General features: G+C 72.5%; 43 protein-coding genes (1 of these 43 only partly in view). 29 read left to right on the forward strand and 14 right to left on the reverse strand.

Translation table 11 applies throughout. The features are described from left to right. Window positions 1-298 precede the first annotated feature (298 nt). The 4 genes from ACWGJ2_RS06220 (at window position 299) to ACWGJ2_RS06235 (ending at window position 6,961) form a co-directional block, all read left to right on the forward strand. Entirely contained in the window at window positions 299-3,646 is a 3,348-nt protein-coding gene (locus ACWGJ2_RS06220) for a sacsin N-terminal ATP-binding-like domain-containing protein (RefSeq protein WP_453344897.1), read from the forward strand. Between the two features lie 194 nt (window positions 3,647-3,840). Then, a complete protein-coding gene (locus tag ACWGJ2_RS06225; RefSeq protein ID WP_453344787.1) occupies window positions 3,841-4,845 on the forward strand; it encodes a phosphotransferase in 1,005 nt (334 codons plus the stop codon). Window positions 4,846-4,941: 96 nt separating this feature from the next. Then, window positions 4,942-5,556, forward strand: coding sequence for a TetR/AcrR family transcriptional regulator (locus ACWGJ2_RS06230; RefSeq protein WP_453344788.1), 615 nt, complete (start codon window positions 4,942-4,944; stop codon window positions 5,554-5,556). Next, complete coding sequence (locus ACWGJ2_RS06235) at window positions 5,549-6,961, forward strand: phenylacetate--CoA ligase family protein (RefSeq protein ID WP_453344789.1); 1,413 nt, start codon at window positions 5,549-5,551, stop codon at window positions 6,959-6,961. The genes ACWGJ2_RS06230 and ACWGJ2_RS06235 overlap by 8 nt, the downstream gene beginning before the upstream one ends. Before the next feature lie 64 nt (window positions 6,962-7,025). Here ACWGJ2_RS06235 and ACWGJ2_RS06240 read toward each other — a convergent pair whose 3' ends face one another. Further along, window positions 7,026-9,518, reverse strand: a complete 2,493-nt coding sequence (locus ACWGJ2_RS06240; RefSeq protein WP_453344790.1) for an HAD-IC family P-type ATPase — start codon at window positions 9,516-9,518, stop codon at window positions 7,026-7,028. A 144-nt stretch (window positions 9,519-9,662) separates the two neighbouring features. Beyond that, window positions 9,663-9,947 (reverse strand): DUF2530 domain-containing protein, encoded by a 285-nt coding sequence (locus ACWGJ2_RS06245; RefSeq protein ID WP_453344898.1) that lies wholly within the window; start codon window positions 9,945-9,947, stop codon window positions 9,663-9,665. 233 nt (window positions 9,948-10,180) lie between these two features. On the opposite strand from ACWGJ2_RS06245, the gene ACWGJ2_RS06250 reads away from it, so the two are divergent. Next, window positions 10,181-11,656 carry an NCS2 family permease gene (locus tag ACWGJ2_RS06250; RefSeq protein ID WP_453344791.1) on the forward strand — a complete coding sequence of 492 codons (1,476 nt, stop codon included), beginning with the start codon at window positions 10,181-10,183 and terminating at the stop codon, window positions 11,654-11,656. Between the two features lie 142 nt (window positions 11,657-11,798). Here the strand turns inward: ACWGJ2_RS06250 and ACWGJ2_RS06255 are convergent, their stop codons facing one another. Further along, window positions 11,799-11,993, reverse strand: a complete 195-nt coding sequence (locus tag ACWGJ2_RS06255) for a ribbon-helix-helix protein, CopG family (RefSeq protein ID WP_453344792.1) — start codon at window positions 11,991-11,993, stop codon at window positions 11,799-11,801. Window positions 11,994-12,131: 138 nt separating this feature from the next. Between ACWGJ2_RS06255 and ACWGJ2_RS06260 the strand changes: the two genes are divergently transcribed. The 3 genes from ACWGJ2_RS06260 to ACWGJ2_RS06270 all read left to right on the forward strand — a co-directional run bounded on the left by ACWGJ2_RS06260 (window position 12,132) and on the right by ACWGJ2_RS06270 (window position 14,828). Continuing rightward, entirely contained in the window at window positions 12,132-12,575 is a 444-nt protein-coding gene (locus ACWGJ2_RS06260) for a MarR family winged helix-turn-helix transcriptional regulator (RefSeq protein WP_453344793.1), read from the forward strand. 39 nt (window positions 12,576-12,614) lie between these two features. Next, entirely contained in the window at window positions 12,615-14,114 is a 1,500-nt protein-coding gene (locus ACWGJ2_RS06265) for an MFS transporter (RefSeq protein WP_453344794.1), read from the forward strand. Window positions 14,115-14,207: 93 nt separating this feature from the next. Continuing rightward, on the forward strand, window positions 14,208-14,828 hold the full coding sequence (locus ACWGJ2_RS06270; protein ID WP_453344795.1) for a 2'-5' RNA ligase family protein: 621 nt from the start codon (window positions 14,208-14,210) through the stop codon (window positions 14,826-14,828). A 212-nt stretch (window positions 14,829-15,040) separates the two neighbouring features. Here ACWGJ2_RS06270 and ACWGJ2_RS06275 read toward each other — a convergent pair whose 3' ends face one another. Next, a complete protein-coding gene (locus tag ACWGJ2_RS06275; RefSeq protein WP_453344796.1) occupies window positions 15,041-16,036 on the reverse strand; it encodes an aldo/keto reductase in 996 nt (331 codons plus the stop codon). Window positions 16,037-16,140: 104 nt separating this feature from the next. Then, entirely contained in the window at window positions 16,141-16,794 is a 654-nt protein-coding gene (locus ACWGJ2_RS06280) for a GDSL-type esterase/lipase family protein (protein ID WP_453344899.1), read from the reverse strand. A gap of 195 nt (window positions 16,795-16,989) precedes the next feature. Here ACWGJ2_RS06280 and ACWGJ2_RS06285 point away from each other — a divergent pair, with 195 nt between their 5' ends. After that, entirely contained in the window at window positions 16,990-17,955 is a 966-nt protein-coding gene (locus ACWGJ2_RS06285; protein ID WP_453344900.1) for a hypothetical protein, read from the forward strand. Between the two features lie 63 nt (window positions 17,956-18,018). Here ACWGJ2_RS06285 and ACWGJ2_RS06290 read toward each other — a convergent pair whose 3' ends face one another. After that, window positions 18,019-18,801, reverse strand: a complete 783-nt coding sequence (locus ACWGJ2_RS06290; protein ID WP_453344797.1) for a TetR/AcrR family transcriptional regulator — start codon at window positions 18,799-18,801, stop codon at window positions 18,019-18,021. Window positions 18,802-18,946: 145 nt separating this feature from the next. Between ACWGJ2_RS06290 and ACWGJ2_RS06295 the strand changes: the two genes are divergently transcribed. Both ACWGJ2_RS06295 and ACWGJ2_RS06300 read left to right on the forward strand, forming a co-directional pair. Beyond that, entirely contained in the window at window positions 18,947-20,029 is a 1,083-nt protein-coding gene (locus tag ACWGJ2_RS06295) for an ATP-binding cassette domain-containing protein (RefSeq protein WP_453344798.1), read from the forward strand. Further along, complete coding sequence (locus tag ACWGJ2_RS06300; protein WP_453344799.1) at window positions 20,026-20,928, forward strand: ABC transporter permease; 903 nt, start codon at window positions 20,026-20,028, stop codon at window positions 20,926-20,928. The genes ACWGJ2_RS06295 and ACWGJ2_RS06300 overlap by 4 nt, the downstream gene beginning before the upstream one ends. Window positions 20,929-21,050: 122 nt before the next feature. Here ACWGJ2_RS06300 and serC read toward each other — a convergent pair whose 3' ends face one another. From serC to ACWGJ2_RS06315, 3 genes are all read right to left on the reverse strand, one after another. Next, window positions 21,051-22,169 carry a phosphoserine transaminase gene (serC, locus tag ACWGJ2_RS06305; RefSeq protein ID WP_453344800.1) on the reverse strand — a complete coding sequence of 373 codons (1,119 nt, stop codon included), beginning with the start codon at window positions 22,167-22,169 and terminating at the stop codon, window positions 21,051-21,053. A gap of 228 nt (window positions 22,170-22,397) precedes the next feature. Then, the gene (locus tag ACWGJ2_RS06310) at window positions 22,398-22,775 is read right to left on the reverse strand and encodes a hypothetical protein (protein ID WP_453344801.1); all 378 of its coding nucleotides are present in this window, start codon (window positions 22,773-22,775) and stop codon (window positions 22,398-22,400) included. 170 nt (window positions 22,776-22,945) lie between these two features. Next, window positions 22,946-23,491, reverse strand: a complete 546-nt coding sequence (locus ACWGJ2_RS06315) for a GNAT family N-acetyltransferase (RefSeq protein WP_453344802.1) — start codon at window positions 23,489-23,491, stop codon at window positions 22,946-22,948. Window positions 23,492-23,647: 156 nt separating this feature from the next. Between ACWGJ2_RS06315 and ACWGJ2_RS06320 the strand changes: the two genes are divergently transcribed. From ACWGJ2_RS06320 to ACWGJ2_RS06365, 10 genes are all read left to right on the forward strand, one after another. After that, window positions 23,648-26,548, forward strand: coding sequence for an FAD-binding and (Fe-S)-binding domain-containing protein (locus tag ACWGJ2_RS06320; protein WP_453344803.1), 2,901 nt, complete (start codon window positions 23,648-23,650; stop codon window positions 26,546-26,548). Between the two features lie 276 nt (window positions 26,549-26,824). Further along, window positions 26,825-27,673, forward strand: a complete 849-nt coding sequence (locus ACWGJ2_RS06325; RefSeq protein ID WP_453344804.1) for a TIGR03084 family metal-binding protein — start codon at window positions 26,825-26,827, stop codon at window positions 27,671-27,673. Window positions 27,674-27,888: 215 nt separating this feature from the next. Further along, complete coding sequence (locus ACWGJ2_RS06330; RefSeq protein WP_453344901.1) at window positions 27,889-29,571, forward strand: acyclic terpene utilization AtuA family protein; 1,683 nt, start codon at window positions 27,889-27,891, stop codon at window positions 29,569-29,571. Next, window positions 29,568-31,178: an acyl-CoA carboxylase subunit beta gene (locus ACWGJ2_RS06335; protein WP_453344805.1), complete on the forward strand. Its 1,611-nt coding sequence runs from the start codon at window positions 29,568-29,570 to the stop codon at window positions 31,176-31,178. The genes ACWGJ2_RS06330 and ACWGJ2_RS06335 overlap by 4 nt, the downstream gene beginning before the upstream one ends. Before the next feature lie 89 nt (window positions 31,179-31,267). After that, on the forward strand, window positions 31,268-33,367 hold the full coding sequence (locus ACWGJ2_RS06340) for an acetyl/propionyl/methylcrotonyl-CoA carboxylase subunit alpha (protein WP_453344806.1): 2,100 nt from the start codon (window positions 31,268-31,270) through the stop codon (window positions 33,365-33,367). After that, complete coding sequence (locus ACWGJ2_RS06345) at window positions 33,364-34,572, forward strand: acyl-CoA dehydrogenase family protein (protein ID WP_453344807.1); 1,209 nt, start codon at window positions 33,364-33,366, stop codon at window positions 34,570-34,572. Before ACWGJ2_RS06340 ends, ACWGJ2_RS06345 begins: the two co-directional genes overlap by 4 nt. Before the next feature lie 62 nt (window positions 34,573-34,634). Continuing rightward, complete coding sequence (locus ACWGJ2_RS06350) at window positions 34,635-36,242, forward strand: 4-coumarate--CoA ligase family protein (protein WP_453344808.1); 1,608 nt, start codon at window positions 34,635-34,637, stop codon at window positions 36,240-36,242. A gap of 61 nt (window positions 36,243-36,303) precedes the next feature. Then, the gene (locus ACWGJ2_RS06355; protein ID WP_453344809.1) at window positions 36,304-37,095 is read left to right on the forward strand and encodes an enoyl-CoA hydratase family protein; all 792 of its coding nucleotides are present in this window, start codon (window positions 36,304-36,306) and stop codon (window positions 37,093-37,095) included. Between the two features lie 73 nt (window positions 37,096-37,168). Then, entirely contained in the window at window positions 37,169-37,762 is a 594-nt protein-coding gene (locus ACWGJ2_RS06360; protein ID WP_453344810.1) for a TetR/AcrR family transcriptional regulator, read from the forward strand. Between the two features lie 188 nt (window positions 37,763-37,950). Further along, a complete protein-coding gene (locus ACWGJ2_RS06365; protein ID WP_453344811.1) occupies window positions 37,951-39,513 on the forward strand; it encodes a sodium:solute symporter family protein in 1,563 nt (520 codons plus the stop codon). A gap of 108 nt (window positions 39,514-39,621) precedes the next feature. Here the strand turns inward: ACWGJ2_RS06365 and ACWGJ2_RS06370 are convergent, their stop codons facing one another. Next, window positions 39,622-40,722, reverse strand: coding sequence for a citrate synthase 2 (locus ACWGJ2_RS06370; RefSeq protein ID WP_453344812.1), 1,101 nt, complete (start codon window positions 40,720-40,722; stop codon window positions 39,622-39,624). Window positions 40,723-41,304: 582 nt separating this feature from the next. On the opposite strand from ACWGJ2_RS06370, the gene pdxH reads away from it, so the two are divergent. Then, the gene (pdxH, locus tag ACWGJ2_RS06375; protein WP_453344902.1) at window positions 41,305-41,940 is read left to right on the forward strand and encodes a pyridoxamine 5'-phosphate oxidase; all 636 of its coding nucleotides are present in this window, start codon (window positions 41,305-41,307) and stop codon (window positions 41,938-41,940) included. 405 nt (window positions 41,941-42,345) lie between these two features. Next, window positions 42,346-43,833 (forward strand): PAS domain-containing protein, encoded by a 1,488-nt coding sequence (locus ACWGJ2_RS06380; protein ID WP_453344813.1) that lies wholly within the window; start codon window positions 42,346-42,348, stop codon window positions 43,831-43,833. Between the two features lie 1,042 nt (window positions 43,834-44,875). Here the strand turns inward: ACWGJ2_RS06380 and ACWGJ2_RS06385 are convergent. Then, complete coding sequence (locus ACWGJ2_RS06385) at window positions 44,876-45,628, reverse strand: SIS domain-containing protein (RefSeq protein WP_453344814.1); 753 nt, start codon at window positions 45,626-45,628, stop codon at window positions 44,876-44,878. 186 nt (window positions 45,629-45,814) lie between these two features. Here ACWGJ2_RS06385 and ACWGJ2_RS06390 point away from each other — a divergent pair, with 186 nt between their 5' ends. Then, on the forward strand, window positions 45,815-46,510 hold the full coding sequence (locus ACWGJ2_RS06390; protein WP_453344815.1) for a metal-dependent transcriptional regulator: 696 nt from the start codon (window positions 45,815-45,817) through the stop codon (window positions 46,508-46,510). An 817-nt stretch (window positions 46,511-47,327) separates the two neighbouring features. Then, entirely contained in the window at window positions 47,328-48,245 is a 918-nt protein-coding gene (locus tag ACWGJ2_RS06395; RefSeq protein ID WP_453344816.1) for an alpha/beta fold hydrolase, read from the forward strand. Window positions 48,246-48,417: 172 nt separating this feature from the next. On the opposite strand, the gene ACWGJ2_RS06400 is transcribed toward ACWGJ2_RS06395, so the two are convergent. Further along, a complete protein-coding gene (locus ACWGJ2_RS06400; protein WP_453344817.1) occupies window positions 48,418-49,104 on the reverse strand; it encodes a bifunctional DNA primase/polymerase in 687 nt (228 codons plus the stop codon). A 449-nt stretch (window positions 49,105-49,553) separates the two neighbouring features. Here ACWGJ2_RS06400 and ACWGJ2_RS06405 point away from each other — a divergent pair, with 449 nt between their 5' ends. Both ACWGJ2_RS06405 and ACWGJ2_RS06410 read left to right on the forward strand, forming a co-directional pair. Then, window positions 49,554-50,945 carry a transcriptional regulator gene (locus ACWGJ2_RS06405; RefSeq protein ID WP_453344818.1) on the forward strand — a complete coding sequence of 464 codons (1,392 nt, stop codon included), beginning with the start codon at window positions 49,554-49,556 and terminating at the stop codon, window positions 50,943-50,945. Between the two features lie 136 nt (window positions 50,946-51,081). Continuing rightward, window positions 51,082-53,298, forward strand: coding sequence for a hypothetical protein (locus ACWGJ2_RS06410; RefSeq protein WP_453344819.1), 2,217 nt, complete (start codon window positions 51,082-51,084; stop codon window positions 53,296-53,298). 66 nt (window positions 53,299-53,364) lie between these two features. On the opposite strand, the gene ACWGJ2_RS06415 is transcribed toward ACWGJ2_RS06410, so the two are convergent. After that, window positions 53,365-54,717 (reverse strand): ABC transporter substrate-binding protein, encoded by a 1,353-nt coding sequence (locus ACWGJ2_RS06415; RefSeq protein WP_453344820.1) that lies wholly within the window; start codon window positions 54,715-54,717, stop codon window positions 53,365-53,367. Between the two features lie 174 nt (window positions 54,718-54,891). Between ACWGJ2_RS06415 and ACWGJ2_RS06420 the strand changes: the two genes are divergently transcribed. Beyond that, the gene (locus ACWGJ2_RS06420; protein WP_453344821.1) at window positions 54,892-55,338 is read left to right on the forward strand and encodes an SCO4402 family protein; all 447 of its coding nucleotides are present in this window, start codon (window positions 54,892-54,894) and stop codon (window positions 55,336-55,338) included. A 63-nt stretch (window positions 55,339-55,401) separates the two neighbouring features. Continuing rightward, window positions 55,402-56,325, forward strand: a complete 924-nt coding sequence (purU, locus tag ACWGJ2_RS06425) for a formyltetrahydrofolate deformylase (protein ID WP_453344822.1) — start codon at window positions 55,402-55,404, stop codon at window positions 56,323-56,325. A gap of 1,081 nt (window positions 56,326-57,406) precedes the next feature. Here the strand turns inward: purU and ACWGJ2_RS06430 are convergent. Then, on the reverse strand, window positions 57,407-57,671 hold the 3' portion of the coding sequence (locus ACWGJ2_RS06430) for a zf-HC2 domain-containing protein (RefSeq protein WP_453344823.1). Its footprint extends 1,241 nt past the window's final position; 265 of the gene's 1,506 nt are visible here — the last part of the coding sequence; its start codon lies beyond the right edge, outside the window; its stop codon occupies window positions 57,407-57,409.

Consider the following 57,671-nt stretch of genomic DNA (forward strand, 5'->3'; position numbering starts at 1 on the left):
GCCACCGGCCAGGCAGCCGAACACGGCGCCAAGCCACACGACGGCACCCCGACGAGGGGCGCAAAAATCAGCGCGGGACCCTACAGTGCGCACCACACGGGCCGAGCGTCCCGCGCAACAGCCCCGTGAAGAGGGCACCCCCGAACGTCGAACCGCACAGCGCACGCGGGGCGTAGAGGTGACCGACTTCGTGGCGCCGTCCCGGTAGGGATACCGTCACCCGTCAGATGACGGGCGCGGGCCGCAGGCCGGTACCCACGGCACGGAGGGAGACGACGTGAGCGGCGGCGGGACGGTGATGGGGAGCGGCGACCCCGGGGCAGCAGCGGAAACGCACACGGACCCCTTGAACACCGCAAGGCTCAGGCGCGGCGTCCTGGACGCGTGGGCCGCGTCCAGCACCCGTTTCCGCGAGGACGCCAACGCCGAGCAGGAACTGGTCCTCGGCGGCTACCGCGACCGCCTCATCGTCGAGCTGGCCCAGAACGCCTCGGACGCGGCAGCCCGCGCAGGCGTCCCCGGACGGCTGCGCCTGACGCTCCGCGACGGCGTGCTCGTCGCCGCCAACACGGGCCGCCCCCTGGACGCGGAGGGCGTCGAGTCCCTGTCGACGCTCCGCGCCTCCGCGAAGCGCGAGGACAACCCCGAGTCGTCGGACGGCGCCCCGACCGTCGGCCGCTTCGGCGTCGGGTTCTCCGCCGTGCTGGCCGTCACCGACGAGCCGACCGTCGTCAGCCGCACGGGCGGCGTCCGCTGGTCGCTCACCGAGGCCCGCGAGCTGGCGCTGGAGCGCGCCGCCACCGGCGACGTCCCCGCGCTCGCGGACGAACTGCGGCGCCGCGACGGCCACGTACCGCTGCTGCGCCTCCCGCTGCCTGCCGAGGGCATGGCCCCGGAGGGCTACGACACCGCCGTCGTGCTGCCGCTGCGCGACACGGCCGCGCGCGAGCTGACGGAGCGCCTGCTCGACGCCGTCGACGACGCGCTGCTGCTGACGCTCCCCGGCCTGGCCGAGATCGTCGTCGAGACCCCGGACACGACGCACAACCCGGACGTGGCCGGTCCCCGCGTGCTGACGCGGCACGAGGAGGGCCCGTATGTACGGGTTGAGGACTCGGCCGCCGACGCTCCGACCCGCTGGCGGGTCGCCACCGATGGCGGGTACGCGGACGCGGCGCTGTTCGCCGACCGTCCCGTCGAGGAGCGGCTGCGCCGGGCCTGGTCGGTGACCTGGGCCGTGCCTGTGGACGCGGAGGGGGCGCCCGTACGGCCGCGTACGGCGCCGTTCGTGCACGCGCCCACGCCCACGGACGAGCCGCTCGGCGTGCCCGCGCTGCTCATCGCGTCGTTCCCGCTGGAGCCGACGCGGCGTCACGTCGCGCCGGGCCCGCTGAGGGACTTCCTGCTGGCGCGCGCCGCCGACGCGTACACCGCGCTGCTGCGCGACTGGCGGCCCGTCAGCTCCGCCACCGTGGGGCTGGTGCCGGGCCCGCTGGGCAAGGGCGAGCTGGACGGTGAGCTGCGACGGCTGCTGCTGGAGCGGCTGCCTGGCGTCCCGTTCCTCGCGGGCGCCGCGACCGACGAGGACGAGGCGAGCGACGGCGGGTCCGGCGCGCGCGGCGAGCCCGTCGTGCTGCGTCCGCGCGACGCGGAGATCGTGGAGGGCGCCGGGGCCGGAACGGTGGACGTGCTGGCCGAGCTGTTCCCGAGCCTGCTGCCCGCCGGGCTGGAGCGCCGCACGGAGCTGCGCGTGCTGGAGGTCGCGCGCGTCCCGCTGGGCGAGGTCATCGACCGCCTGGCCGGGGTGGTGCGCGCCCCGGAGTGGTGGCGTCGGCTCTATGACTCGCTGGCCGGTGTGGACCCGGACCGGCTGACCGGTCTTCCCGTACCGCTGGCGGGCGCCCAGGCCGGAGCCGCCGGGGGCGCGCGGACGACGATCGGGCCCCGGCAAGTGCTCCTTCCCCTCCCCGAATCCGTCATCGCGCCGGAACGGCTCGGGCGCCTGGGTCTGAAGGTCGCCCACGCCGACGCCGTGCACCCGCTCCTGGAGAAGCTGGGCGCGACGCCCGCGACCCCGCGCTCCGTGCTCACCACCCCCCAGGTGCGCGCGGCGGTCGCCGCCTCCCTGGAGGCCGACGACGACTGGGACCTGGACCGTCTCGACCACCTGGAGGAGCAGGGCGGGGACGAGGGCGGCGCGGGCGGGCGTCGCGGACCGCTGGACGCGGAGGAGCTTGCGGAAACGGTTCTCGGGCTCGTACGGGACGCCCGTCTCGCCCCCGGCGACGAGCCCTGGCTCGGCGCGCTCGCTCTCCCCGACGAGGACGGCGAACTGGCCCCCGCGGGCGAACTCGTCTACCCGGGCAGCCCTTTCGAGCGCGTCATCCGCGAGGGCGAACTCGCCGCCTGCGACGCCGAGCTGGCCGAACGCTGGGGCGAGCAGCCGCTGACGGCCGTCGGCGTGCAGGCGGGCTTCGCGCTCGTGCGCGCGACGGACGTCGTCCTCGACCCCGACGAACTGGAACCGCGCGACGCGGACTTCGCCGAGCCGGACGACGTCGGCCTGCTCGACGCCGTCGACGTGTGGTGCGAGGACGTGCTCGACCAGCTCCCGGAGACGGCCGTGCCGCCCGTCGCGTCGGAGATCGTGGCGGTGCGGGACCTGGACCTGGTCGACGACGACCGCTGGCCCGAGGCGCTGGCCATGCTCGCGCAGCCGCCGCTGCGCGACGCGCTGACCGCGCCCGTGCGGGTCCTGCTCCCCGACGGGATCACGGAGACGGTGCGCCCCTACACCGCGTGGTGGCTGCGCGGCCACCCCGTACTGGACGGCCGCCGTCCCGCCGGGCTGCGCGCCGCCGGGGTCGATCCGCTGCTGGACGGGCTCTACGAGGAGGCCGACGCCTCCGGCTTCGGCGACGCGATGGTGCTGCGGGCCCTGGGCATCCGTACGTCGGCCGCCGCGCTGCTGGAGGAGCCGGGCGGCGCGGCCGAACTCCTCGGCCGGCTGGCCGACGACCGGCTGCCGGTGAGCGCGGCCCAGTTGCACGGCCTCTACGGGCTGCTGGCCGAGCTGGAGCCGTCCGAGGTGACGCTGCCGGAGGAACTGCGCGCGGTGACCTTCGCGGACGGTGACGGTGACGGTGACGGCGGTGACGGCGGTGCGGCGCGTGCCGCCGAGACCGAGACCGGGGGCGAGGTCGAGGTCGGGGTCGTGGACGCGCGCGGCGCGGTCGTCGCTGACGCGCCCGACCTCATCCCCCTCGCGGGCTCCCGCGCCCTGCTCCCCGTCAGCCCCGCGCGGGCCGGGGCGCTGGCCGCTGTGCTGGAGGTGCGGCGGCTCAGCGAGGTGGTCGAGGGCGCCGTCGAGGGGGAGGGCACGGAGCGCGATGTGCCCGAGGCCGTCCGCGTCCTCCTGCCGGGCGCGCCCGGCACGTACCGCGAGCACGACGAGCTCTTCGCCGACGGCACCGAACTGGACTGGCGCCTCACCCCCGACGGGGTCCTCCACGCGGCCACGCTGGAAGGCGTGGCCGCCGGGCTGGCCTGGGCGGCGGGCCAGTGGTCGCGGCGCTTCGAGACGGCGGCACTCCTGGAGGACCTGACCAGGGCGGCGGAGCTGGCGGCGGCACGCTGGTTCGACTGAGCGGGACGGGCGGGACGGGCGGGACGGACGGGGCGTACGGGCAGGGCGCCGCGAGCGGGGCCGGGGGCCCTCGCGGCGAAGCCGCAGGTCCGGACCGCATAGGCTCGCCCTTCGGCGGACGGCCGCTCCCAGGCCGTCCGCCGGGGACCGTCCCCATACGGGTCCCCGGAGACGGGAGAGGGAAGCGGGTCAGCATGGCGGCACGGAGCGGGGCGAGCGAGGCGAGCGGGGCGTTCACCGAGGCGCGGGCACGGGAGGTGCTGGCCCTGGCGGGGGAGGACCCCGGGCGGGCGCGGCTGCTGGCGCACGGCGAGAACGCGGTCTTCGTCCTCCCCGGGACCGACGGCGGGACCGGGACCGGGGAGGACGGTGGGGGAGACCCCGCCGTCGCGTCGGCCACGGACCCCGGCGGCGATGGCGACGGCGACGGCGCGTGGACGGGCGGCACCGTCGTCCGCATCGGCCGGGCGCAGCCCGACCTCGTCGCCCGCGCCGCGCACGAGCTGCGCGTCGCCTCGTGGCTGGAGGAGCGCGGCGTGCCCGCCGTACGGGCAGCGCGCGGTGAAGCCGTCGTCATCGAGGGGCACCCGCTCACGTTCTGGCGCCGTCTGCCCGAGCCCGTAAGGACCCCGGGCCCCGGCGACCTCGCCGCGCTGCTGCGCCGCGTCCACGCGCTGCCCGCGCCGCCCTTCGCGCTGCCCCCGCGCGATCTGCTGGGCGGCATCGAGCGCTGGCTGCGGATCGCGGGCGACGCGATCCCGGCCGCCGACGCCGCCTACCTGCGGGCACGCCGCGACGACTTCGCCGCGGCGGCTGCCGAGCTGATCCCCGTGCTGCCGCCGGGCCCGATCCACGGCGACGCGCTGCCCCGCAACATTCAGGTGGGCCCGGACGGACCCGTACTGCTGGACCTGGAGACGTTCTCGCACGACCTGCGGGAACACGACCTGGTGGTCATGGCCCTCAGCCACGACCGTTACGGCCTCGGCGACGAGGGCTACGCCGACTTCACCGGCACCTACGGCTACGACGTGCGCGACTGGCCGGGCTGCGCCGTGCTGCGCGGGGCGAGGGAGACGGCGAGCTGCGCGTGGGTCGCGCAGCACGCGCCGGTGAACCCGGCGGCGGGGCGTGAGTTCGCGCGCCGCGTCGCCTCCCTGCGCGAGGGCGACACGACGGTGCGCTGGCTCCCCTTCTGACCTTCTGACGCTCTGTACCTGACGGCTCTGTACGGGTGCGGGGCCCGTCTGCCTGCACTCTTGTTTCAATACAGAACTGCTCTGTATTGTATTCGCATGGAGTCCGAGACAGGTACGCGGTCCCCCGGTCGGCCGCGCAGCAGGGAAGCGGACGAGGCCATCCTCGCGGCGGCACTCGATCTGCTCATCGAGCGGGGCGTCGGTTGTGTCAGCGTCGAACAGGTCGCGCGCCGCGCCGGAGTCACCCGCGCCACGGTGTACCGGCGCTTCCCCGACCTCACCGCGCTGCTCGTGCGCGCCGTCGAGTGGGAGTACCGCGGCATCGACCCCGAGAGCCTGCACTGGCCGGACGTCGACGCCATGATCTCCGCGTGGGCGGCGCAGCTCAGCCGCCCCCGTGGCCGACGTCTCATGCGCCGCCTGTACGCGGCCGTCGACGACCTCCCCGAGCTGCTGCGCGCCTACGCCGACGTGCACGGTCACCGTCGGACGGAGGCGGTGCACGCGACGCTCGTCCGCGCCCGCGCGGCCGGGCAGCTCCCGCCGTCCAGCGATCCGGCGGTCCTCCAGCAGATCCTCAGCGGCGCGGCGCTGCACCACCTCGGATACCCCGACGCCGCCGTCGGCGAGGCGGAGGTCAAGGACTACTTCGTCGCCGTACTCCGGCAGGCGGGCTACGCGGCACACGGGGGAGGGAGCGCCGGTGAGTGAGAGTCCGTCCTGGCTGGCCAGGGACATCCGCAGGGCACGCGCTGGCGGGGAGGCGGCGCTCGTACGGCGGCAGCGCGAGCGGCTGGCCGACAGCGTCGCCCACGCACGGGCCCACTCGCCCTACTACCGCGAGCTGTACGCGGACCTGCCGGAACGGGTCGAGGACCCGGCGCTGCTGCCGGTCACCGACAAGCGGACGCTGATGAGCCGCTTCGACGACTGGGCGACCGACCGCGCGGTGACCTACGAGGACGTGCGCGCGTTCGTCGACGACCCCGACCTGATCGGGCAGCGCTTCCTCGGCGAGTACCTGGTGGCCACCACCTCGGGCACCAGCGGCCGACGCGGCTTCTTCCTGCTGGAGGACCGGTACATGACCGTGGCCTCGGCCCTGAGCTCCCGCGCGCTCACCTCCGCACTGGGCACCGGCGGCGTCCTGCGCGCCGTCGCACGCCGGGGACGGTTCGCGCAGCTCGTCGCGACGGGCGGGCACTACGTCGGCTACGCCGCCTACACGCAACTGGTCCGCGAGGGCCGGTGGCAGACCAGGCTGCTGCGGCCGTTCTCCGTGCACACGCCGATGCCGGAGCTGGTCGCCGCGCTCAACGCGTACCGCCCGGCCGTCCTCATCGGCTACGCCAGCACGATCATGCTGCTCACCGCCGAGCAGGAGGCCGGACGCCTGCGCATCGCCCCGCTGCTGGTGCAACCCGCCGGCGAGACGATGACGGCCGACGACACCGACCGCATGGCCCGCGCCTTCCGCGCCACCGTCCGCCCCGTGTACGGCGCGACGGAGTGCACCTACCTCAGCTACGGCTGCTCCCACGGCTGGTACCACGTGAACAGCGACTGGGCCGTCCTCGAACCCGTCGACGCGGACCACCGGCCCACCCCGCCCGGCGAGCTGTCGCACACCGTCCTGCTCAGCAACCTCGCCAACCGCATCCAGCCCTTCCTGCGCTACGACCTCGGCGACAGCGTCCTGCTGCGGCCCGACCCCTGCCCCTGCGGCGACCCCACCCCGGCGGTCCGGGTACAGGGCCGCGCCGGGGACACCCTGACCCTCCCCACCAGTGGCGACGGAGGCGACGGGAACGGGGACGGGGATGGCGGGCGGGTCACCCTGGCGCCGCTGGCCCTCAGCACGCTGTTCGACCGCACGCCCGGCGTCGAGCGCTTCCAGATCGAGCAGACCGCGCCGTCGGTCCTGCGCGTGCGGATGCTCCTCGCCACGGACGCGGAGCCGGACCGCGTATGGCACTCCGTCCAGCACGAGCTGGCCAGGCTCCTCGCCGACAACGGGGCACGGAACGTGACGCTGGAGCGGGCCGAGGAGCCGCCCCGGCAGGCGCCGGGCGGCAAGTACCGCACCGTCGTCCCGCTCCCTGACACCCCCCGATAGCTCGCCCGATATCTCACCGACACCCCGCCGGACCGCTCACCCGGCCGCCTGGTCCGCGCCTCGCCTACTCCGCACGCTCCGGCTCGGCCGGGAACGTCCGCGCCACCACCCGCCAGGCGACCTCCAGCACCGCGCCCGCCACGGCGGCCACACCCACGGCCGTCCACGGCATCGTCGTCCCGACCAGCTTCAGGGCGAAGAAGTCCTGGAGCCACGGCGTCACCAGCACCACCAGGAAGCCCAGGCCCATCGTGAGCACCAGCCCCACCCGCCACCAGGTGTAGGGGCGGGCCACGATGGCCAGCACCCATATCGCGATGAGGAACAGCGTCAGCGTCGCCACGCTCGTCTCCGCGTCCAGCGCGTCCGGGCCGCTGTAGTGGCTGCGGGCCAGCAGATATGTGCCGAAGGTGGCCGTTCCGGCTATCAGGCCCGCCGGAATCGCGTACCGCATCACCCTGCGCACGAAGTGCGGCTTCGCGCGCTCGCGGTTGGGTGCCAGGGCGAGGAAGAACGCCGGTATGCCGATGGTCAGGGAGGAGATCAGCGTCAGATGGCGGGGCAGGAACGGGTACGGGACCTGCCAGCAGATCACCAGCAGCGCCAGCAGCACGGAGTAGACCGTCTTCGTCAGGAAGAGGTTGGCGACACGTTCGATGTTCCCGATCACCCGGCGGCCCTCGGCGACGACCGAGGGCAGCGTCGAGAAGCTGTTGTTCAGCAGCACGATCTGGGCCACGGCGCGCGTGGCCTCCGAGCCCGAGCCCATCGAGACGCCGATGTCGGCGTCCTTGAGCGCCAGCACGTCGTTGACCCCGTCGCCGGTCATCGCCACCGTGTGCCCGCGCGACTGGAGCGCGGCGACCATGTCCCGCTTCTGCTGCGGGGTGACCCGGCCGAAGACGGTGGCCTCCTCCAGCTCGCGCGCCATCGAAGCGGGCTCCCGTGGCAGCTGCCGCGCGTCGGCCGCCGCGTCGGCGCCTGGCAGCCCCAGCTTTCCGGCGACGGCGCCGACCGACACCGCGTTGTCCCCGGAGATGACCTTGGCCTGGACGTCCTGCTCGGCGAAATAGGCGAGGGTGTCGGCGGCGTCGGGACGCAGCCGCTGCTCCAGCACCACCAGGGCCGTGGGTTCCGCGCCGTCCGCCACGTCCGCCGCGTCCAGCGATGCCTGCGTACGGGCCAGCAGCAGCACCCGCAGCCCGTCCTGGCTGAGCCGGTCGACGTCAGCGAGCGCGGGGTGGCCCTGGGGGAGCAGCACGTCGGGCGCGCCCAGCAGCCATGAGCCGGCGCGGGCCTCCCCTCCGTGAGCGGGGTCCTCGAGGACGGCGCCGCTGTACTTGCGCGCGGACGAGAAGGGCAGCGTCCCGGCACAGCGCAACGGAGCCACCCCGTCGGAACCCGGACCGGCACCCGGGCCCGTCGCGGGGAAGCTCTCGACGATCGCCTGGAGGCTGGCGTTGGGATGCGGGTCGGAGGCGCCGAACGCGGTGAGCACCCGCTCCACGTGAGCCCGCTCGGCGCCGCCCAGCGTCCGCACCTCCGCGACGTCCATCCCGCCCTCGGTCAGCGTGCCCGTCTTGTCCAGGCACACGACATCGACCCGCGCCAGCCCCTCGATCGCGGGCAGCTCCTGGACCAGGCACTGCTTACGGCCCAGCCGGATGACGCCGATCGCGAAGGCGACGGAGGTCAGCAGCACCAGGCCCTCGGGCACCATCGGGACGATGCCGCCGACCATGCGGCGGATGGCCTCGTCGGCGTCGTGGTCCTCGACCACGAGCTGGCTGAGGATCAGCCCGACGGCGGCCGGGACCATCATCCAGGTGATGTACTTCAGGATCGTGCTGATGCCGCTGCGCAGCTCGGAGTGGACGAGCGTGAAGCGGGACGCCTCCTCGGCGAGCTGCGCGGCGTACGCCTCCCTGCCCACCTTCGTCGCGGTGAACGCGCCGCTGCCCGCGACCACGAAGCTGCCCGACATCACCGTGTCGCCCGGCCGCTTGAGCACCGGGTCCGCCTCGCCCGTCAGCAGCGACTCGTCGATCTCCAGCCCATCGGCCTCGACGACCTCTCCGTCCACGACGCACTTGTCGCCCGGACCCAGCTCGACGAGATCGCCGAGCACGATCTCGCCCGTGGGGAGCGGTACGGCGGTGCCGTCGCGCCGGACCGTCGGCCTGGCCTCGCCGATCACCGCGAGGCTGTCGAGCGTCTTCTTGGCGCGCAGCTCCTGGACGATGCCGATCAGCGTGTTGGCGACGATGACGAACCCGAACAGGCCGTCCTGGATCGGGCCGACGACGAGGATGATGAGGAAGAGGACGCCGATGATGGCGTTGAAGCGGGTGAGGACGTTGGCGCGGACGATGTCCGCCGTGGAGCGGCTGCTGCGGACCGGGACGTCGTTGACCTCCCCGCGCGCGACGCGCTCGGCGACTTCGTCCGGCGTCAGCCCCCACGCGCGGCCCCCGCGCGGCGTGCCGGTGCCCGTGTCTGTTCCGGGCGGCGCGGTGTCTCCGCGTCCCGCCTCGTCGGTCTCCGCCCCGTGCGTCATGTCTTCGACGGTACGGTCGTTTTTCCGGCTACGCGCGGATTCCCCCCACGTCCCAGGGAGAACTGGGGGCTCCCCTCACCGTTTGGCAGGGTCCCGTCTCAGGGGGCCCCGTCAGGGCCGGTCGGCCCCGTCAGACCCGGGTCCTCAGTCCTCGCCCTGGGCCTGACCCTGGGCCTCGCCCTGATCCTGGGCGCGGCGGATGGCGGCGTCGCGGCCGCGGACGTACCAGATGCCGACGCACCCGAGCCCCGCCCCGGCCGCGCACGTCCAGATCCACCACGTATGCCCGTGGTCGGCGTACCAGCCGTAGAAGGGCAACTGCCCGAGGAAGAGGAGGAGCCACAGCGCCGTGCCCACGGTGACGGTGGCGACGACGTTCCCCTCCAGTGGCTCCGGCGCCTCGCGCTCGCCGTTGGTCCACTTGTTCATGAGGCCCATCGCCATGGCTCCCTGGCTCCCTGTCGCTGGTCGGTCGTTACCAGACTAACGAGCGGCCGCAAGGGTCTACGCGCGGAGATAGCGATCATTACTGTTGTTTGTTCATACTGAACCTAAATGGATCTGACCGGTTTCGTTCGTCGGATGCTCTAATTTGATCCATTTACTTTTCAGGCAGCACCCCCTAGGCCCGCCCCCGCAGGCCCCCACAACTGAGGTCACGCATGTCCGCTTCGGCCACCGGATCGGTCGAGTCGGGGAAGCAGCCCGCTTCCCCGCCCCCCGCCCCCAAGAACGCCCTCGACCGCTTCTTCAAGATCTCCGAGCGCGGTTCGAGCGTCAGCAGTGAGATTCGGGGTGGCCTGGCCACCTTCTTCGCGATGGCGTACATCGTCGTGCTGAACCCGATCATCCTGGGCGCCGGTGAGGACAAGTTCGGGCACCAGCTCGACAACACCCAGCTCGTCACCGCCACCGCGCTGATCGCCGGACTGACCACCCTCCTCATGGGGATCATCGGCAACGTGCCGATCGCCCTCGCGGCGGGCCTCGGCATCAACGCCGTCGTCTCCCTCCAGCTCGCGCCGAAGATGTCCTGGCCCGACGCCATGGGCATGGTCGTCCTGGCAGGTCTCGTGCTGATGCTGCTGGTCGCCTCGGGTCTGCGGCAGCGTGTGATGGACGCCATCCCGAACGGGCTGCGCCGCTCCATCGCCATCGGCATCGGCCTGTTCATCTGCCTCATCGGCCTGGTGGACTCGGGCTTCGTCACCCGCAACCCCGACGCCGCGAACACCACCGTGCCGCTCGGTCTCGGCCAGGGCGGGCAGCTCCAGGGCTGGCCCGTGCTGGTCTTCGTGCTCGGTCTGGCGCTGATGTTCATCCTCGTCGTCCGCAAGACCAAGGGCGCGATCCTCATCGGCATCGTCGTGATGACCGTCGTCGCGATCGTCATCAACTCCATCGCCACCATCCCGGACACCGCCTGGGGCCTGGCCGTCCCGAAGGTGCCCGACTCCGTCGTCAGCACCCCGGACTTCGGCCTCGTCGGCCAGATCAGCCTCTTCGACGGGTTCAAGGAGGTCGGCTGGCTGACCGGCTGCCTCTTCGTCTTCACCGTGCTGCTCTCCGGCTTCTTCGACGCGATGGGCACGATCATCGGCGTCGGCGAGGAGTCCAAGCTCGCCGACGAGAACGGTCAGCTCCCGCGCATGGGCCGGATCCTGATGATGGACGGCATCGGCGTCGCGGGCGGCGGCTTCGGCTCCTGCTCCGCCAACACCTGCTTTGTCGAGTCCACGGCGGGCGTCGGCGAGGGCGCGCGCACGGGCCTGGCCAACGTGCTGACCGGCGCGCTCTTCCTCCTCACCCTGATCTTCACCCCGCTGGCCACGGTCGTGCCGTCCCAGGCCGCGACCCCTGCCCTCGTGGTCGTGGGCTTCCTGATCATGGCCTCGAACGTGCGGGAGATCGACTGGAGCGACGCCTCCGTCGGCATCCCCGCGTTTCTGACGCTGGTCTCGATGCCCTTCACCTACAGCATCACCAACGGCATCGGCATCGGCGTCCTCGCCTTCATCGTGCTGCGCGCCGCCACCGGGCGGATCCGCGAGATCCCGTGGCTGCTGAGCGTCGTCGGCGCCTGCTTCCTCGTCTACTTCCTGCTCAACCCGATCGAGCAGCTCATCGGCGTGAAGTAGCCCTCTGCGAAGCAGCCCTTTGCGGAGCCCCGTTCCTCCTCCCCCCTTCCCTCCCCTTCGCGTACGGCGGTGCCACACGGCGCCGCCGTACGCGTGTGTAGGGGCCACTCTCATGGGAACCGGGACGGGGGACTTTCGGGGCTCAGGCCGCTCCGCCGTAGAACCGTTCCGTCTCGTCGACGGACTCCTTGAAACGCTCGTCAAAGTCCTCGCGGACGAGCGTGCGGACGACGTAGTCCTGGACGCTCATCCCGCGCTTGGCGGCGTGGGCGTGTACCCGGTCGAAGAGGTCGGTGTCTATGCGCAGGCTGAGTACCTTCGAGGTCGGCGAGGTCATGCCCCAACGGTCCACGGCGGATCAGGTGCCGTGCGTCAGTTTTCCGCGCCGCCTCACCCGTACGTGTGAGGCGAGCGGTCCGGAAGGGAGGGGACACGGGGTGTTCATTAGGCGAGGTAATGAGTTACGCTAATGACTATGCCGGAACTGCCCGAGCACGGTGAGGCCGACGACGCCGCCGTGAACGCCCTCCGCTCCGCCGTCATGCGCCTCTCCCGGCGGCTCAAGCACCAGCGGGTCGACGAGTCGCTGAGCCCGACCGAGATGTCGGTGCTCGGCACCCTCGCCCGCTGTGGCACGGCCACGCCCAGTGAGCTGGCCCGCAAGGAGCACGTACAGCCGCCGTCCATGACGCGCATCGTCGCGATGCTGGAGGCCAAGGGCCTGGTCCGGCTGGAACCGCATCCGGAGGACCGCCGCCAGAAGGTGGTCACCCAGACCGAACAGGCCGAGTCCATGCTCGCCGCGAGCCGCGAGAAGCGGAACGCGTGGCTGGCCGAGCTGGTCGGTGAGCTGGACGAGGACGAGTGGGCGCGGCTGCGCGCGGCGGCGCCCGTGCTGGAGAAGCTCGCGCATTTGTGAGGAGCAGCAGTAAGCGACAGCCGAGGAGGCGAACCCGCATTGAGTACGGGCCACGGAGCAGACGACTCCGCACCCGCACCCTCATCCGCACCCGAGTCCCAGAACAAGAACCAGAGCCCGAACCCGGGCCCGACGAACGCGTCGGGCCCGACGAACGGATCGGGCCCGACGAAGACACCGGGCCCGGCGAAGCCCTCGATGTTCAGTTCGCTGCGCATCCGTAACTACCGGCTCTTCGCCATGGGCCAGGCCGTCTCCAACACCGGCACCTGGATGCAGCGCATCGCCCAGGACTGGCTGGTGCACAGCATCACCGGCTCGTCGACGGCCGTCGGCATCACCACGGCGCTCCAGTTCCTGCCGATGCTGCTCTTCGGCCTCTACGGGGGCGTCATCGCCGACCGCTGCGACAAGCGGAAGCTCCTGTTCATCACGCAGTCCGTGATGGGACTGACCGGGCTCGCCCTCGCCGCGCTCACGCTCAGCGGCCAGGTGCAGGTGGCGCACGTGTACGCGCTCGCCTTCGTCCTCGGCCTCGCGACCGTCCTGGACAACCCGACGCGTCAGACGTTCGTCTCCGAGATGGTCGGCCCTGACCAGATACGCAACGCCGTCTCCCTCAACTCCGCCAACTTCCAGAGCGCCCGGCTCGTCGGCCCCGCCGTCGCCGGTGTCATGATCTCGGCGGTCGGCAGCGGCTGGGCGTTCCTCTTCAACGGCCTCTCCTTCATCGCGCCCCTCACCGGACTGCTGCTGATGCGCACCGGCGAACTCCACGTCAGCGAGCGCGCCCCGCGCAGCAAGGGTCAGCTCAGGGAGGGCCTGCGCTACGTGGGCGGGCATCCCGAGCTGCTGTGGCCGATAGTGCTGGTCGGCTTCGTCGGCACCTTCGGCTTCAACTTCCCCATCTGGCTGACCGCGTTCACCGACCAGGTCTTCTCCGAGGGCGCGGGCACGTACGGGCTGCTCAACACCCTGATGGCCGTCGGCTCCGTCGCCGGCGCGCTGCTCGCCGCGCGGCGCGGCACGACCAGGATGCGGCTGATGGTGGGGGCGGCTCTGCTCTTCGGCGTGCTGGAGATGGCCGCGGCGGTCTCACCGTCGTTCTGGCTGTTCGCCGCGCTGATGGCGCCGATCGGCGTGATGGGCCTCACCTTCAACGTCACGGCGAACGCCAGCGTCCAGATGGCCTCCGACCCGCTGATGCGGGGGCGGGTGATGAGCCTCTACATGATGGTCTTCGTCGGCGGCACGCCCATCGGCGGCCCGATCATGGGCTGGATCACCGACACGTACGGGGCGCGCGTCGGCTTCCTCTCCGGAGGGCTGATCTCGGCCGGTGTCGCCGTGGCCGTCGGCCTCGTCCTGGCCAGGGCGAGCGGGCTGCGGCTGCGCGTGGACCTGCGGCGGGGGCACCGGCATGTGACGTTCGTGCCGTACGGGGCGGCTGCCGCGGGGTACGGCGCGGACGGCGCGACGGCGGAGGACGGCCGCGCCGACACCGGTTCCGAGCGGGAACGGGTGGCTCCGGCGGCGTAGCGGGGGCGCCCCCCCGTCGATCGCTCGGGGGTTCCCCGGTACGGGGACGCTTCCGCGGTACGGGGGCGGCGGCGCGGCGGCAGACTGTGCCGCATGAGACTCTTCGCCGCCCTCCTCCCGCCCGATGAGGCCACCGCCGCGCTGGCGGACGCCGTCGGAGAACTGCGCGAGCGCGACGGCGCCGAGCGGCTCCGCTGGGCCCCACGCGTCAACTGGCACATCACCCTGGCCTTCTACGGGGAGGTCGACGACGCCTCCCTGCCCGCGCTCAGGGAACGGCTGGCGCGCGTCGCGGCGCGCGCGGCGCCGCTGCGGCTGCGGTGCGCGGGCGGCGGGCAGTTCGGGGGCCGGGCGCTGTGGGCGGGGGTCGCCGCCGCCGAACCGGAGGGGGCGGACGAGACGGGCGGGACGCAGGGGGCAGGCCCGCTGCGGTTGCGTCGGCTCGCCGAAGCCTCCGCGGCGGCGGGCCGCAAGGCCGGGCTCCCCATGGAGGAACCCGGCCGCTTCCGCGCCCACCTCACCCTCGCCAGGACCCGCAAGGGCGACGGCGGCCCCGTCGACCTGACCCCCTACCTGCGGGCCCTCGACGCCGTGCGCTGCGCGCCCTGGACGGCGACCGAGCTGGCCCTCGTCCGCAGCAACCTCCCCGTCCACGGCGTGCCCGGCGAGCAGCCGCGATACGAACAGGTGGAGGGCTGGCCACTGGGCCGGTGACGGCTCCCGTTACCGTGGGGGGCGTGAATGCCAAGACCAGGATGCGGATCGTGACCGGTGCGCTCTTGCTGATGTTCGTCGTCGTGGCGGTGGCCGCCGCGTTCGGCGGCTAGGACGCCGAACCCGACGGCCACCGGTCACCAGGCCCCGTACCGGCCGCGATCCTTCACCGGCCGCGGACCCTCACCGGGCGAGGACCCCAGCGGGAATCCTCACCAGGCGAAGGCTTCCGGCGAGGGGCCGGGGCCGGGGAAGATCTCGTCGAGCGACGTCAGCAGCGACTCGTCCAGCTCCAGCTCGACCGCGCGCAGCGCGGAGGCGAGCTGCTCGCCCGTGCGCGGACCCACGATGGGACCCGTCACACCGGGACGGGTCAGCAGCCAGGCGAGGCCGACCTCACCGGGCTCCAGGCCGTGCTTCTCCAGCAGGTCCTCGTAGCGCTGCACCTGCGCGCGGAGCTGTGTGTTGGCCAGCGCGTCGCCCGAGCGGCCCGAACCGGTGCGCCCGGAGCCGCCCTGGCTCTCCTTGCGGATCGCGCCGCCCAGCAGGCCGCCGTGCAGCGGTGACCACGGGATGACGCCGAGCCCGTACTCGCGCGCCGCGGGGATGACCTCCATCTCGGCGCGGCGCTCCGCGAGGTTGTAGAGGCACTGCTCGCTGACGAGCCCGTACGAGCCGCGCCGTGCCGCCGTCTCGTTCGCCTGGGCGAGGTTCCAGCCCGCGTGGTTGGAGGAGCCGACGTAGAGGACCTTGCCCTGCTGGACCAGGACGTCCATGGCCTGCCAGATCTCCTCCCAGGGCGTCGACCTGTCGACGTGGTGGAACTGGTACAGGTCGATGTAGTCGGTGCCCAGACGCCTGAGGCTGGCGTCGACGGAGTGCCGTATGTTCAGCGCCGACAGCTTGTCCTGGTTGGGCCAGACCTGGCCGTCGACGCCCATGTTCGCGAAGCCCTTGGTGGCCAGGACGGTCTTCTCGCGGCGGTCGCCGCCCTTCGCGAACCAGCTGCCGAGGATCTCCTCGGTGCGCCCCTTGTTGGCGCCCCAGCCGTAGACGTTGGCGGTGTCGAAGAAGTTGATGCCCGCGCCCTGCGCGGCATCCATGATCGTGTGGCTCTCGGCCTCGTCCGTCTGCGGACCGAAGTTCATCGTCCCGAGGACGATCCGGCTGACCTTGAGACCTGTGCGCCCGAGCTGCGTGTACTTCATGTCAGCCCACCCAAGCCCTTGAAGTCCGCTCTAGGCAAGGCCCCCCGCCGCGCCCCTCGGCGGCGGACCGTCCGCTTCGCCCAGAGCTCGTACGGGGCGGCCGGTCAGGGCTCGTACGGGCCGCCCACGTCCCACGCCTGGTGCAGCGCCGTGGCGAAGGCGGCGGCCAGGCGGTGTTCGCCGGAGGGGGAGGGGTGCGTGCCGTCGTACGTGTCGCGGTCCACCGTCCAGTCCGGCGGCGGCGAGGCCAGGAGCAGCGGCGAGGCCGGAGTGGAGAGGTCGGCGACGGCCTTCGCCAGCAGCTCGTTGAAGCGCTCGCACTCCGCCGCGAAGTCCGGGTCCGTGAGCGCGCGGACGTTCGGCACCACGGGCAGGACCACCGCGCGGACACCGGGCCGCGCGGCGCGTGCCTCCGCGACGAAGCGGCGCACGTTCCGTGCCGTCTCGCGCGCGTCGGCGTAGAAACCGAGGTCGATCAGGCCCAGGGAGACGAGGAGGGTGTCGGCCTTGTGCCTGCGCACCGCGTCGCCGATCAGCGGGGCCATGTGCAGCCAGCCCTCGCCCCACCCGGCCAGGTGGCCGCGCGCCTTCTCGGGGAAGGCCGGGTCGCCGTAGTCCTGGGAGTCCTCGTGGAGCGCCGTACGCGGTCCGACGACGCGGAACGGGCCCCCGTACGCGGAGTTGAGGTGCCGCCACATGCGGTAGCGCCAGGTGAAGTCACCGGCGCTGCCGATCGTGATGCTGTCGCCGACGAACATGATCCGCACCCGCACATACTGACCGAAGATCGCCGGGCCCGCACCGAGGGGCCGCCGTGATGCTGGACACTTGGGCTCATGTCTCAGACGTCTCAGCGTGTGTGGATCTCTCCGCTCGCCCGGGTGCTCCCGCTCGTCCGGATATCCCCGCTTCTGCGCGGCGCCCTGGTCCTCACCGTCACCGGGGTCACGGCCATGGGCACGGCCACCGTCGCGGTGGCGGACGACGACGGAAAGCCGTCGTCGTTCACGATCAAGGACCCCCGGATCACGGAGTCCAGCGGCCTCGCCGCCAGCCGCGCGCACAAGGGCGTCTACTGGACGCACAACGACAGCGACGACGGCCCGTACGTTTACGGCGTCGACAGCCGCACAGGCGAGACCGTCGCCACCGTCACCATGAGCGGCGTCGACCCGCGCGACGTGGAGGCCATCTCCGTCGGCCCCGACGGCAGCGTCTACGTCGGCGACATCGGCGACAACCTCAACGGCACCTGGCCCGAGGTGTGGATCTACCGCTTCCCCGAGCCGGAGAAGCTGGGCGACACGACGGTCACGCCGACCCGCTACACCGTGCGCTACGCGGACGGACCGCGCGACGCCGAGTCGCTGATGGTCCACCCCAAGACCGGCCGGGTCTACATCGCCAGCAAGAACGACAAGGAGAAGGGCGGCATCTACGAAGGCCCCGCCGAGCTGTCCGCCTCCGGCGTCAACACCTTCCGGCGCATCGCGCGCACCGAGATCTGGGCGACCGACGGCGCCTTCTCACCGGACGGCACGCGGCTGATGCTGCGCAGCTACTTCGGCGGCGGGATGTACGCCTGGCGCGACGGAAAGCCGAAGGCCCTGGACAGCATGGTGTCCGTGCCCATGCAGGGACAGGGCGAATCGGTCACCTTCACGCCCGACGGGCGCTATCTGATGTACGGCTCGGAGGGCGAGAACAGCACCGTCGAACCGGAGGAACTGGACGGCGAGCTCCTCCCCGAGGACGCTGCCCGCGAGAAGAAGGCCGAGGACAGGGAGCGCAGGGACGGCGGCTCCGGCTCCGGCGCGGACTCCGGCGACGACCGCAACATCGTCGTGGGCGGCGTCACCTTCGCCGTCGCCGTCGGCCTCTGGATGGGGCTGCGCAGGCTGTTCCGCCGCCGCGACTGAGCGTACGGAGACCCACGGGGCCCATGGGGCCCACGGGGTTCATGGGGGCGGGGGCGCCGGGGCTCAGTGGCCCGCCGCCTCCCCCTCTTCCCCCTCGCCGCTCCGACGGTCGATGAACGCCTGGAACCCGTCCAGCAGCGGTTCGAGGCCGAACCTCATCTCCTCGTAAGCCGTCATCGTGAACGTGTCGTCGGGCAGCGATGCGATCTCCGGATACACGCCGGTCTCCATCGCCTTGATCATGTACGGCTCCTGCGTCGCCCAGAACTCCTCGTCGCTGAGGCCCGACTGCTGCGCCGCCTGCTGGTGCAGCACGTGCGCACGGGCCGCGCCCACCACGTAGTTGTCTATCGCGACCAGCAGCCCGACCTTCTCGCGGCCCGTCAGACCGATCCCGTGCAGGGAGGTCAGGGCGAGATCGAAGCCCGCCATGGAGTTGGGGCCGAGGACGGGCCGCACCTGGTTGACCTGGAGCAGCCACGGGTTGCCCGTGTAGAGCTCCCAGGAATCGAGCGCGAGCTGCTCCATGCTCGCGCGCCAGTCCTTGCCGCTCGTCCGGTCCGTGTCCTCACCGGGCGCGTTGACGTGATCGAGCATGAGATCGAGCAGCTCGCCCTTGCCCGGTACGTAGCGGTACAGGGACATGGTGCCGACGCCCAGCTCCGCCGCGACCCTCCGCATGGAGAGCGCGGTCAGGCCCTCTCTGTTGGCCAGTGCGACGGCTGTGCTGACGATCCGCTCCAGTGTGAGGCCCGGTTTGGGTCCGCGGCTGGGCTGTTCCTTGGTGCCCCACAGCAGGTCGAGGCTGCGGGCGAGGTCACCGCTTCCGGTCTGTTCGGTCGTCATGGTGATCGCCATTTTAAGTCGCTCGGTTAAATCGCTTGCGAAGATCTGCGTAGGGTGTACGCTTTTCCGTGTGAGTACAGCGTACCCAGTTTTATCGACCACGGGAACAGTGCCCGGGTCGGCCACGGAAACAAGGGGGAGATCCGTGTCCTCAGAGTTCTCGGTCCTCGCTGAGGGGCTGCGTAAGGCGTACGGGGAGAAGCGCGCGCTCGACGGCCTGGACCTCGCGGTGCCGCGCGGCAGCGTCTATGGCCTGCTGGGCCCGAACGGCGCGGGGAAGACCACCGCGGTCCGCATCCTGTCCACCCTCGTCAGGCTGGACGGCGGCAGCGCGCGGGTCGGCGGCCATGACGTCACGCGCGAACCCCGCAAGGTCCGCAGGCGCATCGGTCTGACGGGGCAGCACGCCGCGGTGGACGAGATCATCACCGCGCGGCAGAACCTGGAGATGTTCGGCCGCCTCTTCCACCTGGGCGCGGCTCGGGCGCGGCGGCGGGCCGATGAGCTGCTCGAGCAGTTCAGTCTGACGGAGGCGGCGGAGAAGCAGCCCAAGGACTTCAGCGGCGGCATGCGCCGCCGCCTCGATCTCGCCTCCAGCATGATCCTGGCCCCGCAGGTCCTCTTCCTGGACGAGCCGACCACGGGGCTGGACCCGCGCGGGCGCAGCGAGGTGTGGGACGCGGTCCGCTCCCTGGCCGAGGGTGGCACCACGGTCCTGCTGACCACCCACTATCTGGACGAGGCCGACAAGCTCTCGGACCGCATCGCGGTCATCGACCGTGGCCGGACCGTCACCGAGGACACCCCGGCGGGTCTCAAGCGCGCGATCGGGGGCGATCGCGTCGAGGTGGTCGTCGGTGAGCACTCCGAGATACCCGCCGCCGTGCGCGCGGTCGGGCGTGCGGCGGCCGAGGGCGCGGCGCCGGAGACGGAGGAGCAGGAGCTGCGGGTCCACGCGCCCGTGCCGGTGGGCGGCGGAGTCGCGGCCCTCACGGAGGTCGCGCGCACGCTCCAGGAGGAGGGCGTCACGGTGGAGGACATCGGCCTGCGCCGGCCGACGCTGGACGAGGTCTTCCTGAAGCTGACGGGCCACACCACGGCGGAGAGCGAGGAGGACCGCGGGCGCGGAAGCGGCGGAGGTCACGGGAGCGGGAGCGGGGGCGGAAGCGCGGGCGGGCACAAGGACGAGGGCACGCGGGGCGCGACGAGAGAGGGGGTCTCGGCATGAGCACCGAAGCGACGACGGGGACGGTGGGAACGAAGGGGGAGGGGGCGGTGAAGGGCACGGTGAAGGGCGCGGTCACACCCCCGTCACCGGACGAGCTGGACGGCCGTGAGCGCCGGCTGTACTGGGCGGTGGCCGACTGCTGGACGATCGTGCGGCGCGATCTGACGCACCTCGCCAAGCAGCCGTCGCTGATCGCCTGGCAACTGGGCTTCCCGATCGTCTCCGTGCTGCTCTTCGTGTTCGTCTTCGGCAGCGCGATGGACGTGGGTGAGGGCGTGGACTACAAGGACTTCGCCATGCCCGGCATGTTCGCGATGACCATGGCCTTCGGGTTCATGAACACCGCGATGGCCGTCGTCATCGATAAGGAACGGGGCGTCACCGACCGGTTCCGGTCCATGCCGATGGCGTCCTCGGCCGTCGTCACCGGACGCGGCGTCTCGGACGTCCTGCACGCCGCACTGGATCTGCTGGTCCTGGCGAGCATCGCGCTCGTGGTGGGCTGGCGCTCGGACGGCGGGCTGATAGCCACGCTCTACGCCTTCGTGCTGCTGCTCCTGCTGCGCTTCTCGCTGATCTGGATAGGCGTGTGGCTGGGCCTGATCACCCCCAACCAGGAGGCGGCGGGCAACCTCTTCGCCGTGGCCTTCCCCTTCGGGATGATCTCCAGCGTCTTCACCCCGCCGTCCGTGATGCCGGAATGGCTGGGCGCGATAGCCATGTGGAACCCGGTCTCCGCCACCGCCAACGCCATCCGCGAGCTGTACGGCAACCCGTTGCCCACGGGAGGAAGCTGGATCGAGGAGAACTCCGCGCTGATGGCCGTCGTCTGGCCCCTGGTCATCACGGCGATCTTCCTGCCGCTCGCGGTGCGCAAGTTCCAGCACCTCAGCCGCTGAGACGGGGACGGGCCTGACGAGACGGGGCGGGCCCGATCGCCCGGGCACGGAAAACGGGCGGGCCCGGATGTCTGCCATCCGGACCCGCCCGCACACGGCCTGCCCCTCGGGGCTCCTCGGGGCTACAGCTTGTCGATGACGTAGTCGACGCAGGCGGTCAGCGCCTCGACGTCGGCCGGGTCGACCGCGGGGAACATGGCCACACGCAGCTGGTTGCGGCCCAGCTTGCGGTAGGGCTCGGTGTCCACGATGCCGTTGGCGCGCAGCGTCTTCGCGATGGCGGCGGCGTCGATGCCGTCCTCGAAGTCGATGGTGCCGACGACCTGCGAGCGCTGAGCCGGTTCGGCGACGAACGGATTCGCGTGCTTGGAGTCCTCGGCCCAGCCGTAGAGGGTGCGCGAGGAGGTCGCGGTGCGGCGCACGGCCCAGTCCAGGCCGCCCTGCCCGTTGATCCACTCCAGCTGGTCGTTCAACAGGAAGAGAGTCGAGAGAGCGGGGGTGTTGTAGGTCTGGTTCTTGCGCGAGTTGTCGATCGCGGTCTTCAGATCGAAGAACGCGGGGATGTGACGGTCGGACGCCGCGATCCGCTCGGCGCGCTCGATGGCGGCCGGGGAGAAGACGCCGATCCACAGCCCGCCGTCGGCGGCGAAGGACTTCTGCGGGGCGAAGTAGTAGACGTCGGTCTGGCTGATGTCCACGGGGAGGCCACCGGCGCCGGAGGTGGCGTCGACGAGGACGAGCGCGTTCTCATCGGCACCCGCCACCCGCTCGATCGGCATGGCGACACCGGTCGAGGTCTCGTTGTGGGTGAGGGCGTACACGTCGACGCCCTGCTCGGCGCGGGCCGCCGGATGCGTGCCCGGCTCGGACTCGATCACGCTCGGCGCGTCCAGCCACGGGGCCTGCTTGGCCGCCTTGGCGAACTTCGAGGAGAACTCACCGAAGGAGAGGTGCTGCGACCTGGAGTCGATCAGGCCGTGGGTCGCCACGTCCCAGAAGGCGGTGGACCCGCCGTTGCCGAGGACGACCTCATAGCCGTCCGGGAGCTGGAACAGCTCCTTGATGCCCTCGCGCACCTTGCCGACCAGGTCCTTGACGGGAGCCTGGCGGTGAGACGTGCCGAGGAGAGAGGTACCGGTGGCAGCCAGGGCGCTGAGCGCCTCCGTACGCACCTTGGACGGGCCCGAGCCGAATCGACCGTCGGCGGGCTTGATGTCAGCGGGAATCTGGAGATCAGCCACGCAGCGAGGGTAGCCCGTCGGGCAGCGCCCGTACGCCCCGCGTCCACGGAATGGACTGAAACCTGGACAGGCCGCCCGCTCCCGTTCCGCTCCACGGTCCCCGTGTGACCTGGCCGGAGGCGTCCGGGTTCGCATACACATGTGGTGCGGACGGTCAGTGCCGCCCGCACCACAGGGCTCCTCCGGTAACTCAGATCACGTCTGTCTCAGAGGATCAGTGCCGTGTCGTCACCACTTGATGCAGGCGCTGGGGACGAAGCCCTTGTAGTTGCCGTAACCGACGTAGTACCACTTGTTGCTCGTCTTGCCGCAGAGCGTGTAGGAGCCGCCCTTCGACGCCTTGCCGTCGTCGCAGACGGCGCCCTTCTTGCCCTTGGGCCACAGGCCGAGGGCGGTGCCGCTCGTCTTCATCGTCTTCCGGATCTTGACGCTTTCCTTGGACGGGACGTTGACGATGGCCTTGGAGCAGCTATGCGCCGCGGCCTTCGCCGCCGCGGCCGTGGGGGCGGCGGTTCCGGGTGTGGCGGCCGTGGCGACACCGCCGGTCAGTGCGGTGCCGATGAGGGCGGCCGCGCCGAGAGCGGGCCCGAGCAGTTTGCGCTTCATGCGAAGTTCTCCCCGTGATGTGCGAGATGGAGGCCAGGTCGTCCCACGTGCTTCCGCGTCGTCGGGTGCGTCGGCCTCCGGCGCCCGGCGCTCAGCGCCTGACGCGATCATGACTGCGGGAACGATACCTCGCATGATCATGATGCGGGACCCCCTTCGCGGATCACCGGTCACGCTTCTCCGCGCTCCCGGATGTCACGTTGCCCCCGGATGTCACGTGTCCCGGTGTCGCGTGCCCCGATCTCCAGCGACAGCAGCGGCAGCACGCGCCCCGCGATCGACCCGGACGGTGTGGTGCCGACGCGTTCGGCGCCCATGGCGAGATAGAAGGGCTCGGCGTGGGGGTCGGCGTCGATGGAGACGCGCGCGAAGCCGAGGTCCCGCGCGAGGTCCACGGTGTGCCGGAAGAGGCGGCTGCCCACGCCCCGCCCCATGGCGTCCGGCTCCACGAACATCATCCCCAGTACGGCCAGGGTGGGGATGCCCTCCAGCGTCGTGAAGCCCAGCAGCCGGCCGCCGTCCTCGTCCCCGTCCCCGTCCACGTCCTCGTCGACCGCGACCATCGTGCGGCGGCGGATGATCTCCGCGGGGTGGAGGGTGAGTTCGTCGCGGCAGGCGGCGAGGAAAGCCTCGTCGTAACCCCAGTACGCTTTGGAACGGAGGGCGAGTTCGCTCAGCGCCCCGGCCTCCTCGGGGCGTGCGGCTCTGATTCTCATGGTTCCCCAGTCTGCCGCTCCGCCGCCGCCCCGGCCGGGAACCGGAACCCCCGGCCCTCGGCTCCGCCCCGACCTCCGCGACCACCGCATGGAGTGATCGGGCGCGCCCGGTGAAAGTGCCCGCGCGAAAACCGTCCCAGCGTGCACGCTGGACCCATGGCAGACGTACGGGATGTGGAACAGGCCCTGCGCGCGGCGGTGCGCGGCGGCGAGGTGGAGTTCGACACGGGCAGCCGCGCGCTCATGACGATGGACGCCTCCAACTACCGGCGCGTGCCGCTGGGCGTCGTCGCGCCCCGCGACGCGGAGGACGTGCGCGCGACCCTCGCCGTGTGCCGCGAGCACCACGTGCCGGTGCTCGCACGCGGCACCGGTACCTCGATCGCGGGGCAGGCCACGGGCGTCGGCGTCGTCCTCGACTTCACCCGTCACATGAACCGGATCGAGGCGATCGACCCGGGCTCGCGCACCGCGCTCGTCCAGCCGGGCGTCATCCTCGACGACCTGCGCGCCGCGGCCGCCACGTACGGGCTCACCTTCGGACCCGACCCCTCCACCCACAGCCGCTGCACCCTCGGCGGCATGATCGGCAACAACTCGTGCGGCTCCCACTCGGTCGCCTGGGGCACCACGGCCGACAACGTGCGCGAACTGGACGTGCTCACCTACGGCGGCGAGCGCGCCGTGCTCGGCCGCGGCGGAGGCGGCGTCCCCGCCCGCCTGCGCAACGGTGCCCAGGACCTCGTGCAGGGCGAACTCGCCCGCCTGCGCACCGGTTTCCCCGAGCTGCCGCGCCGCATCTCCGGCTATGCGCTCGACGAACTGCTCCCCGAGAAGCACGAGAACTGGGCGCGCGCCTTCACCGGCAGCGAGGGCACCCTCGGCGTGCTCACGCAGGCCACGGTCGAGCTGGTGCCCGTGCCGGGCGCCCGTGTGCTGGCCGTGCTCGCCTACGGGGACGAGAGCGCGGCGGCCGAGGCGGCGGCCGGACTGCTGCCCCACGGGCCGCTCACCGTCGAGGGCATGGCCAACGACCTGGTCGGCGACGCGGCCCGCGGCTCCCTCCCGCGCGGCGGCGCCTGGCTCTTCGTGGAGGTCGGCGGCGACGACGCGGCCGAGGCGCGGTCCCGCGCCGACGCGCTGTGCCGCGCCGCGCTGGCGGACGGCGCGACGGACCACCTGCTGGTCGCGGGGGCCGCCGAGCAGCGCGCGCTGTGGCGGGTGCGCGAGGACGCCTCCGGCACGGCGACGCGCATGCCCGATGGCAGCGAGGCGTGGCCGGGCTGGGAGGACTGCGCGGTGCCCCCGGCCAGGCTCGGCGCGTATCTGCGGGACTTCCGCAAGCTGCTGCGCGAACACGGCCTGCGCGGCCTGCCCTACGGGCACTTCGGGGACGGCTGCATCCACGTACGCATCGACTTCGACCTGATGGGCCGCGAGGGCGTCCAGCGCTTCCGCGACTTCTCCTACGACCTGGCCGACGTCGTCGTCGCGCACGGCGGCTCGCTCTCCGGGGAGCACGGGGACGGGCAGGCGCGGGCCGAGCTGCTGCCGAAGATGTACGGGGCGGAGATGGTCGGGCTCTTCAACCGGTTCAAGGATCTGTGGGACCCGTCGGGCGGGCTCAACCCGGGCATGCTGGTGCGCCCGGCGCGCATCGACGAGAACCTGCGGTTCGAGCCGCTGCCGCGGCAACCCGTCGACGTGGAGTTCGGCTATCCGCACGACGGGGGCGACTTCTCGGCCGCCGTACGCCGCTGCGTCGGCGTCGCCAAGTGCCGCGACACGACGACGAGCGCGGGCGTGATGTGCCCCTCCTTCCGCGCCACCGGCGAGGAGAAGCACTCCACGCGCGGGCGCGCCAGGCTGCTGCACGAGATGCTCGCGGGCGAGGTGCTCACCGACGGCTGGCAGTCCGAGGAGGTCCGCGAGGCCCTGGACCTGTGCCTGTCCTGCAAGGGGTGCAGGACGGACTGCCCGGTGGGCGTGGACATGGCCACGTACAAGGCCGAGTTCCTGCACCACCACTACGGCGACGAGGGAGGCAAACGGCGCCCGATGGCCCACCACTCGATGGGCAGGCTCCCCGAGTGGCTGCGGCTGGCGGCGGCCAGCCGCACGGTCCCGCTGCTGAACGCGGGCGCGAAGGCGGGCCCGCTGGCGGTGCTGGCCAAGAAGGCGGGCGGTCTGGCGCCCGAACGGGACATCCCCGCGCTGCCCACGCGGCCCTTCACGCGCTGGTGGCGGGCGCAGGCGGGGCGCGGCATGGCCGAGCAGGGCGGCGGCGAGGGGCAGCGGGTGGTGCTGTGGCCCGACACGTTCACCAACTACCTCTCGCCCGAGGCCGGTTCGGCGGCCGTCCGGGTGCTGCGCGACGCGGGGCTGCGGATCGCCGTACCGCCGAAGCAGGTGTGCTGCGGCCTGACGTACGTCTCCACGGGGCAACTGGACCGCGCCCGCGCGGTGATGCGCCGCACCCTGGACCGGGTCGAGCCCGCGCTGGACGCGGGGCTGCCCGTGACGGTGCTGGAGCCGCCGTGCGCCGCGGCGCTCAAGACCGACCTGCCGGAACTGCTCGGCGACGACCCGCGCGCGGAGCGCCTCGCGCGGTCGGTGCGGACCTTCGCCGAGACGCTGGAGGAGTACGCGCCCGCCTGGGAGCCGCCGCGCCTGGAGCGCCCCGTGGCAGGTCAGACGCACTGTCACCAGCACGCTGTGCTGGGCGACGCGGCGGACCGGCGGCTGCGCGAGAAGGCCGGGCTGACGGGTGAGCTGAGCGGCGGCTGCTGCGGGCTCGCGGGCAACTTCGGCTTCGAGAAGGGGCACTACGAGGTCTCGGCTGCCTGCGCCGAGGACCAGTTGCTGCCCGCCGTACGGGACGCGGCCCCCGGCACGGAGCTGATCGCCGACGGCTATTCGTGCCGTACCCAGTTGGAACAGCTCGGCGGCCACCGCAGCCGCCACCTTGCGGAGGTGCTGGCCGAGGGCATCCAGGGCGTCCAGGGCATCGGGAGCGGGGCGGGCCGGACTGACGGGCGGGCCGACGGCGTGGGGTGAGACGCGCGGCACGGTGGGGCCGGGAGCGGATCGGGGCGGTCCGGGACCTCAAGTTCCGGCCCGCTCCGTCGTGCGCCGTTCCTCTGGGGGCGGCCCGTAAAAAGTCATGCAAGCACGCTTGCTTGTTTTTCCTCGCGCTGCCACGCTCGTGGCGCACAGGGCGACTCGCGTCGACGGCCCGGCGGTACGGGACGTGGGCGCCGCATGAACCGTGCGCGCTGTGCGAGTGGGCCAGTGGGCCAGTGGGCCGTCGAGGCAGGGAGCGGGGAGCGCGCCATGACCGGAACCGTCGGCACCGGGGCAGCCGGTGCCGTGCTGACCGACCTGCGTGACGAGGGTGACGAGCTGGAGGCCCTGGTGGCCGGGCTCGAAGCGAAGGCGTGGGCGCTGCCGACGCCCGCGCCCAACTGGACCGTCGCACACCAGATCGCCCATCTGACGTGGACGGACGGGCAGTCGCTGACCGCCGCCACGGACGAGGCCGCCTTCCAGCGCGAGGTGGAGAAGGCCATGGCCGCGCCGGACCGCTTCGTCGACGAGGGCGCCGAGGAGGGCGCGGCCCTCGTACCAGGTGAGTTGCTGGAGCACTGGCGCGAGGGCCGTTCCGCGCTGCTGCGGACGCTCGCCGACCAGCCGGAGGGGCGGCGCATCCCCTGGTATGGGCCGCCGATGAGCGTCGCTGGCATGGCCACGGCGCGCCTCATGGAGACGTGGGCGCACGGCGAGGACGTCGCCGATGCGCTGGGCGTGCGCCGCGCGCGCACCGTCCGGCTGCGGCACGTGGCCCGGATCGGCGTGCGGGCCCGGGACTTCGCGTACGCGGCGCACGGGCTGACCCCGCCCGCCGCACCCTTCCGGGTCGAGCTGACGGGCACGGACGGCGAACCGTGGGTCTACGGGCCCGAGGACGCGGCCGAGCGCGTGACCGGGGACGCCGTGGAGTTCTGCCTGCTGGTGACGCAGCGCGTGCACCGCGACGACACCGGCCTGCGCGCCGAGGGCGCGGAGGCCGGGCGCTGGCTGGACATCGCCCAGGCATTCGCGGGCCCGCCGGGCGCGGGCCGCGCGCCCGGGGCCGGGGCCGGAGCTGGGCCCGCGGCCGGCCCCGAGGGGGAGTCCGCGTGAAGGGCAGCGACGGTGCGACGGGCGGCGGCGCGCCCGGCACCACGGCAGGCGCATCCGGCGCATCCGGCGCATCCGGCGCAACCGGTGCGCCCGGCCCGTCCCGCACGGCCAATTCCCCCGGCACGTTTGCCGCCCGGAACACGGCAGAGGGGGCAGGACGCGGGGTGCTGCGGATCGGCAACTGTTCCGGCTTCTACGGCGACCGCTTCTCCGCCATGGAGGAGATGCTCACCGGCGGCCCCCTGGACGTGCTGACCGGCGACTATCTCGCCGAGCTGACCATGCTCATCCTCGGCCGCGACCGGGTGAAGGACCCGGCGCGCGGCTACGCGAAGACCTTCCTGCGGCAGTTGGAGACCGGGCTCGGCCTCGCCAAGGAGCGGGGCGTGCGGATCGTCGCCAACGCGGGCGGCCTCAACCCGGCCGGGCTCGCCGACGCCGTACGGGAGTTGAGCGAGCGCGTCGGGGTGCCCGCGCGGGTGGCTCACGTCGAGGGCGACGACCTGCTCGCGCGCGGCTGGGGCGAGGGCGTCCTGACGGCCAACGCCTATCTGGGCGGCGGCGGCATCGCGGAGTGTCTGCGCGCGGGCGCGGACATCGTGGTCACGGGCCGGGTCACGGACGCGGCCCTGGTGAGCGGGGCAGCGGCGGCGCACTTCGGCTGGAGCCACGAGGACGCGGCGGACCTGGACGCGCTGGCCGGCGCGGTTGTCGCGGGGCACGTGCTGGAGTGCGGTGCCCAGGCGACAGGCGGCAACTACGCCTTCTTCGAGGCCGAGGGCATCGACGTGCTGCGGCCCGGCTTCCCTCTCGCGGAGATCGCCCACGACGGCTCCGCCGTGATCACCAAGCATCCGGGTACGGGCGGCGCGGTGACGGTGGGCACGGTGACGGCGCAACTGCTGTACGAGACGTCAGGGGCGCGCTATGCCGGGCCCGATGTGACCGCGCGCCTGGACTCGGTACGGCTCGCCCAGGAGGGCCCAGACCGGGTACGGATCGACGGCGTACGCGGCGAGGCGCCGCCGCCCACGCTGAAGGTGGGGTGCAGCAGGCTGGGCGGCTGGCGCAACGAGGTCGTGTTCGTCCTCACCGGGCTCGACATCGAGGCCAAGGACGCGCTCGTACGCCGTCAGATGGAGGACGCCTTCGCGCGCGCCGGGCGGCGGCCCAGGGAGGTGAGCTGGAGCCTTGCCCGTACGGACAGGCCCGACGCGCCTCTACAGGAAGAGGCCAGCGCCATGCTGCGCCTGGTCGTACGGGACGCGGACCAGGAGGCGGTGGGGCGCGCGGTCAGCGGCGGCGCGGTCGAACTCGCCCTGGCCAGCATCCCCGGCTTCCACGTCACGGCGCCGCCGGGGAAGGGCGCGCCGTACGGGGTGTTCGAGGCCGCGTACACGGCCGCCGACGGGGTGCCGCACATTGCCGTACTGCCCGACGGGCGCCGGGTGGACATCCCCGCCCGGTCCTTCGAGGGGACCCGCGAACTGGCCGAGGTGACGGAACCGGAACTTCCGGAGCCGCTGCCCGACTCGTACGGGCCCACGCGTCGCGTGCCCCTGGGGACGATCGCCGGGGCCCGCAGCGGGGACAAGGGCGGGAGCGCCAACGTGGGGGTGTGGGTGCGGAGTGAGGAGGCGTGGCGGTGGCTGGCGCATGCGCTGACAGAATCTGAAATCTGTTATCTGATACCTGAAATCTGTCAGTCGTCATCTGAAACCCGTCAGCTGAAAGTCACCCGCCACCTCCTCCCCAACCTCCGCGCCCTCAACTTCGTCATCGACGGCCTCCTCGGGGAGGGCGTCGCCTCGCAGGCGCGCTTCGATCCGCAGGCCAAGGCCCTGGGGGAGTGGCTGCGCTCCCGGCACATGGACATACCGGAGGGGTTGTTGAAGTGACCGTGCTCCCGTCGGCGCTGGACGCCAAGAGCGCCGAATACGCCGCCAACCGCGAGGCCATGCTCGGCAAGCTCGCCGAGCTGGAGGCCGAACACGCCAAGGCGCGTGAGGGCGGTGGCGAGAAGTACGTCGAGCGCCACCGCAAGCGCGGCAAGCTCCTCGCGCGCGAGCGGATCGAACTGCTGCTGGACCCCGACACCCCGTTCCTGGAGCTGTCCCCGCTCGCGGCCTGGGGCAGCGACTACACGGTGGGCGCCTCGCTCGTCACCGGCATCGGGGTCGTGGAGGGCGTGGAGTGCCTGATCACGGCCAACGACCCGACCGTACGGGGCGGTGCCAGCAACCCCTGGACGCTCAAGAAGGCCCTGCGCGCCAACGAGATCGCGTACGCGAACCGGCTCCCCTGCATCAGCCTCGTGGAGTCGGGGGGCGCCGATCTGCCCAGCCAGAAGGAGATCTTCATCCCCGGCGGGGCCCTGTTCCGTGACATCACGCGGCTGTCCGAGGCGGGCATCCCCACCGTCGCCGTCGTGTTCGGCAACTCCACGGCGGGCGGCGCGTACATCCCCGGCATGTCCGACCACGTGATCATGGTCAAGGAGCAGTCCAAGGTCTTCCTCGGCGGCCCGCCCCTGGTCAAGATGGCCACAGGCGAGGAGGCCGACGACGAGGAGCTGGGCGGCGCGGAGATGCACGCGCGCGGCTCCGGGCTCGCCGACTACTTCGCGCTGGACGAGCCCGACGCGCTGCGGCAGACCCGTCGCGTCGTCGCCCGCCTCAACTGGCGCAAGGCGCACCCGTCCCCGTCCCCGTCCACGGGGATCGCGGAGCCCCCGAAGTACGACGAGGAGGAGCTGCTGGGCATCGTGCCCGGCGATCTGAAGGTCCCCTTCGACCCGCGCGAGGTCATCGCGCGCCTCGTCGACGGCTCGGACTTCGACGAGTTCAAGCCCCTCTACGGCGCCAGCCTCGTCACCGGCTGGGCGGCCCTGCACGGCTACCCCGTGGGCATCCTCGCCAACGCGCGGGGCGTGCTGTTCAGCGAGGAGTCGCAGAAGGCCACCCAGTTCATCCAGCTCGCCAACCAGCGCGACATCCCGCTGCTGTTCCTGCACAACACCACCGGCTACATGGTCGGCAAGGAGTACGAGCAGGGCGGCATCATCAAGCACGGCTCGATGATGATCAACGCGGTCTCGAACTCGAAGGTCCCCCACCTGTCGGTCCTCATGGGCGCCAGCTACGGCGCGGGCCACTACGGCATGTGCGGCCGGGCCTACGACCCCCGGTTCCTGTTCGCCTGGCCGAGCGCCAAGTCGGCCGTGATGGGCCCGCAGCAGCTCGCGGGGGTGCTGTCGATCGTGATGCGCGAGTCGGCTGCGGCCAAGGGCAAGCCGTTCGACGAGGAGGCCGACGCCGGGCTGCGCGCCATGGTGGAGCAGCAGATCGAGGCCGAGTCGCTGCCGGTGTTCCTCTCCGGGCGGCTCTACGACGACGGCGTGATCGACCCACGGGACACCAGGACCGTGCTGGGCCTGTGCCTGTCCGCCATCCACACCGCACCGGTCGAGGGCGCCCGCGGCGGCTTCGGCGTCTTCCGGATGTGAGCCGGGCGATGAGCGGAGCGGAGGAGACAACAGGCCGTGGCCGTGGCCGTGAGGGAAGCGGAAGCGGAACGAGGGCGGGACGAGGCGTGATGCGACGCGTACTGGTGGCCAACCGGGGGGAGATCGCGCTGCGCGTCTTCCGTACCTGCGAGGAGATGGGCATCGGGACCGTCGCGGTCCACTCCGACGCGGACGCCTCGGCGGCGCACGTCCGCGCGGCCGACGCGGCGGTACGGCTGCCGGGCAACGCCCCGTCCGAGACATATCTGCGCGGCGATCTGATCGTGAAGGCGGCGCTCGCCGCCGAAGCCGACGCCGTCCACCCCGGCTACGGCTTCCTCTCCGAGAACGCCGACTTCGCGCGCGCCGTCCAGGACGCGGGCCTGGTCTGGATCGGCCCGCCGCCCGAGGCGATCGAGGCCATGGCGTCCAAGACCCGCGCCAAGCGGCTGATGGCGGAGGCCGGGGTGCCGCTGCTCGCGCCCGTCGCGGCGGGGGAGGCGCGCGAGGACCAGTTGCCGCTGCTGGTGAAGGCGTCGGCCGGAGGCGGTGGCCGGGGGATGCGCGTCGTGCGGGAACTGGCCGCGCTGGAGGACGAGATCGAGGCCGCGCGCGCCGAGGCGGCCTCCGCCTTCGGGGACGGCGAGGTCTTCGTGGAACCGTATGTGGAGCGGGGCAGGCACGTCGAGGTCCAGGTCCTCGCCGACGGGCACGGCACGGTGTGGGCGCTGGGCACGCGGGACTGCTCCTTGCAGCGCCGCCACCAGAAGGTGATCGAGGAGGCACCGGCGCCGGGGCTGAGCGACGCGCTGCGCGCGTCCTTGCACGAGGCGGCGGTCAAGGCGGCGCGCGCGGTGGGGTACCGGGGCGCGGGCACGGTGGAGTTCCTGGTCGCCCCCGGCGCCCCCAACACCCCCGGCACCCCCGATGCCCCCCGGGAACGAGCCCAGGAGCGCGCGTACTTCCTGGAGATGAACACCCGCCTCCAGGTCGAGCACCCCGTCACCGAGTGCGTCCACGGCCTCGACCTCGTCGCACACCAGATCCGCGTCGCGGAGGGCGCCGCGCTCGACCCCACCGGCCCGCCCGCGCCCCGGGGGCACGCCGTCGAGGCCCGCCTCTACGCCGAGGACCCCGCACGCGGCTGGCGTCCCCAGACCGGCACCCTCCACCGGCTCGACGTGCCGGACGGCGTGCGTCTGGACAGCGGCGTCAGCGGCGGCGACGAGATCGGCGTGCACTACGACCCGATGCTCGCCAAGGTCATCGCCTGGGCGCCCGGCCGCGACGAGGCCGTGCGCAAGCTGGCCCGCGCGCTGGAGCGGGCCCGCGTGCACGGGCCCGTCACCAACCGCGAGCTGCTCGTACGCTCCCTGCGCCACCCCGACTTCATGGCGGTGCGCCTGGACACGGGCTTCTACGAGCGCCACCTCGACGCGCTGACCCGGCCCGACGAGGCGGCGGACGACGGCCGCCGCACGCGGCTCGCCGCACTCGCGGCGGCGCTCGCCGACGCCGCTCGCACCCGCGCGTCGGGCACCTCCGTCGCCGCGCGGCTGGGCGGCTGGCGCAATGTGCCCTCACGCCCGCAGACCAAGGGCTACCGGAGCGAACCCGACGGCACGGAGCACGAGATCCGCTACACGCTCACCCGCGAGGGGCTCAACGCGGAGGGCCTGCCCGGCGTCCGGTTGCTCGACGCGGCGCCCGAGCGCGTCGTGCTGGAGGTGGACGGCGTACGCAGGGAGTTCGAGGTCAGCGCGTACGGCGGGTCCGGCCGCGCGGGAACATCCACGGAGGCGTACGCGGCCGTGTACGTCGACTCCTCGCTCGGCTCCCACACCCTCACCCCCCTGCCCCGCTTCCCCGACCCGGCCGACCGCACCGAGCCGGGATCGCTGCTGGCGCAGTTGCCGGGCACGGTCGTGCGGGTGGCCGAAGGGCTCGCCGTCGGCAGCCGGGTGGTGGCGGGCGAGCCGCTGCTGTGGCTGGAGGCGATGAAGATGGAGCACAAGGTCGTCGCGCCCGCCTCCGGCACCCTCACCGCGCTCAACGCGGTACCCGGCCGTCAGGTCGAGGTCGGCACGCTGCTGGCCGTCGTCTCGGAGGAGCCCTCCGACGAGCCACCCGCGACGCCCGCCCCCTCCACGACCCATGAAGAGACCACCTCTCCCAAGGAGTCCGCATGACCGACGCCACCGACCCGAACCCGTCCAGCGCCACCAGCCCCGCCGGCTCGGCCCTCCTGGAGACCGAGGAGCAGCGGGCGCTGCGCCGGGCGGTCGCCGCGCTCGGCGAGCGGTACGGGCGCGAGTACTTCGCCGGAGTCGTCCGCGACGGCAAGCACACCGACGAACTGTGGGCCGAGGCGGGCAAGCTCGGCTACCTCGGCGTCAACCTCCCCGAGGAGTACGGCGGCGGAGGCACCGGCATCACCGAGCTGTCCATCGTGCTGGAGGAGCTGGGCGCGGCTGGCTGCCCGCTGCTGATGCTCGTCGTCTCGCCCGCCATCTGCGGGAACGTCATCGCCCGCTTCGGTACCGAGGCACAGAAGCGCCAGTGGCTGCCCGGACTGGCCGACGGCAGCCTGAAGATGGCGTTCGGCATCACCGAGCCCGACGCGGGCTCCAACTCGCACCGCATCACCACGACAGCCCGCAGGGACGGCGACGACTGGCTGCTCACCGGGCGCAAGGTCTTCATATCCGGCGTGGACATCGCGGACGCGACGCTGATCGTGGGCCGTACGGAGGACGCGCGCACCGGCAAGCTCAAGCCCTGCCTGTTCATCGTGCCCCGCGACGCGCCCGGCTTCGAGCGCCACCAGATCGACATGGAGATCGGCGCCCCGGAGAAGCAGTTCGAGCTGGTTCTCGACGATGTGCGGCTGCCCGCCGACGCACTGGTCGGCGACGAGGACGCGGGCCTGCTCCAGCTCTTCGCCGGGCTCAACCCGGAGCGCGTGATGACGGCGGCCTTCGCGCTCGGCATGGGGCGCTACGCGATCAACAGGGCCGTGGAGTACGCCCGTACGCGCCAGGTGTGGAAGGAGCCCATCGGCGCGCACCAGGCCATCGCGCACCCGCTCGCGCAGGCCCATATCGAGGTCGAGCTGGCCCGGCTGATGATGCTCAAGGCGGCCCACCTCTACGACGTGGGCGACGACATGGGCGCGGGCGAGGCCGCGAACATGGCGAAGTACGCGGCCGGTGAGGCGTGCGTCAAGGCCGTCGACCAGGCCGTGCACACCCTCGGCGGCAACGGCCTGACCCGCGAGTACGGGCTCGCCGCCATGATCACCGCGGCGCGGGTGGCGCGGATCGCGCCGGTCAGCCGCGAGATGGTCCTCAACTTCGTCTCGCACCAGAGCCTCGGCCTGCCCAAGTCCTACTGAGGCTCCGGGCTCTACAGAGGCGCTACGTCCTACCGACACGGACAAGCGGGAGGTACCGGACAATGGTGTTCCGCAGTGAGTACGCCGACGTGCCCGTCGTCGACCGGCCCATCCACGAGGCGGTGCTCGGCCGCTCTGCCGTCGAGTATGCCGACCGGCCCGCGCTGGTCGACGCGCTCGACGGCACCACGCTCAGCTACGCGGCGCTGGACGCGTTCAGCCGCCGTATCGCCGCCGCGCTCACGGAGGCGGGGCTGCGGCAGGGCGACGTGCTGGCCCTGCACAGCCCCAACTCCGTGCTCTACCCCGCCGTCTTCTACGGCGCGAGCCGCGCCGGCGCGGCCGTCACCACCGTGCACCCGCTGTGCACGGCGGAGGAGTTCGCGCGCCAGTTGCGCGACGCGGGCGCGCGCTGGATCGTCACCGTCTCGCCGCTCCTCGCGACGGCCCGCGAGGCGGCGGGCCTCGTGCCAGGGGACGGCGGCGCGGGCGGCGGCGTGCGCGAGATCTTCGTGTGCGACCGTGCCGAGGGCCACAGATCCGTGCTCGACATGCGCGACTCGACGGCGCCCGAACCCCGCGTCACGCTCGACCCCGCCCGCGACCTGGCCGCGCTGCCCTACTCCTCGGGCACCACGGCCACCCCCAAGGGCGTGATGCTCACCCACCGCAACATCGCCACCAACCTCGCCCAGCTCGACCCGCTCATCCCCAGCGGCCCGGACGACACCGTGCTGGCCGTGCTGCCGTTCTTCCACATCTACGGGCTGACCGCGCTCATGAACGCGCCGCTGCGCAAGGGCGCGACGGTCGTCGTGCTGCCGCGCTTCGACCTCACCCGGTTCCTGGCGGCGATCGAGCGCCACCGGGTGACGGCGCTGTACGTCGCGCCGCCCATCGTGCTGGCACTCGCCAAGCACCCGGAGGTGGACCAGCACGATCTGTCCTCCGTGAAGTACCTGGTCAGCGCGGCGGCCCCGCTCGACGCGCGGCTCGGCGCCGCGTGCGCGCGGCGGCTCGGCCTGCCCACGGTGATGCAGGCGTACGGCATGACCGAGCTGTCGCCCGGCACCCACGTGGTCCCGCTCGACGCGCAGGACCCGCCGCCCGGCACCGTCGGCAAGCTGCTGCCCGGCACACAGATGCGCGTCGTCGCGCTGGACGACCCGTCCCGCGACCTGGGCCCCGGCGAGGAGGGCGAACTGCTCTTCAGGGGGCCGCAGGTGATGAAGGGGTACCTGGGGCGGCCGGACGAGACCGAGGCGATGATCGACGCCGAGGGCTGGCTGCGTACGGGCGACGTCGGCCGGGTGGACGAGGACGGCTGGCTGTTCGTCGTCGACCGGGTCAAGGAGCTGATCAAGTACAAGGGCTACCAGGTGGCGCCCGCCGAACTGGAGGCCGTGCTGCTCGGCCACGAGGAGATCGCGGACGCGGCGGTGGTCGGCGTGCCGGACGACGAAGGCCAGGAAGTCCCCAAGGCGTTCGTGGTCCGCCTCCCCGGCGCGACGGGGCCGAGCGCGGACGAGGTCCTGCGGTACGTCGCGGAACGGGTGGCTCCGTACAAGAAGGTGCGGCGCGTGGAGTTCGTGGACGCGGTGCCCCGCGCGGCCAGCGGCAAGATCCTCCGCCGCCGGCTCCGCCCCGCCACGGGACCGGCCCCCCGATGACCACCACCTCCCGCCGTCGCCCCGGCCCCGTTCCCCCACCCCGTACGAGAGGACCCCACCAGTGACCCCAGCCCCGAACAGCGAAGCCCAGGCCGCGGAGCCGGAGCAGCCCGGGGAACCCCTCGTGCGGGTCGGCCGGGACCGGCGCGTCATGACCGTCACGCTCGACTCGCCCCACAACCGCAACGCGCTCTCGGCCCGCCTCGTACGCGAACTCCACGCGGCCCTGGACCAGGCGGCGGCGGACGCGGAGACCCGCGCCGTCCTGCTCACGCACACGGGCAACACGTTCTGTGCGGGAGCCGACCTGCGCGAGGGCAGCGGCACCCCGCACGAGCTGGCCACGCTGCTGCGGGCGCTCGTCGAGCTGTCGAAGCCCGTCGTGGGCCGCGCCACGGGCCATGTGCGCGCGGGCGGCACGGGGCTGCTGGGCGCCTGCGACATCTCCGTCGCGGGCCCGGGCGCGACGTTCGCCTTCACCGAGGCCAGGATCGGCGTGGCCCCGGCCGTGATCTCGATGCCGCTGCTGCCCCGCCTGGACCCGCGCGCCGCAGCCCGCTACTACCTGACGGGCGAGCGGTTCGACGGCGCGGAAGCGGCCCGTATCGGCCTGGTGACGATGGCGGCCGAGGACCCGGACGCCGCGCTGGAGCCGGTGCTCGACGGGCTGCGGCGCGGTTCACCGCAGGGGCTCGCGGAGTCCAAGCGGCTGGTCACGGCGGAGGTGCTGCGGGCCTTCGACCGCGACACCGATAACCTCGCTGACCTGTCCGCGCGCCTCTTCGCCTCCGACGAGGCGCGCGAGGGCATGACCGCATTCCTCGAACGACGGGATCCCGAATGGGCGGGGTGAACACATGGCCGGGGCGAACAGTGGAGTGAGCAGCGGGGCGAACAGCGGGGTGAACGGCGGGGTGAACGGCGGAATGGTGAACACCCGTGGCGCCGCTCCCAAGCAGGACCGCAGCCGGGCGACCCGGCAGCGGCTGCTGGAGTCGGCCGTGACCTGCCTGGCCGAGCACGGCTGGTCGGGCAGTACGGTCACGGTCGTCGCCGAGCACGCCGGGGTCTCGCGGGGCGCGGCGCAGCACCACTTCCCCACCCGCGAGGACCTGTTCACGGCCGCCGTCGAGTACGTCGCGGAGGAGCGGTCCAAGGCGCTGCGCGCGCTGCCCGCGCCCACCGCGGACACCCGCGCGGCCGTCGCCACCCTCGTCGCCCTCTACACGGGCCCCCTCTTCCGCGCCGCCCTCCACCTGTGGGTCGCCGCGTCGAACGAGCCGCAGCTCGGGCCCCGCGTCACCGGCCTGGAGGCCCGTATCGGCCGGGAGACCCACCGCATGGCCGTGGACCTGCTGGGCGCCGACGAGGCGGCCCCGGGCGTGCGGGAGACCGTGCAGGGCCTGCTCGACATGGCGCGCGGCCTCGGCCTCGCCAACCTGCTGACGGACGACAGCGCGCGGCGCGAGCGCGTCGTGGAGCAGTGGGCGCGCATCGTGGACGGCGTCCTGGAGCGGTAACCCGCACCTTCGCGCACCTTGCGGCCCACATCCATGTCCATGGATGTGGGCCGCTTCCGTTGGCACGCCGCCGCCCCGTGTAACGGGGATTGTGCGCAGTATTGACGGCTTCTGAGGGCACTTCTAATGTGACGGCGATTATTCAGAGACCTGGCAGCAGTTCATATCAATGAACATGGGGAGCCGTGATGTCCACATTGGACTGGGTCGTACTCGGTGGCTACTTCTTCGTCATGGTGGGCATCGGCCTCTGGTCGAAGCGGCGCATCGAGAACGTGGCCGACTTCTTCACGGCCCGTGGCCGCATACCCTGGTGGCTCTCCGGCATCTCGCACCACATGTCGGGCTACAGCGCGATCATGTTCGTCACCTTCGCCGCCGTCGCCTACGACTACGGCGTCACCGTCTACTTCTGGTGGCCGCTGACGATCGGGCTCGGCATCGGCGTCGGCGCCTTCCTCTTCGCACCCCGCTGGAACCGGCTGCGCGCCAAGCACGGCGTCAACTCGCCGCTGGCCTACCTCGCGGTGCGCTACAACCTCCCCACCCAGCAGGTGCTGGCCTACAGTGGCGCCGCGCTCAAGGTCGTCGACATCGCCGCCAAGTGGGTCGCGATCGCCGTGCTGCTCCAGGGCTTCGCCGACATCCCGCTGATCTGGGGCATCACGCTCACCGGCGTCTGCACGATGTTCTACATGGCCTTCGGCGGGCTGTGGGCCGACGTCCTCACCGACTTCGGGCAGTTCATCATCCAGGCCGTCGCCGGAATCGCGATGCTCGTCGCGGTCATGGCCCACCTCACCGGCGTCTCCACCCTGTGGACGATGTGGGACGAGCTGCCCGCGAGCCACAGCGACCCGGTCAACGGCACCGTCACCACAGGGCTGATCATGGCGTTCCTGCTGGTGAAGACCTTCGAGTACAACGGCGGCATGTGGAACCTGGCGCAGCGCTACATGTCCGCGCCCTCCGGCACCCGCGCCAGGAAGTCCGCGCTGCTCTCCAGCGCCCTGTGGCTGATCTGGCCGTTCATCCTCTTCGTGCCGATGATCGCGGCGCCGCTCATCGTGCCGGGCATCGAGAACGGCGAGGAGTCCTACATCAAGCTCGCCCAGGAGCTGCTGCCCACCGGGCTCATCGGCCTGCTGCTCGCCGGATTCTTCTCGCACACCATGGCCATGGTCGCCTCCGACTCCAACGTCATCACCGCCGTCATCACCCGCGACCTGGCGCCCGTCATCGTCCCCAAGGTGCGGAAGCTGACGGCGGGCGGCCAGCTCATGTTCGCCCGCATCACCACCGTCGCCTTCGTCTGCGTCAGCATGAGCTTCGCGCTGTTCAGCGACCCGGACGGCTTCATCATGACGGTGGTCGTCAGCATCGTCGCCGCCACCATGGGCCCGATCTCCATCCCGCTGATGCTCGGCCTGCTGCCCTGGTTCAAGCGCAACGGGCCGACGGCGGCCATCGTCTCCTGGGCGGGCGGCCTCAGCGTCTGGGCCTACCTCTACTGGGGCATGGAGGACGCCACCCAGACCCAGAACGTCAGCTTCCCCGTGCTCACCTCGCTGGTGCTCTACGTAGTGATCGGGCTCGTACGGCCAGAGGGCACCTCCGTCCGCTCGGCCCTGGTCGACTCGCTGGACGACGACCCGAGCGAGGAGGAGCGGGTGGCCCTGGAGCGCAAGTTCCTGGAGGAGGCCCCGGCCAGCGACGTCGAGGCGGTCGAGGAGACGGTCATCACGCGCTGACGGCCGGGCGTACGGCCCGCACGTACACGCCGCACGCAGACGCCGGTGCCCCGTCCACATCCGTGGACGGGGCACCGGCGCGTGAAGGGGGGATCGCGGAGGCCGCCGTCAGCGGTGCATCTCGCCGTACCCCTCGATGTCGCGGGGCGCGCGCGGCCCCGGGCCGACGTAGCGCGCGGAGGGCCGCACCAGGCGCCCCGTGCGCTTCTGCTCCAGGATGTGCGCCGACCACCCGGCCGTACGGGCGCAGGTGAACATCGACGTGAACATGTGCGCGGGCACCTCGGCGAAGTCGAGGACGATCGCCGCCCAGAACTCCACGTTCGTCTCCAGCACCCGGTCGGGCCGCCGGGCGCGCAGCTCCTCCAGCGCGGCCCGCTCCAGCGCCTCCGCCACCTCGAAGCGGGGCGCGCCCAGCTCCTTGGCCGTACGGCGCAGCACCCGCGCCCTCGGGTCCTCGGCGCGGTAGACGCGGTGCCCGAAGCCCATCAGGCGCTCGCCGCGGTCGAGCTGGCGCTTCACGTAGGCGCTCGCGTCGCCCGTGCGCTCGATCTCCTCGATCATCCCGAGCACCCGCGAGGGAGCGCCGCCGTGCAGCGGCCCCGACATCGCGCCGACGGCGCCCGACAGCGAGGCGGCCACGTCGGCGCCCGTGGAGGCGATGACGCGCGCGGTGAAGGTGGACGCGTTCATGCCGTGCTCGGCGGCCGACGTCCAGTAGGCGTCGACGGCGGCCACGTGCCGGGGGTCGGGCTCGCCGCGCCAGCGCCGCATGAAGCGCTCCACAACGGTCTCTGCCTTGTCGATCTCCTTCTGCGGCACCATCGGGAGCCCCTGCCCGCGCGCGGACTGCGCCACGTAGGACAGGGCCATGACGGCGGCGCGGGCGAGATCGGCGCGGGCTCGCTGCTCGTCGATGTCGAGCAGCGGTTTGAGGCCCCACACAGGGGCGAGCATGGCCAGCGCGGACTGCACGTCGACGCGGATGTCACCGGAGTGCACCGGGATGGGGAAGGGCTCGGCAGGCGGCAGCCCGGGGTTGAAGCTGCCGTCGACGAGGAGCCCCCAGACGTTCCCGAAGGAGACCTCCCCGACCAGGTCCTCGATGTCCACGCCCCGATAGCGCAGGGCGCCGCCCTCCTTGTCCGGTTCTGCGATCTCCGTCTCGAACGCGACGACTCCCTCAAGACCGGGTACGAAGTCGGACATCAGGCGGCTCCCTCATGTGTGCGGCAGACGGGGCTGCCGCAGGTCGGCGACGACTGGTGCCCACGGCGAGCGCGCCGTGGACCGGGTCTGCTGCTGGATCGCTGGACCGCTGGACCGGCCGGAACGGTTCCTCCGCCCTCGCGGGGCTGGCGGACCGCGCCGTCCTCCCGGTGATGCCCCGCGCGGCCGGTGCTCACCCGGTCATGACCGGGCCGACACGATAACCGCTCCTGTCCGGGGGCCACAGTCTTCCGCTTCGCGATTTTGGCGGGTCCGGAACACGCGGGGAAGGGTGAGAAGCGGCACAGCCCGCGATCTTCCTCCGCCAGGCATGCGGCGTTGGCGGAACGGGCAGACTGGGATGCCACGGGCGGGGCCACGCGCGCCGGGATGCTGCAAGATATGCGCGTGCCACACGCTGACGATGACGCCGCCCGCAGTACGTCCCCCGCATCCTCCGCATCTTCCCCGTCCTCCGGGACCTCCCCGTCCTCCGGGGCCCCTGCCGCGTCCCCCTCCGGCTCCGGCCCCGCGATGCCCGCGCCGCCGCCCTCGGCGACCGCCACGCTCGACCCCGCCACCATGCGCGCCCACTACCGCGCGACGGGCCTCTCCGAGGACGACCTGGCGCCGAACCCGTTCGAGCAGTTCACGCGCTGGTTCACCGACGCCTCGCGCGGCGGGCTGCACGAGCCGAACGCGATGGTCGTCTCCACGGCGGACGAACGGGGCCGTCCCAGCTCCCGCACGGTCCTGCTGAAGCGGTACGACGAGCGCGGCTTCGTCTTCTTCACCCACTACGGCTCCCGAAAGGGCCGCGAGCTGGAGGCGAACCCCTACGTCTCGCTGCTCTTCCCCTGGCACGGCATCGCCCGGCAGGTCATCATCTCGGGCACGGCCGAGCGGATCGGCCGCGACGAGACCGCCGCGTACTTCCGCACCCGCCCGCACGGCTCCCAGCTCGGCGCCTGGGCCAGCGACCAGTCCGCGCGCGTGGCGTCCCGCGCCGACCTGGACCGCCTGTACGAGGAACTCGCGGCGCGCTACCCGGAGGGCGAGGACGTCCCGGCCCCGCCGCACTGGGGCGGCATCCGCGTACGCCCGTCGAGCGCCGAGTTCTGGCAGGGCCGCGAGAACCGTCTGCACGACCGGCTCCGCTACGTCCGCGCGGAAGGGGACGAGGGCGGCTCCTGGACGGTGGAGCGGCTCTCCCCGTAGAGCCGTGGGAAGCGGTCAGGAGCGGTGGGGAGCGGTGGAAAGCAGACGACCCGCGGGCTGCCTCCTCTCGCCGTGGCGAGAGGCGCCGGTCGGACGAGTCCGACGAGCCCGCGGGTCGGGTGACTGCTGAGATTGGCCGGGCGAACCGGCGTCACACTGTGGCGACGGCTCTAGGCCGCAGCCACCTCACGCGTCCGGTCGTAGCTCATCTGCCGGATCACCTCCTTTCTCGTGTGCACCGCACGTTAGGCAGCGGGAAAAGCCCTCGCAAGCGAATTTCGGGGCGACAACGATTTTCCCGAATACGGTGTGTGCTGGGTCACGTTCGAGTTGAATGATCCGTGCACGCGGCAACAGCCGCAGGCGACAGATTCATCGTGAACGCGTTCAGCCGGGGGTGCTCTCGTGGCCGCACAGTCCAAGATTCACTCCGCGTCGTCGTCCGACGGTGACGGCGACGGCGGCGGAGGCAGCGGAGACGGCGGGGCCGACGACGAGCTTCTTCTCGCCGCCCTCCTCGACGGTATGGACGCCGCCCTCTGCGCCTTCGACGCCGAGGGCGTCGTCACCCACTGGAACCGCGAGGCCGAACGCATCCTGGGCTGGACCCAGGAGGAGGCCGTCGGCCGCCAGGGACTGGCGGGCTGGGCCATCCGCGCGGCCGACGCGCAGGACGTCGAGGCGCGGCTGCTGGGCGCGATGAAGTCCCCGGGGCGCCAGGTCCACGAGTTCGCGCTGCTCACCAAGGAGGGCGGCCGGGTCCTGGTGCGCACCCAGTCCTCCGCCGTCGCCGACGCCGAGGGCAACCCCATGGGCGTCTACTGCGCCTTCAGCGAGGTGCACGCCCAGATCGACCTGGAGCGCTCCATCGCGCTCAGCGAGGCGCTGTTCGAGGACGCCTCCTGGGGCGTGGTCCTCGTCGACGCCGATCTGCGCCCCGCCGTCGCCAACCTGCACGCGGCCCGCGCCTTCCAGGTCTCGCGCACGGCGATGCTGGGACAGCCGCTGGGGGAGTTCGTCGACCAAGGTCTGGAAGAGCTGGAGGCCGCCCTCCAGCACGTCCTCGCCGAGGGCACGCCCCCGGGGCCCGCCGAGATCTGGGTGACCCTGCGTCCCGGGCGGGCTGGACGCGCGGGCGACGGCGAGGGCGGCGCCGACGCCAAGGGCGCCGAGGGGAAGGGCGGCGCCGCGAAGGAGGGCGCCGCGTCCCGCCGCTGCTGGCGCAGCGGCTTCCTGCGGCTGGCCTCCCCGCTCGCGGAGGAACCGGTTCCGCTCGGGGTCGCCTGGCTCTTCCAGGACATGACCGACACCAAGCTGCTCGAACAGGAAGCGGCGCGGCTGCGCTTCCGCGACAACCAGCTCCACCGGGCAGCGCGTGCCGCCGCCGAGTGCGAGAACCCGATGGAAGCGGCGACCATCCACCTCGACTTCGCCCTCGCGGGCTTCGCCGACCACGCGCTGCTGGACCTGACGCCCGTGGCCTGGGCCGACCGCGAGACCGACCCCGAGGGCGCGCCCCGCCTCATCCGCGCGGCGGCCACGCCCGTGGCGGCGCCCGGCCCCCTCCCGCTGATCGAGCCCGACCTCGGCGGCGGCCTCCCCGTCGGCTACGACGCGGGGCACCCCGCGCTCCAGGCGTACGAGCGCTGCGGCTCCGTGCGCGCGAGTGTCGGCGGCTCGGGGGCGCCCGGCTGGGCGGCGGCACGCAAGTGGCCCGAGGGGACGGTGCACGGGCTGTGCACGGTGCTGCGGAGCAGGGGGCGGTCGCTGGGGGTGGCGACGTTCCTGAGAGGCGCGAGCAGGCGCCCCTTCGACCGCTCCGACGCGACGTACGCCGAGGACATCGCCATCCGCATCGCCGCCTCCATCGACCTCTCCCGCACGACGCGCTAACCCCTTCGCGGGGTGCGGAAGGAAACGCAGGGTTGCCCCTTCACCGTGGTGTGCCCCTTCACGGGGTGCGGGGTGAAGGCTTCACGGGGTGCCCGCTCTTGCAGGGGTGCGCCTGCTGTGGGTGCCCCTTTGGGGGTTCGTTCGCGTGGTGCGGGCCGGTGGCACGGGTTGTGCCCACCCGTCCCGCCTTGCGGGACGATTGCCCACAACATTTGCCGTGCCGTCGCCCTGCGGTACGGGGCCGGGTGCGGGCCGGTGGCTTCGGCGCGGCGTGTGGTGACGGTGCGGTGCGGCTGGCGCCGCGTGGTTCTTGGCTCGGACCGTGGTTGTGGGGTTGCTGTGTGGTGGGGGTCGGTGCCGCGCCGGGGTGTCTCCTCGGGCGTAAAGGTCTCACTTTCGGCTTTCCGCCGGTGACTTGCTCGCCCTGCGGGGACACCCCGCCACACCACCTCCCACCCGGTGGCCAACCTCAGCCATTGTTGTGCCCACCCACCAGCCCGCAGCACGCCAACGAAACCCCAGGAGGCACCCCGGGGCTGCGCACCCCTGTGAAGGGGGGTGGAGATTGGCCGACCCGGAGTGGAGGTGGGCCACCGGCGGGACGGGGACGCGGTGGGGTGTCCCCGCAGGTCGAGACGAAGACCGGCGGAAAGCCGAACACGAGACCTTCACGCCGAGGAGACACCCCACCGCGGCACCGGACACCCCCCACCCACGCACCCACAACCCCAACGGAAACCCGGAATCACGCGGCGCCAGCCGCATCGCACCGCAACCACACGCCGCGCCGAAGCCACCACCCGCACCCGACCGGCGCCGGCACGCCAAAAAGTTGTGGGCAATCGTCCCGCAAGGCGGGACGGGTGGGCACAACCCGTGCCACCGGCCCCCAACACGCGAACGCAACCCCAAGAGGGCGCCAGGCAAAGCGCACCCCTGCGAGAAACGGGCACCCCGTGTGGCCATCACCCCGCACCCCGTGAAGGAGTGCAGCCCCCGTGAAGGGGCAACCCTGCGTTTCCTTCCGCCCCCCGCGAAGGGGCTAGCGATAGAAGATGCGGTCCGCGTATTCCGCCATGACGTGGGCGTTCCAGGCGTGGCCGCCGTCGACGTTGCCCGAGCGCAACAGGGGCGGATCGATGCCGCGCCGGGCCAGCTCCCCCGCGGCGGTCGCGACAACCGCCTGCATCATCGCGCTGGTCACCACCGTCGACGCGGGAGCGAACCGCGCCTCGATCCCCGTGACCTCCAGTTCCGCGTCCCCGACACCGATATGGCTGTCGAGCACCACGTCACAGTGATCCCTCAGAAACGTGCCGGTCGAGTGCCGCGACCGTGTGCTCTCCGCGTATGCCACCGACGTGAGCCCGACCACCTTCAGCCCCAGCGCCCGCGCGTTCATCGCCATCTCCACGGGCAGCTCGTTGCGCCCCGAAAGGGAGATCACGAACAGCGTGTCCCCGGCCCGCGCCGGGCTGGAGTCGAGCACTGTGCCCGCGAGCCCGCCGACCCGCTCCAGGGCGCTGCCGAGCGTCGCCGGGCGCACGTCGACGCCGAGCACACCCGGCACGACCAGCAGGTTCATGACGGCGAGCCCGCCCGCGCGGTAGACGACGTCCTGCGCGGGGAGCGAGGAGTGGCCCGCACCGAAGGCGAAGATCCGGCCACCCTCGGCGACCGTGTCGGCGATCAGCTTTCCCGCGGCGGCGATGTTTTCCGCCTCCGCGTCCCTGACCTGCTGCAACAGCCCGATCGCGGCGTCGAAGAAGTCGCCTGCCAGGGTGTTCTCGCTCATGCCGCACGGCCCCTCGGTCTATGGTTCGGGGGCATCCTCGCCCTCCGCCGCGATCACGGTGAGGTCCGGACCAGCGCCCTGTCAATAGAGCGCCAGGGGCCTGTCCGCTCCTGCGCGGCACAGTTGTCGGCGCGATGCGTCAGAATTGAAGACAGGGCCACCGCACGAGCTGACATAGGGGCACGCATGTCCGGATTGATCGACACCACGGAGATGTATCTCCGCACCATTCTGGAGCTGGAGGAGGAGGGCGTGGTCCCCATGCGTGCCCGTATCGCCGAGCGGCTCGATCAGAGCGGCCCGACGGTGAGCCAGACCGTGGCGCGCATGGAGCGCGACGGCCTGGTCACGGTGGCCGGGGACCGTCATCTGGAGCTGACGGAAGAGGGTAGGCGGCTGGCCACCCGGGTGATGCGCAAGCACCGTCTGGCCGAGTGTCTGCTGGTCGATGTGATCGGCCTGGAGTGGGAGCAGGTGCACGCGGAGGCGTGCCGCTGGGAGCACGTGATGAGCGAGGCGGTGGAGCGCCGCGTGCTGGAGCTGCTGCGGCACCCGACCGAGTCGCCGTACGGCAACCCCATCCCGGGACTGGAGGAGCTGGGCGAGAAGGCCGAGGCCGATCCGTTCCTGGACGCGGGCATGGTGAGCCTGGGCGATCTGGACCCGGGCGGGGACGGCAAGACCGTCGTCGTGCGCCGGATCGGCGAGCCGATCCAGATGGACGCGCAGTTGATGTACACGCTGCGGCGGGCCGGTGTGCAGCCGGGCGCCGTGGTCAGCGTGAACTCGGGCTCGGCGGGCGGTGTGCAGGTCGGCAGCAGCGGCGAGGCGGCCGAGCTGGATTCGGACATCGCGGCACACGTCTTCGTCGCCAAGCGCTGACACCCGCCTGTACGTCCGTCCGCTCTCGCGGGCCTCGGCCCGCCTTTCGGGCGGGCGGGTGCGGGACCCCTGGCCCGTCGGGCCACGGGGCTCGCGGACGTACGGCGACGGACCTCCGGCACCGGCCCCCGGACCTCCGGCACCGGCCCTGGGCGGTCCGCGCCCTCGGGCCCGCCCGACGCCCGCCCGGCGGGCCACCGCGCCTCCCCGCGACTCCGGCCGCGTCCGGCCGCCCCGCCGCACGGTCACATTCCGCGACGGCCCGCCTCGGGCACCGCTCCGGCGTGCGCCCCCGCAAGCGCACGGGGCGACCGCGCACGGCGGGGCACCGTCGAACAGCGCGCTGACCAGGGGCTGAGGGGACCGCGGGCGGAGGTGTGCGCGGGCGGCGTCCTGTCGCGGGCGTGGGCGGCGGCGCCGCGTGGGAGGCGGAAGAACTTCGCAAACGGCCCTCCGGGTACCAGAGTTGCCGGAATCCGAGCGGTCGCGTGCGCGGCGTGCAACGCTGTGGCTACGCACATACGCGCGGAAGGGGAGCCGTCGATGAAGCGGGCCGAGCTAGCTGACCGGGCCGACAGCGAGGGCCCCGGCGCCTTCGGCAGCCGGGGCCCCGCTTCCCCAATTCCCCCCGAAGTGACCCGGAGCCCCGAGCTCTCAGGGTCAACCCCCCTCCCGGTAGCTGTCTCCCCTCGCCGCACTCGGCCAACCCTTGAGCAAGGTCACTCGAACGAGGGGTGTCCTCGCGGACGTCGATACGTTCGAATAGAAGTTCGATAGCGTGACGCAGCGGTCAGACGGAATGGGGGTGCCAAGACGCATGGTGCGACGGATCAATGTGACCGGAGCGGACGGGGTGAGGCTCGCAGCCTGGGAGTTCGCCGACCCGCCCAAGGGAGGCTCCGAACAGGAGGTCCTGCCCGACGCCGGTCCCGCGCAAGGCTCTCAGGCGCAGTCGCGGAAGCCACCCGGCGTGCTGTTGCTGCACGGGCTGATGGGCCGGGCCTCCCACTGGGCCGGCACGGCGCGCTGGCTCTCCGGGCGCTATCGGGCCATAGCACTCGATCAGCGCGGGCACGGCCGCAGCGACAAGCCCACCGAGGGGGCGTACGACAGGGAGTCCTTCGTCGCCGACGCCGAGGCCGCGATCGAGCAGTTGGGCCTCGCGCCCCTCGCCGTCATAGGCCACTCCATGGGCGCGCTCACCGCCTGGCAGCTCGCCGCCAAGCGGCCGGACCTCGTGCACGCCTTGGTCGTCTGCGACATGCGCGCCTCGGCGCTGGGGGAGCAGTCCCAGCGGGAGTGGGAGGAGTGGTTCAAGTCCTGGCCGGTCCCCTTCGCGACGCTCTCGGACGTCCGCAAGTGGTTCGGCGAGGAGGATCCGTCGCTGGAGCGCCCCAACCCGGCGCGCGGTGACTTCTTCGCCGAGGTCATGGCGGAGCGGGGCGACGGCTGGCGGCCGGTGTTCTCGCGGCGTCAGATGCTGACGGTCCGCGAGGGCTGGGTGAACGACGCGCACTGGGACGAGCTGGCCCAGGTGCGCTGCCCGACGCTCGTCGTGCGCGGTATCGACGGCGATCTGGGCCGCGCCGAGGCCCAGGAGATGGTGCGTGTCCTGCCCCGCGGGATATACGCGGAGGTGCCGGAGGCCGGGCATCTGATCCACTACGACCAGCCGGGGGACTGGCGCCGGGTCGTGGATCCGTTCCTCCAGGCCGCGCTGGCGACGAGTTCCTGATCGCCGCCGTGTCACGTGCGGGGCCCTCCCCCTGGGCCCCGTGCGCCGCGTTGTGCGCCCCCTACGCCGCATCCCTTCCGGCCATTTCGTCGCCCCCGCCCGCCTGACCCCGCCCGCCTGACCCCGTCCGCCTGACCCGTCCGGCCCTGCCCGCCGGGTCCCGCCCGGTCCGTCAGCCCTGGTGCCGGGACGCCGCCGCGTCGCGCCCGCACGCGTAGGCGAGGGGGGCGATCACTTCTTCCGCGTCGGGGAGCCAGCGGTTGGAGGCCGTGGGCTTGCGGGCCCACTGGACCGGGCCCCTGGTGCCCAGCCGGGACGGCGGGGCCGCGATCCAGTCGCCCTCGCCGCGCGCGGTCAGGTCCAGCGCGCCGGGGGCCCAGCCCAGCTTGCGTACGAGACCGGGGAGCTTGGCCGCGCCGCCGGGGAGGACGAAGAAGAGCATCCGTCCGTCGGGTGTGCAGGTGACGGGGCCGAGGGACAGCTCCATCCGCTCCATGCGCGCCAGCGCGAGGCAGCCGGCGGTCTCCGGCACGTCGACGGCGTCGAAGGTGCGTCCCGTCGGCAGCAGTACGGACGCGCGGGGTTCCTTCGTCCACAGGCGGCGGACGACGGTCGCGCTGCCCGTCGCGTCCCCGGACCAGCGCCGGTTGGCGGGGTGCGCGCCGGGGCGCGCGCAGTCGGTCTCTCCGCAGGTGCAGCGCGGCACGCCCTCGACGGTCTCCAGCCAGGTGCCGGGGAACACGTCCCAGTGCCGCTCCTCCGCGTAGCGCACCGCGTGGTCGAGCGGGGGTTCGCCGCGCTGCTGTGGGATGTGCGGGGTTGTCGTGACTCCTGATGTGACTCCAATGGTCTCTTCCACGCACATCCCAACTGCCCCTGTGAGCAAGGGTTACGGGGCCTTTCGAGGCTTCCCGTGGCATCCCGCGCACCCCGTCGCCGGGTCCCTCCGCGAGCGCTTCCCGATCCTTCCGCGAGCGCTTCCCGGGCGCTTCGCCACCGTCGCCCCGCCCGTCCCGTCACCCCGGCGCAAGGGGCGCGCGGCGGGCCTGCACGAGGGTGGCCAAGGCGGGCGGAGGGAGGGTCCGGGTACCACGTTGTACGTGCCCTGAGCTGCGTTTTCACAAGGGGTCGCTGACGGGGCTCGGAACGGCGCACGGATGCATGTGTGGGGGCGCGTGCACAGATGTACGTCCGTGCGCGGGTAGTCCCTCTCCGGTGCATTGCGCTGCGAAGTGCCGGAGTTCATGCGGAATTTCTGCATATGCGCTGGGCAGTGATCATCCAAAACCTTCACCAGAGGGGGATCACATGGCCGCCAGGCCGCTGGTCGCGAGGCAGCCCAACGAACGGCTGCAAGCACTCATCCAGGAGGCGAACTGCTCCAACGCCGGGCTGGCCCGTCGCGTCAACATGTGCGGCGCCGAGCACGGTCTCGACCTCCGTTACGACAAGACCTCGGTCGCCCGCTGGCTGCGGGGCCAGCAGCCGCGCGGGCGCGCGCCCGGCATCATCGCCGAGGCGCTGGGCCGCAAGCTGGGCCGGACGGTCACGATCGACGAGATCGGCATGGCCAACGGCAAGAACCTCGCCTCCGGCGTGGGCCTCCAGTTCGCCCCCACCGTGCTGGGCGCCGTCGAGCAGGTCTGTGAGCTGTGGCGCAGCGACGTGGGCCGACGCGACTTCCTCACCGGGTCGACCGTCGCCGCCTCCGCGCTCGTCGAGCCCAGCCGCGACTGGCTGATCACGGCGCCGGACGGCCAGGTAGCACGCAACGCGGGCGCGCGCGTGGGTGCTTCGGACGTGGAGGCGGTACGGGCGACGACCGACGCGCTCTCCCGGCTCGACCACCGCTTCGGCAGCGGGCACATCAGGCCCGTCGTCGTGCACTACCTCAACAGCGTGGTGTCCGGGCTCCTCGCTGGCTCGTACAAGGAGGCCATCGGGCGCGCGCTGTTCGCGGCCGTCGCGCGGCTCACCGAACTCGCGGGCTACATGGCCGTCGACACCGGGCAGCACGGCCTGGCGCAGCGCTACTACATCCAGGCGCTGCGCATGGCGCAGGCGGCGGGCGACCGCGCGTACGGCGGCTATGTGCTGGCCGCCAGCATGAGCCACCTGGCCGCCTCCTTCGGGAACCCGCGCGAGATCGCCCAGTTGGCGCGTGCGGCGCAGGAGGGGGCGCGTGGGCAGGTCACGCCGCGCGCCGAGGCGATGTTCTACGCGGCGGAGGCGCGCGGGCACGCGCTGATGGGCGACGCGCGGGCGTGCCAGCACCTGTCGGGCCAGGCTCAGTCGGCGATGGAACGGGCCGAGGGCGAGGAGGACTCGGGCGACGACCCGGTGTGGATCGCGCACTTCGACCGCGCCTACCTCGCCGACGAACTCGCGCACTGCCACCGCGACCTGAACCAGCCTCAGGGCGCCTCCGCACGCGCCGAGGAGGCCCTCGCGGGGCACCCGGAGGGTCGGGCGAGGCGGCGGGCCATCGGGCTGTTCCTGCTCGCCAGCGCGCAGGTGCAGCAGCGTGACATTGAGCACGCTTGCCATACCGGAGCAAAGGCCACAGAACTCCTCGCGGGGCTGCGCTCGGACCGTGGCGTCGAGTATCTGGACGACTTCCGCCAGCGGTTGCTGCCGTACGCGGACGAACCGGTCGTCCGCGAGTTCTCGGCGCGACTGGACCTGGCGGCGGTGGCGTAACGGGCTGGTTCACGGCAAATCCGCACTATGTGAGGGGAAAGGTTGCTGTCCCCCGATCAGGGGCGTGGTCGACCATCCTGGCGACCCGGTAGCGTGAGCCGACGATTCCGAAAGCCAGGTTGATCGAGGAGTCCCGGTGACAGCGCAGAGCGGACGTGGACAGGGCGACGAGCCCCTCTACGAGGGAGTCGTGCTGCCCGCGAACGGTGACCCGTGGACTCCCGAGCAGCAGCGGCAGGTCGCCCAGTCCACCGCGCAGCCCCTCGCGGGCCAGCCGTGGGGCCAGCCCTGGGGCCCCGAGTCCAGCGCCGCCACGCAGCAGCCTCCGGCCGAGTCGTACGGGACGGCTGGTACGGCTGGTACGGCCGGGACGGACGGCGGCGGTTACGCGGCGGGGCAGGGCGCTTACGGCTCCGACGCGTATCAGGCGGCCGACCCGTACCGGACCGAGGGCCACGGCGGCCGGCCGGGGTACGACGCCTGGTCAGGACACGCGGCCCCGCCGGCGCCGTACGGACAGCCCGACCAGCAGGGGCAGTACGACCAGCAGGGGCAGCACGGGCCGTACGCGCCGTACGCCGCACCGGCCCCGCCCCCGATGCCGCCGCCCATGCCTCCGACGGCACCGCCGCAGCCCGCGCGGCAGCCGATGCCCGGGACGTCGCAGGGCGGCCAGGAAGCGGGCGGCACGTACGGGGGGCAGCCGCTGCCTCCCATGGGCCCGCCCGCGCAGCAGTCCGCACCGCCCTCGCAGGGCACCGGCACCTACGGCCAGGGCACCTACGGCGCGGGCCCGCTGCCCCCGCACGGCGCCCAGAACGGGCAGGGCGACCACGGCCCCGCGGAGGGCCAGGGGACCTACGGCGCCCCGGTGCCGTACAACCCGCCGCCCTCGGCGCCCCCGCCCCCGGCCGCAGCACCGATGCCGCCCGCCGAGGCGCCCGTACCGCCGGAGGAGAGCACGCAGTTGCTGCCGCCGCAGCCCGCGGGCGCGCCGGACGCCGGACGGCAGCCGCTGCCGGAGAGCGCGGGCGGTCCGGAGAGCGATGCCGAGGCGACGCAACTGATCCCGCCCTTCCAGGACGAAGCGGCGCGGCAGCCCGGCCCCCTGCCCGGCGAGTGGCCGGACGCGGCGCGCTCGGACTCCGAGGCGACCCAGTACATAGCCCCCATCAACGACGGGCCCGGCTACGGGGAGCAGTACGGCGGTCCGCCGCCGGAGAGCGACTCCGAGGCCACGCAGATGATCCCGCCGCAGACGGCGGGCGCCCCCGAGGCGGCGACGACGCTGCGCTCCCCGCTCCCGCCGGAGTCCGGCGGCACAGGCGGCACCGGCGGCGGCCAGGCGCGGTCCGCCGCGGCGCAGGCGGGACCGCCGCCCGCCTCGGCCCCGTACGGCGCCCGTCCCGGCGCTCCCGGTGCCCCTGGTGAGCAGCGGAAGCGGTCCGAAAGACAGCCGCCCGCCGGGTTCGAGAACCTCTTCAGGGCCGATCCGACGGACGACCCCGCCAACGACCCCGGCTCCACGCAGAGCCTGCCCCTGTTCGACCACGTCGCCGATCAGCAGAGCCAGGCTGCCGCAGGGCCGCAGGGCCGCGCCGCACGGCGCACCGCCGGCCACGGCGCGGGCGCCCACGGCAGCCACGCCGGTCACGGCAGCCATGGCGGACACGGTGGTCATGGCGGTCGCGGCGCGGGCCACGGTGGCAGCGGACGCGGTGGCGGCAGCCGTATGTCGCCCGCCGTGCTGATCGGTGTCGGCATCGGCGCCGTCGCCGTGGTCGGCCTGGTGGCGGGCGCCGTCATCAGCGGCGGCGGCGACGAGGACGAGGGCGCCGCGGGCAGGCCGGCCAAGGCTCCGGCGGCCGAGAAGTCCTCGGCCGCGCCCGACCCCGCCGAGGGCCAGGCCAAGCAGCTCGACAAGCTGCTCCAGGACAGCAACAACAGCCGCTCGACGGTGATCCGCTCCGTCGAGAACATCAAGTCCTGCCAGAAGCTGGGCAAGTCGGCCGACGATCTGCGTTCCGCGGCCGAGCAGCGCAACAGCCTGGTGACCCGGCTCAACGAGCTGACGATCGACGAGGTCCCGGACAACGCGGACCTCAAGACCTCGCTCACCCAGGCGTGGAAGTCCTCGGCCTCGGCCGACAGCCACTACGCCGCCTGGGCGGACCAGGTCGCGAAGAAGGGCAAGAAAGCCTGCCCCAAGGGCAAGGCGCGCACCACCGGGCACACCGCGGCGGGCAACACCGAGAGCGGCAAGGCGACGACGGCCAAGAAGAAGGCCGCGGGCCTGTGGAACCCGACGGCGAAGAAGTACGGCCTGCACGAGCGCCAGTTCGGCCAGCTCTAGCCGGTCGGCACTTGTGGCATCCGCCGCCGTGGCCCGCTCGCAGGCCGGCCTGCCGACCCCCGTCGGCTAGCCCTCGTGCTCGCCCTCCAGCGTGCGCTCCACGTCGACGAAGCCCTCGCGCACCGCGACCAGCTCGCCCTCGCGCACCCGCTGGTAGGTGACCATCGCGTTGACGATGCGGGGGAAGTCGCGGGCCGCGAGCATGTTCTCGTAGCTCCAGCTCAGCTTCGGTGTCAGGCCGCCCGTCGTGACCGGCGTGCCCGTGTCCAGGGCGCGCCGCACGGACTTGGCCGTGACCCCGCCGTCGATCGACTCCAGTACGTGGTGCAGCACGGTGTAGGCGATCCACGTCGTCTGGACGCCGGGGTCCGTGACGTCGATCCGGTTGTCGCCGAACGCGTGCTCGCGCACCACCTTCTTCATCGGGTCCCAGCGCTCGTCGCTCGCCACCGGGTACCAGCCCGTCGCGTACGCGCCCTCCAACGGGCTGTCGCTTCCGCCCGAGCGGTTCACCAGCGACTGCCGCAGGCTGCCCAGCACCGACGCGGTGCGCACCTGGGGGTTGTCCTCCTGGAGCCGCCGGAAGGAGTCGAAGAAGGTGTCGGTACGGCCGCCCAGCACCGCCGTGACGCAGGCGCCCTTCGCCTTGCCGCCGTACTTGGCGTAGCCGTAGCGCTCGCTGTCGGCGCCCGCCGCGGTCAGTGCCTGCTGGGCCTGCTTGGTGTAGTCCGAGGCCGCCTCGGGGGCGCGGATGTCGGTGGCCTTCCCGGCGTCGGCGTCGCCGTCCGCGAGGCCGTCGTTGAGGAGCGCGGGGAGCTGGTCGCCCGCGATGGTGTCGGGGCGCACGAGCGAGACGCGCTCGCAGTCCCCCGCCGCGAGCTGGCGGCCGTTGCCCGCGATGAGGGCGGGCAGGCCGCCGTTGACGGGGTACGAGAGCGGGCTCGTGAACTCCTCGTCCGCGACGCCGTAACCGCCGATGTACGGGATGCCCGCGCCCTCCAGGGAGGACATGAACGAGCGCCCGTGCTGGCTGTACGAGCCGACGACCGCGACCGCGTCCTTCTTCGCCGCGCGGGCCGCGCAGCGTGCAGCGCGCACCGTGTCGTTGTGGTCGTTGCAGGTGAGGACCTTGAGGGGGTGGCCGTTGATGCCGCCCTTGGAGTTGACCCAGCGCGCGTACGCCTGCGCCATCGCGGGCATGCCCGGCATGTTCGTCGCGCCCGTGTTCTCCGGTGCCCAGGTCATCACCGTGATCGGGTCGTCGGCGCTGGCCTCGGCCGTGCCGGGCAGTACGCCGCAGCCGCTCACGGTCAGGCCCAGCAGGGTGGCGCCCGCTGCCGTGGCGGCGACCATGGTCTTGCCGCCGCGGCGTGGAAGGAGAGTGCGAGGACGATGACGGGTGCGGCGCCGTGCGGTCATGGGACCGTACGATTCCGCTCCGCACGGAATTCGGGAGTGATGTCCACTCAACGTGAGGTGGCCGTGAGGTGAACAGCGGGGGCCGTGCGAAGAGGGGCATCGGGGAACGTATGGTCGATGACCATGCAGCAAGGTTCTGTGAAGTCTTCCCGTCGCGGCCGTCGGTCCACCACCATGGGCGACATGCCTGTCAACGACATGCCCTGGTGGCGCTGGCGCTCCAACGTACGGTCCGCGCTGCACATGCTCTCCGACCTCACCTTCCAGCAGGACTGCTGGGCGGCGGGCCGGCAAGGCTACGGCGATGTGACGGACGCCGTCTACCGACTCGTCGAGGACACCTGGCTGGACAACTGGTCGGCCGAGAAGTACGTCGGAACGATCTTCCGTGACTCGCAGGAGGCCGCGCTGGTCGACACCGCGGTACTCCGCGTGCTGCGGATCATGCACCAGGTGGGGGCCGACGCGCCCGTCGCCTCCTACATGGAGCACCACGGCTGGCCCGAGGCGGTACGGGCCGCGCGCGACGCGCACGTACGCCTGGCCACCAACGACGGCGAGGACCCCGACGAGCCGCCCCGCTCCCTCGACGTGCTGGCGATCATGCTGCGCCAGGTCTGACGGGCACGGTCCGACGGGCGGGCGCGGCGCCGCGTGCGGTGCGGGGTGTGCCAACCTTGTCCCATGAGCCAGTCGCACCCCGCCCCCGACCCTGACCAGGCACCCCGCGAGAACGTGCGCGCCCGCGGCGGTCAGCGCCCCGAGCAGTACGTCCTCACCCTCTCCTGCCCGGACAAACAGGGCATCGTGCACGCCGTGTCCAGCTACCTCTTCATGACCGGCTGCAACATCGAGGACAGCCAGCAGTTCGGGGACCACGACACCGGGCTCTTCTTCATGCGCGTCCACTTCTCGGCGGACGCGCCCGTGTCGGTCGAGAAGCTGCGCGCGAGTTTCGCCGCCGTCGGGGACTCGTTCCAGATGGACTGGCAGATCCACCGGGCCGAGGACCGGATGCGGGTCGTGCTGATGGTGAGCAAGTTCGGGCACTGCCTGAACGACCTGCTCTTCCGCTCCCGCATCGGCGCACTCCCCGTCGACATCGCCGCCGTGGTCTCCAACCACACCGACTTCGCCGAGCTGGTCGCCTCGTACGACATTCCCTTCCACCACATCCCGGTGACCCGGGACACGAAGGACGAGGCGGAGGCCAGGCTGCTGCGGCTGGTCGAGGAGGAGAACGTCGAGCTCGTCGTGCTCGCGCGCTACATGCAGGTGCTCTCGGACAACCTCTGCAAGCAGCTCTCGGGCCGCATCATCAACATCCACCACTCCTTCCTGCCGAGCTTCAAGGGCGCCAAGCCCTACCACCAGGCGCACGCGCGTGGCGTCAAGCTCATCGGTGCCACGGCGCACTATGTGACGGCCGACCTGGACGAGGGGCCGATCATCGAGCAGGAAGTGGAGCGGGTCGGTCACGAGGTCACGCCGGAGCAGCTTGTTGCCGTGGGGCGTGACGTGGAGTGTCAGGCGCTGGCCCGCGCGGTGAAGTGGCACAGCGAACACCGCGTCCTCTTGAACGGTCACCGCACGGTCGTCTTCGCGTAGACCCCCTCCCTTCGTCGGTGGTGTTGCGCGGGACGGTCGGCCCGTGCGGTGCGCACTGTAGGGTCCCGCGCTGATTTTTGTGCCGCGTCACGGGGGCGCGGGGCGCTGCGCTGGGCGGTTCGCCGTTTTCGGGTGCGGCTGTGTGGCTTCGGCGCGGCGTGTGGTTGCGGTGCGGTGCGGCTTGCGCCGCGTGGTTCTTGGTTTGTGTCGGTGGCCGTGTGGGGTACGTGTTCTTGGGTGTCCGGTGCCGCGGTGGGGTGTCTCCTCGGCGTGAAGGTCTCGTGTTCGGCTTTCCGCCGTCGTTCGTCTCGACCTGCGGGGACACCCCACCACGTCCCCGTCCCGCCGGTGGCCCACTGCCGCTCCGGGTCGGCTGGGGCCGACTCCATGGCGTGCGGCGGCACAAATTCAGCGCGGGACCTACGGTCCCCACTCCACGGGCCGACCGTCCCGCGCAACTCCCCCTGTCGGGGGTGCGCAGCCCGGGGGTGCCCCTTTGGGGTTTCGTTCGCGTGCTGCGGCCCGGTGGCACGGGTTGTGCCCACCCGTCCCGCCCAGCGAAACGATTGCCCTCAACAGGGGTGGCGAGCCGCCGCCGTCGGCTTCCCGTGACGGGGGTGTGCCCGCACCGTCAGGCGCAGGCCCACAGCATGGCAACAACCGAAGTGGCCACCGGCTGGAGGTTGGCCACCGGGTGGGAGGGGACGTGGTGGGGTGTCCCCGCAGGTCGAGAAAGTCACCGGCCGAAAGCCGAACACGAGACCTTCACGCCGAGGAGACACCCCACCACGGCGCCGACCCCCACCACACAGCAACCCCACATCCACGACCCGAGCCAAGAATCACGCGGCGCCAGCCGCATCGCACCGCAACCACACGCCGCGCCGAAGCCACCCACCCGCACCCGGAACACAACGCACCGCCCAGCGCAGCGCCCCGCGCCCCCGTGACGCGGCACAAAAATCAGCGCGGGACCCTACGGCACCCACCACACCGGCCGACCGTCCCGCGCAACACCCCCGGCGAACCAGGTCGGGAACGGGAACCCCAACAACACCCGCACCCGAAAATGGCGAACCCCCTAGAGGCGGGAGAGGGAGGCGGCGGCGAAGAGGACGTCGCGGATGGCCTCGCGGTCACCGTCCTGTCCGGCCGCCGCGTCCTGGGGCGGCACGTGGCCCGCCGCGAGCTGGCAGAACTCCATGCGGTCCAGCGCCACGTGCGCCACCTCCTCCGCTCTGGAGGGAACCGCTCCGGGTGAGTCCAGCGGGATGTACCAGTGGCCGCCGCCGCTGCCCTCGACCTCCAGGTGCAGCGTGCGTCCCGGCGCACCTGCCGCGCCCAGC

It is taken from the genome of Streptomyces sp. NPDC054796 (genome assembly GCF_053611545.1).

Bases quoted from the DNA above. Each gene is read 5' to 3' on its own strand.
- ACWGJ2_RS06385 (WP_453344814.1), bottom strand. From the start codon at position 45,628: ATGAGCGAGAACACCCTGGCAGGCGACTTCTTCGACGCCGCGATCGGG.
- ACWGJ2_RS06260 (WP_453344793.1), top strand. From the start codon at position 12,132: ATGCCGGAACTGCCCGAGCACGGTGAGGCCGACGACGCCGCCGTGAAC.
- ACWGJ2_RS06365 (WP_453344811.1), top strand. From the start codon at position 37,951: ATGTCCACATTGGACTGGGTCGTACTCGGTGGCTACTTCTTCGTCATG.
- ACWGJ2_RS06240 (WP_453344790.1), bottom strand. From the start codon at position 9,518: ATGACGCACGGGGCGGAGACCGACGAGGCGGGACGCGGAGACACCGCG.
- ACWGJ2_RS06420 (WP_453344821.1), top strand. From the start codon at position 54,892: ATGGGCGACATGCCTGTCAACGACATGCCCTGGTGGCGCTGGCGCTCC.
- ACWGJ2_RS06310 (WP_453344801.1), bottom strand. From the start codon at position 22,775: ATGAAGCGCAAACTGCTCGGGCCCGCTCTCGGCGCGGCCGCCCTCATC.
- ACWGJ2_RS06285 (WP_453344900.1), top strand. From the start codon at position 16,990: ATGGGCACGGCCACCGTCGCGGTGGCGGACGACGACGGAAAGCCGTCG.
- ACWGJ2_RS06360 (WP_453344810.1), top strand. From the start codon at position 37,169: ATGGTGAACACCCGTGGCGCCGCTCCCAAGCAGGACCGCAGCCGGGCG.
- ACWGJ2_RS06245 (WP_453344898.1), bottom strand. From the start codon at position 9,947: ATGAACAAGTGGACCAACGGCGAGCGCGAGGCGCCGGAGCCACTGGAG.
- ACWGJ2_RS06320 (WP_453344803.1), top strand. From the start codon at position 23,648: ATGGCAGACGTACGGGATGTGGAACAGGCCCTGCGCGCGGCGGTGCGC.
- ACWGJ2_RS06325 (WP_453344804.1), top strand. From the start codon at position 26,825: ATGACCGGAACCGTCGGCACCGGGGCAGCCGGTGCCGTGCTGACCGAC.
- ACWGJ2_RS06290 (WP_453344797.1), bottom strand. From the start codon at position 18,801: ATGACGACCGAACAGACCGGAAGCGGTGACCTCGCCCGCAGCCTCGAC.
- ACWGJ2_RS06250 (WP_453344791.1), top strand. From the start codon at position 10,181: ATGTCCGCTTCGGCCACCGGATCGGTCGAGTCGGGGAAGCAGCCCGCT.
- pdxH (WP_453344902.1), top strand. From the start codon at position 41,305: ATGCGCGCCCACTACCGCGCGACGGGCCTCTCCGAGGACGACCTGGCG.
- ACWGJ2_RS06280 (WP_453344899.1), bottom strand. From the start codon at position 16,794: ATGTTCGTCGGCGACAGCATCACGATCGGCAGCGCCGGTGACTTCACC.
- ACWGJ2_RS06340 (WP_453344806.1), top strand. From the start codon at position 31,268: ATGCGACGCGTACTGGTGGCCAACCGGGGGGAGATCGCGCTGCGCGTC.
- ACWGJ2_RS06390 (WP_453344815.1), top strand. From the start codon at position 45,815: ATGTCCGGATTGATCGACACCACGGAGATGTATCTCCGCACCATTCTG.
- ACWGJ2_RS06330 (WP_453344901.1), top strand. From the start codon at position 27,889: ATGGAGGAGATGCTCACCGGCGGCCCCCTGGACGTGCTGACCGGCGAC.
- ACWGJ2_RS06350 (WP_453344808.1), top strand. From the start codon at position 34,635: ATGGTGTTCCGCAGTGAGTACGCCGACGTGCCCGTCGTCGACCGGCCC.
- ACWGJ2_RS06270 (WP_453344795.1), top strand. From the start codon at position 14,208: ATGAGACTCTTCGCCGCCCTCCTCCCGCCCGATGAGGCCACCGCCGCG.
- ACWGJ2_RS06405 (WP_453344818.1), top strand. From the start codon at position 49,554: ATGGCCGCCAGGCCGCTGGTCGCGAGGCAGCCCAACGAACGGCTGCAA.
- ACWGJ2_RS06275 (WP_453344796.1), bottom strand. From the start codon at position 16,036: ATGAAGTACACGCAGCTCGGGCGCACAGGTCTCAAGGTCAGCCGGATC.
- purU (WP_453344822.1), top strand. From the start codon at position 55,402: ATGAGCCAGTCGCACCCCGCCCCCGACCCTGACCAGGCACCCCGCGAG.
- ACWGJ2_RS06345 (WP_453344807.1), top strand. From the start codon at position 33,364: ATGACCGACGCCACCGACCCGAACCCGTCCAGCGCCACCAGCCCCGCC.
- ACWGJ2_RS06255 (WP_453344792.1), bottom strand. From the start codon at position 11,993: ATGACCTCGCCGACCTCGAAGGTACTCAGCCTGCGCATAGACACCGAC.
- ACWGJ2_RS06315 (WP_453344802.1), bottom strand. From the start codon at position 23,491: ATGAGAATCAGAGCCGCACGCCCCGAGGAGGCCGGGGCGCTGAGCGAA.
- ACWGJ2_RS06225 (WP_453344787.1), top strand. From the start codon at position 3,841: ATGGCGGCACGGAGCGGGGCGAGCGAGGCGAGCGGGGCGTTCACCGAG.
- ACWGJ2_RS06395 (WP_453344816.1), top strand. From the start codon at position 47,328: ATGGTGCGACGGATCAATGTGACCGGAGCGGACGGGGTGAGGCTCGCA.
- ACWGJ2_RS06300 (WP_453344799.1), top strand. From the start codon at position 20,026: ATGAGCACCGAAGCGACGACGGGGACGGTGGGAACGAAGGGGGAGGGG.
- ACWGJ2_RS06220 (WP_453344897.1), top strand. From the start codon at position 299: ATGGGGAGCGGCGACCCCGGGGCAGCAGCGGAAACGCACACGGACCCC.
- ACWGJ2_RS06370 (WP_453344812.1), bottom strand. From the start codon at position 40,722: ATGTCCGACTTCGTACCCGGTCTTGAGGGAGTCGTCGCGTTCGAGACG.
- ACWGJ2_RS06415 (WP_453344820.1), bottom strand. From the start codon at position 54,717: ATGACCGCACGGCGCCGCACCCGTCATCGTCCTCGCACTCTCCTTCCA.
- ACWGJ2_RS06230 (WP_453344788.1), top strand. From the start codon at position 4,942: ATGGAGTCCGAGACAGGTACGCGGTCCCCCGGTCGGCCGCGCAGCAGG.